Source organism: Aerococcus sp. 150760013-2 (assembly GCF_053627715.1).
Window position 1 is genome coordinate 1 of sequence record NZ_JBSEYI010000006.1, and the last position, 57,671, is coordinate 57,671.

Sequence of the window (57,671 nt, forward strand, 5' to 3'; positions counted from 1 at the left end):
AATCAATTAACGGAATACAATGACGGTCGCCCTAGAACTTGATTCATCCATGTAATGAATTACACGGTTTTCTCAAGGGGCGACTTTAAATAAATAAAAATAAAATAAAAACACAGAAAGCAGTTGAACCTCGCCCGGTCAGCCATTTTCTGTGTTTTTTCCTCTGTTTTGTTCTTCCTTATTCACCTGAAAACATCCACGAAATGACGTAAGGGCCTTTAAACACTTATAGTATATAGCGGAATCCAGCCCAAGTCCCCTGATAACCATTTTACACAAGAAAAAAGAGCAATCTTCACTTAAGCTAAGACTCTCTCGATAGAAAGAACCGCAGTAAGCTGGTGATTGCCCTTTTTTAAATATTAATCAAACAAGCCTAATTGTTCACAGGCTTTATAAATGCCGTCATTCCAGACTTCAGAAGTGATAATATCTGCAGTTTTCTTGACGTTATCGGTCCCATTACCCATGGCAACTGAGGTGCCAACCTTGGCCAACATTTCAAGATCGTTGTCGGCGTCACCGAAGGCATAAGTTTGTGAAATATCCATATTCAATATCTCAAGAACCCTGTCAATCCCGTTGGCTTTAGACACGTCGAATGGATAGATATCCAAATGAGTCGGCCCCGTTTGAACGACTTTCAATTCAGTTAACCAGTCGCTCACAGTCCGGATATTTTCAGTGGTTACGAGCATTTGAAGGACGTGTTCAGGATATTCACTATCATCCACAATCTTAAATGGTTCACCGTAATCCCTGGCATGAAAGACATTTGGTAGTAAATGGAGGCCTTTCTTGGTATCAAAAAAGCCTGGCACATCGCGGAAACGCATCTCGTCAACCGTTCGTTCAACTAGTGCTTGGTCAATATAGTTTTGATAAACAAGGTCATTTTCGATGTGAACTGCCTGACCATTTGAAGTGATAAATGAATCAATCTTCAATAAGTCACCCAAGTCCTGAGCTCGGTTCTTCCAGCGACCTGTCGCAATAATTGGCAGCACGCCATTGGCTTTTAACTTTTCAATGGCAAGGTAGGTTGACTCAGGAACCTTTTGTTCAATGGGTAAATGGTACTTGCTTGAGTCAAATAAGGTACCGTCAATATCAAAAAATGCCACTCGTTCAATCTTCATAGAAGAGCCTCCTGTAATTTTCTTACTTTCATTATAGCAGTTTACGCTTTCATTTGATCTGAGTGATTGCATTTACTAAAATATTTCTGCTTTCAATTGATCAATAATGGCTGCGAATTTCTTAGTATCCGCCATTGGCATCCGGTTGCTTTCTAATCTACCTGCTTTTAGATTGGCATGGACATGGGTAATTTCACCGTAAAAATCATCGACAATATTTAAAATTTCATTATTTGTGACCTTATCGTCTACAATTAAATCAAATTTAGTTGGTCGGTGGAAGTCATAAAGCACAATTTCCCCTTTACTTCCTGAAATCACTGCTTTTGCGTCTGTTAATCGGTCAAAACCTGATTCTAACACTGCTTCCTTACCGTTCACGTCAAATACAGCATTCACGTAAACTTCTACTTGACCATCATGTAACTTGTAATCCAAGTTTTTCAAGACAAATTCACCTGGCAAGAAGTCTTCTAGCAGGGCAATGTTATAGACCCCCATATCCAGTAAACAGCCACCTTGACCTTTTTCAAAATGGTAAGAGGCATTGGATTCATCGAATTTTCGGCATAAAGAAGTGGTTACCGCGTGGACTTCCCCAATTTCACCTTGTGCGACCAGCTCTTTCACCGCTTGATAAGCAGGTGTAAAGCGACTCTTCATGGCTTCCATAAAGAAAACGGGTTTAGCATTTAAAGCTGCTTCAATTTTTGAAACTTCAGCTTGGTTTATCGTCGCTGGTTTTTCACACAGAATGGCTTTGCCTGCTTGGATGGCTTTCAAGACCCATTCCAAATGGAATTTATGCGGTAAGGCAATGTAGACCGCGTCCACTTGGTTGTCGTCCAATAATTCTTGGTAAGACCCATAAGCCTTTTCACATGGATGGTTAGCTTTGAAAGTTTCAGCCTTTTCAAACGTCCGGTTGGCAACCGCGTATAATTCACCGTCAGTTACCTCCTCTAGACTATTCGCAAAACGGTTGGCAATATTTCCTGCACCGATAATTCCCCACTTAATCATCTAAAGCTCCTCTCTGGATTCGCGTAAACTTCTTGGCAATTTGTTCGTTATTTTTCTTGTAATTGGTCATAAAAATCATGGCAAATAAAACATTAAAAATATATTCAATGGCAATTTGCGAAGAGAAAGTCCCTATTTTCAAGGAGTCTGACCGCTCCAAATCAACAGTTGTCAGCCAATGGTCAGTCATCCCCGCTAAAACTTTAGCGTCTAGGGACGAAATCAAAATAGTTGGCACACTTTCAGCTTTCAAAATCTCAATAAATTGCTGGTACTTGACTGAATCCGCCCGGTAAGAGGTAAAAATGGCACAGTCAGTCTTTAAAATATTGGATGCTACCCAGGCCTCATCCGCGTATTCTTCAGCAATCACAATGAAAATCCCTAATTTAGCGAGCTTATTCTGAAAAGACCGGGCTGAAATTTGCGTGTCGCCTTTGGCAAAAATAAATATCCGTTTGGCATCTAGCATAGTTTTCACACAGGCTTCAAAAGTCTGTTCATCCAAATTGACTTGCATAGCTTCAATCGTCTGCTTGGTCAAACTAGCCATTTTGTTGGCAATGTCACTAGTCGAATCTTCCGGTACGAAGGGAAAATTGGCATCCACTGCCCCTTCTTTGAACCGGTCCTGCTGGGCATAGGCAATTAAAGCCACCCGGAAATCCCTGAAACCTTCATAACCTAGCTTTTGGGTAAAACGGACAATCGCTGAATGTGAGGTATAAGTTTTAGTCGCCAAGTCTCTTAAATTAAACTGGCTGGTCGCTAAGGGATTGCTCAAGATATAAGCCGCAATTCGCTTTTCATTGGGCGTAAATTTTTGGTCATTTTTAAGTGCTTGCACTAAATTCATTTTCTCACCTTCTCCTGAAAGGGTTTTCTACTCATAACATTGTACGCTATCTGCCTGAAAATTGGTATGGAGGATATCTTTTTGGTCAAAATGTTCAAAAACCCCCTTTCATTCGACACCTTCCTGGCAGTTACTACCAGAATAACCAAATCGCTATCATTTTCCCATCAATACCGCTATATTTAAGACAAATACATTTATGGAGGTTATATTCATGTTAAATATTGCTTATATCGGAAACGGTAAATCCACCAACCGCTACCACCTACCCTTCTCTAGTCGCCTACCGGAAATTGTCAACGTGCAAACGATTTACTCACGGTCTGGGAAAAGTGCTTGGCCAAGTCTTGACGGTGTTCATTACACGAGTAACCTAGATGATATCTACAAGGATGAAGCCATCAACCTAGTTGTCATTACAACACCTAACCCTACCCACCATGATTTAGCCAAACAAACTCTTGAAGCCGGTAAAAATGTATTGGTTGAAAAACCATTTGCGGAAACTCGTGACCAAGCCAAAGAGTTATTCGACTTAGCCAAAGAAAAAGGCCTATTCATCCAATGCTATCAAAATCGTCGCTACGATTCGGACTTCCTAACTACGCAAAAAGTCATCGAATCTGGCGTCCTTGGTGATTTGATCGAGGTTGAAATCCACTACGACCGCTATAATCCTGAATTTTCAGAAAATTCAACTTATAGTTTAATCGATTCCTATACATACGGCCTGGGTTCTCATTCCCTTGACCAAGCCATTTCTTACTTCGGCATGCCTGACGATGTCCACTTCGATACCCGTCAAATTCTTGGTTCCGGCAAATTAAACGACTACTTCGACTTTGATTTAAACTACGGCAATTTAAAAGTGGCAGTAGCCGGGTCATTAATGCGGTTTGAAGCCAGACCATCTTTTGCCATTTACGGAAAAAAAGGTGTCTTCATCAAGCAAACAAAAGACCGTCAAGAAGACCACTTGAAACTAAACTATACCCCTGACCAACCTGGTTTTGGCCAAGACTTGCCTGAACACTACGGCACTTTAACCTATCTCGATGACAATGGTGTCTACCACAAAGAAGCGGTTGTTACTGAAGTTGGCGACTACCGTCAAGTTTACCGCGATATTTATGAAACCATTATTAACGGCAAAGAGAAAGTCGTGAAAGACGAAGAAACCCTGTTAGTCATGCAAATTATGGAAGACGGTCAAGTCGGCTTACATTAATTTAGACCCTACTAAAGAAAGGAAATATATATGAAATTAGGAATATTGGGTGCTGGTAAGATTGTCGTAGATTTCCTATCAATGGTCCACGATATCCCAGCTATAGAATTGGTTGCCCTTTTGTCATCTGAAAGATCTTTGGCTAAAAACCAAGCGATGGCGGACGACCACGGAATCAACCAAGTTTTCACGGACCTAGACGCCTTATTAGCTAGCGATATCGATACCATCTATGTGGCCTTGCCCAACCATCTGCATTATGAATTTGCAAAAAAGGCACTATTGGCCAATAAAAACGTGATTTGTGAGAAGCCATTCACCTTAAACTTGGCAGAGCTAGAAGAACTGGAAGGAATCGCTCTGGAAAAAGATTTGGTATTAGTAGAGGCGATTACCAACCAACACTTCCAAAACTTCAAAGCACTAAAAGCAGATTTGGCTAAACTAGGAACTATTAAAATTGTTGAAGCCAACTACTCACAATATTCAAGCCGGTATGATGCTTTTATGGATGGTGAGATTTTACCAGCCTTTGATCCCAAAAAAGCTGGTGGTGCCTTAATGGACATCAATATTTACAACGTCCATTTACTGGTCGGCTTATTTGGCGCACCAAAATCAGCTACCTATTATGCCAATGTAGACCGGGGAATCGATACTTCGGGCATGTTGATTATGGATTTTGAAGATTTTAAAGCGGTCTGCATCGGGTCAAAAGATACCGACGCCCCAATTAGATCAACTATTCAAGGACGAAACGGTGCCTTAATTATCGATGGCCCAACCAATTCATTGGCTTCTTATGATTTGGCCTTGCGCGGAGAGACTTCACAAACAACCGACAAACGAATTCACAACCACCGCATGTATGAAGAATTTGTTGAATTTGAAGATATCATCCGTACTCACGATATGGACCGGGTCAAAGCAAACTTAGCCCACTCTAAAGCGGTTATGGCAGTCATTGACCAAGCCCTTACTTCAGCAGATTTACAATTAGGATAAGCACCACTAAAGTATACGACAAAAGCCTATGGCATCCACAATTGGAACCATAGGCTTTTCCTTTGTAAATTATTTTAATGCATTCAATGTTTCTAGTCCTAAGGCCACATCATCGGTAATGATATTGGTTACTTTAGCAGTAATTAGTTTTTCCATATCTTCAGCTCGGTTTACAGTATAGGTGTTAATCCAGATATTGTTGGCTGCAAGATTGTCAAAATCTTTTGACTCTAAAGTCATGAAGAATGGATGGTAAAATTCATGCCCGTGACTAGCGGTATAATCACCTGGGTTCAAAATGCCACTCATCGTTAAAAGACCCGTTTTTAAGGCCGGATTTACCTTTTTGGCATCATTCATGGTGTGGTGTTGGAAAGAAGATAGGACTACTCGATCAATTAAGTCATATTGTTGAATCAAGTCATTCACCTTTTCAACCAGACCATCATAACGGAAAATATTGGTTTTTAATTCAATATTGACCATGATGTCTAAGGGCTGGAACCACTTGAAAAATTCTTCAAGTGTTGGTATTTGAATGTCTTCATTTTCTTCAACTCGACCTTGGTATTTGCCGTAGAAATAGAAGGTTTTTAATTCCGCTAAGGTCATGTCCTTGATAAAACCCGTGCCATTTGACGTCCGGTCAATGGTTTCATCGTGACAAATCACGACCTGTTCATCACTCGTTAATTGTACATCAAGCTCAATACCCGTGATATCAAACTTAGCTGCTTCTTTAAAACCCAGCATGGTATTTTCAGGGAATAACTTTGAAAAGCCTCGGTGGGCAATAATGCCAGTCATAGGTTCACTCCTTATTCTTCGTGGTAACGACGGTTTAAGATTGAATTACCTGTTGTTTTATCAAATAAATATGCTTTATTTATATCAATTTGTAAATACACATCAGAATGTGTTGGCACTCTTCTCGCTGGACTTAAGCGCGCTGTCATTTCACATTCTGAAGAATGGAAATCAAAGTAAACGAAGGTATCTGCACCTACTTGTTCAACATTTTTAGTTTGAACTAAAATAGTCTGGTTATCAAAACGGTCATTCTTATATTCAAAGTGCTCTGGGCGTAAACCGATTTGAATTTCTTGACCAGTTGCTTCTACTAAAATGTTATCCTGCATCTCTTGAGCTAATGGGAAGATTTCCGCGCTTGATTCAATTGCCGTACCATTTTCAGTTTTCACTAAACGACCGTTGATTAAGTTCATTTGTGGACTGCCAATGAATTCCGCAACAAAACGGTTCACTGGATTATTGTATAAGTTTTCTGGTGTATCAAATTGTTCAACACGACCAGCATTTAAGACTGCAATACGCGTCCCCATTGTCATCGCTTCGGTTTGGTCATGTGTGACATAAATGAAGGTAGTTTGTAATTGACGGTGCAATTCAACGATTTCAGAACGCATCGATACACGTAATTTCGCATCCAAGTTTGATAATGGTTCATCTAACAAGAATACTTTTGGATTACGTACCATCGCACGACCTAAAGCCACACGTTGACGTTGTCCACCAGATAAGGCACCTGGCTTCTTGTCTAAGTATTCTGTTAGTTGTAGTGGTTTCGCTACTTCCTCAACTTTTGCATAACGTTCTTTTTTAGAAATACCTTCCATTTTCATTGCGAAGGCAATATTATCACGAACATTCATATGTGGGTATAAGGCGTATGATTGGAAAACCATTGCGATGTCACGGTCTTTTGCAGGTACGTTGTTGACAACATCATCACCAATACGTAATTCCCCTTCAGAAATAGTTTCTAATCCTGCGATCATTCGTAGAGTAGTCGATTTGCCGCAACCAGATGGTCCCACAAATACGATAAATTCTTTATCTTCGATGTCTAAATCGATATTATGGATTGCTTTAAATCCATCTTCATAAATTTTACCGACTTTATTTAATTGAACTTTTGCCATTCTATCCTCCTATTAACCTTTCACTGCCCCTGCAGTTAAACCTTTAACCATGTTCTTAGATCCGATAACAAAGATGGCTAGACTAGGTATCATTGAAATAATAACACCCGCTACCATTAAAACTAATGATTGTGAATCTACACTATTCAACATTGAAATCCCGATTTGAACAGTTCGCGCATTATCGTTATTCGTTACTAGTAACGGCCACATGTACATGTTCCAACCTGCAAGGAATGACTGAACGGCCATTGAACCAAGCGTTGGTCTCAGTAATGGAAACATAATTTCAAATACAAATCGTAAATCTTTACACCCATCCATTTTAGCTGCTTCATAAATTTCATAAGGGAAGTTTTGTAGCGCTTGTGTACATAAAAAGATGTTAAATGCTGAAGCCATAAATGGCAGGATCAATACAATAATTGAATCATTTAAGCCCCAGCCAGATACCATCAAGAATTGAGAGATAATTACCGCTTCACCTGGTACCATCATGGTAGAAAGGATTAAGGCATACACTAATTTACTGCCCTTAAAGTTTACAAATCTGAAAGCAAAACCGGCTAATAAAGATGTCAGAATCTGCAATAAGGTAACAGATGTTGCTACGATAATTGAGTTGACGATATAACGACCTAAAGGGGCGATATCAAAAACTTGAACGAAGTTTGTTAACGTTGGGTTTTGCGGGAATAGAATTGAACTTGGATCATATAATTCAGCTGATGGTTTCAAGGCCATTAATACGGCATAAATTAAAGGAAACATCATAAAAAGCCACATGATAACGTTAAGGGCAATTACGCCTATTTGTTGAACTCTTTGCTGCATCAAATATTTTTGATCTTGTTTATTACGGTTAGTAACTGCTGTTGAATTTGCTTGCGTGCTGGCCATTATTTATTACTCCTTCCTCGAATGATGAACATGATAATTGTTAAAATCATAATGATGACGAATAAAACAACTGATTCTGCTGAGGCAAATCCATACCGGTAATTCATAAAGGCATTCTTGTAAATATCGTAAACAATTACGTTCGTTGCTTCACCTGGACCTCCTTTAGTCAAGATATTGATTTGACCGAAACCTTGGAAGGCGTTAATCACATTGGTTACAATAACAAAGAAGAAAGTTGGCCCTAATGAAGGAATGGTAATATTGATAAATTTTTGAAAACCGTTGGCCCCATCAATTGAGGCACTTTCATATAAAGAATCATCAATACTCGCTAATCCAGAAGAGAAATATAAAAAGTTCATCCCTGAATTTAACCAGCCAGTTAAAATCCCTACAACTACAAGAGACCATGTTGGATGAGTTAAAAGGTTCTGATTGGTACCGATTAACTTGTTTATAATTCCTACTGTTGGGTTTAACATGACTTGGAAAATCATTGCCATACCTGCGGATGCAATAGCCATTGGCATCGCATAAGAGGTAGAGAAAAATCTAATCCCAGGAAATGACCGTTGACATAGCATAGCCGCTATTAGTCCAACTGTCACACCAAAAACTACAACAATCAAAACAAACTGGAATGATACCATCATAGAGTTCCAGAATGATTTACTGGCAAATAATTCAACATAGTTTCTCAATCCAAGAAACTGAGACATTTGACCGAAAGAATCTGTTAGATATAGCGAACGGAAAATCGTTTGGATAAAAGGCCAAAACATAAATATTGTTAAAACTAACAAAGCTGGTAACAAGTACATATAAGGTTGGATTCGTTCACCCAAGGTCTTCTTCGCTTTAATGATTACAATTTCATCTGTACGTTCCAAAATTGTGCTCCTTTCAAAATATAAAACAGCCGGAAAAAGCTTCCGGCTGTACAAAGTCTAAATCTTATTGATTCGTCGCATTGTAGTTTTCAAGCGCTGCATTTGTTTGTTCAGCCATATTTTGAACTGCCTCTTCTGCAGTGATTTCATCATTTAATAGACGCTCTAATTCTGCTTCGAAGTACATACGTGCTTCTTGGTTTACACCAGATAAAGCACCTTGATCTTCAGGTGTTGCATCATGTAATTGGTCAATCGCTGTTTGGAATTGAGGGAATTCTGCTAAGTTATCTTTGAATACTTGTTCGTCATGAGCATTTTTGTTTACAGGGAAGTAACCTGTATCTGCATTCCATTGCGCTTGAACTTCAGGCGTTACTAGGTATTGCATGAAGTCCCAAGTAGCATCTTTCTTAGCTTCGTCTTCAGATTCGATCATCCATAGAGACGCACCACCGATTGAAACGCCACCTTCATCTTCCGCAGATAATGCTGGGAAGTAAGCAGTACCTACTTCGAATCGGCCGTCAACTTCTGTTAAGATTTGACGTAATGTTGCTGTTGAAGCTAAAGTGATTGCTGATTGACCTGAAACGAACTCAGCTTGTCCACCTGTACGTCCTACGTTAGGTGCAACACCTTCATTTTGTGCTTTTTTCCAAGTTTCTAAGGCACGTAACATGCTACCGTTTTGGTCGAATACAACTTCTGTTGGTGCAGCTTCACGGCCGTTACCATTGTTGTACATGTCTTCTTCAGTTTTGTTGATAAATTGCTCAACGTACCAACCATAGATAGTTAATGACATTGGCATTTCAACGCCTGCTTCAGTTAATTGTGGTGAAATTTCAATAATTTCTTCAAATGTAGTTGGTACTTCTTCGATACCAGCTTGCTCAAATAGGTCCGCATTGTAGTACATTAGCGGTGTAGATGAGTTGAATGGCATAGAGTATAAAGTATCATCTTTCGTATAGTAAGCTAATAAGTTTTCTTCTAAGTCACCTAATTCAAATCCAGATTCGTCAACGTAATCTTGAACAGGTACTGTTAAACCTGAATCGATCATGAAAGTCATCCCTTGTTCAAATACTTGAACTAAGTCGGCCCCAACATCAGAACCAGATGCAGATGAACGTAATTTTGTTAATGTTTCATCATAAGTTCCTTGATATTGGGCATTTACGAAAACTTCATCTTGCGACTCGTTGTATTGGTCAACGATTTTTTGTAGTGCTTCACCAGTAGATCCACCCATACCGTGCCAGAATACTAATTCAGTTTCGCCTTCTGCAGCACCAGTAGATGCGTTAGATGACACAGAATCTGCACTACCATTTCCACATGCAGCTAATAATGCAGTTGATAGTAACCCCACACCAAAGCGCATAACATTCTTGTTAAATTTCATTGTCCTTATTTCCTCCCGAAAAATTGATCTCAAATTTTTAACTCCGCTATTTATCTTAAACTACCAATATTAACTTCCAATCAAGTTTCAGTATTAGTTTTGAAAATAATCAGTAAAGTCTTTAATTCGAATTTTTTACACTTAAATGATTTTATATACCATAAAAAAACGATTGAAACCCTTTAACAATGCCAGAACAAGTGCATTTATATATTGCGCAATTTTAAAACTAGATAAAATTCTTGTAAATATTCAGTGAATTCTTTACAAATACGAGCTTGTATCGAAAATCTCACTAATTTTAGTCGCTAATACTAACAAATAATTTTGCACGTCAAATCACTAGATGCATTTTCCCAATTCCTTCCCCCTTTTGATTTAATTTTTTTGGCTTCTAGGTTATGATATAGGGAATTCATTTTGCAAGGAGGATGGTCATTTATGACACAATTACATCAATGTAGTATGGCCGATGTGGATGAGCTAAGAGCTGTCTCTATCGAAACCTATACGGATACTTTTGGAGAATTTAATTCAGACGAAAATATGCGGGTTTACTTGGAGGATGCCTACAACCGCGATAAGTTGCTAGCTGAATTAGCAGAACCTAACAGCCAATTCTTCTTTTTGAAGGAGAATAATGAAACAGTTGGCTACTTGAAACTCAATCTTGGGGATGCCCAGACTGAATACATAGGTGACAACTTACTTGAGGTTGAAAGGATTTATGTGCGGACAGCCTTTCTACGTAATGGTTACGGAACCAAACTAATTCAAACGGCTGAAGAAACCGCACGTGAACTTGGTGTAAACGGTATGTGGCTTGGCGTTTGGGAACATAACCAACGTGCCCTAAATTTCTATAGCAAAATGGGCTTCCGTCACATAAGCCAACATTCTTTCTTCATGGCTGACGATGAACAAATTGATTTAATATACTATAAAGACCTATAGGAAAAATGATTTAATTATATAGAAAATCCCTGAACATGGTGTAAAGCCCCCCAAAAGTTAGATTTTTGGTCTAACTTTAGGGAGGCTCTACAATTATCCTTCCAAAATATTCTTTGTAATGAATCTTTATAAGCAATTTTAGTTTAAAAATACACTTTAACAGCAAATTGATCAACTTGAAGGTCATGTAGTACAAAAGCACCCTTACGCTTAACGGATAAGAGGTGCTTCTTTTCATCTACTTAATGTGATTAATATGAAATTTATCATACTTATGGAAAATGCTTGTATCAAGACTCAGAGGTTGAGAATAATATAAGCCCCCGTCCCAACGATTCCAGCTATAAGAATACCCGCAAATGTCTGAATACAAGCTTCTAGAATTTTTTTAGCACAATAATTAGCAAACGTATCTTTAGCATAATATTTAGCAATGGCGATACTAGCTGATAGCATCACTATAAGTAAGACCCAAAGAAATAAAAATGTTAAAAATGCTACATTCCATATAACATTATCCCCATTTTCTGTTAGATCTACGCACACTTTTATTACAAACAGCGATAAGAAGAATAGAACAATACCAACAACAAAAATACGTATAAACGTCAATGCTAGATTCGTCTGTTCTACTGCTTTCTCTCGAATTTTTGTTTTTTCTTTTAAAGGATTATTCTCATTTTTCATTCTAAATTTCCCTTTCTTCAAACATTAACAATTTTTTGTTTCTAAGATTTTGAAATCTTTCTTTAATGATACGCTTAATTTACCACCCTAAACTAAATTTTTCATATATAACAATTTCACCACTATTTATCTACTATATGAAATCAGTCTATTTTAAGTAATCCAAATCGTATCTTTCTTAATACAGTATATAATTGAAAAACTGAAGTATCTGACCTACTAAACAATTTAAGCCCAAAATAAGCCCATAGCTCAAAAATAAGACCCTACAAAACCTATAATAATAAGGTTTGTAAGGTCATTTGTTTTTATTCCCACTCGATTGTTGCAGGTGGCTTGCTAGTAATGTCTAAGACTACGCGGTTGATGTGTGCACATTCGTTTACGATACGTTTAGAAATGGTGTCTAATGCGTCGTAAGGGATGCGAGCCCATTCAGATGTCATACCGTCGATTGAGGTTACGGCACGTATACCAATTGTGTATTCGTAAGTACGCTCGTCACCCATTACCCCTACTGATTTGAAACCAGGTAGGACTGTAAAGTATTGCCAGATGTCGCCTTCTAGACCTTGTTTTCTAATTTCATCACGTAAGATGAAGTCAGATTCACGAACGACTTCTAGTTTTTCAGGTGTTACTTCACCGATAATACGGATAGCTAAACCTGGCCCTGGGAACGGTTGACGCCAAACGATTTTATCTGGCATACCTAGTTCTGTCCCTACTGCACGTACTTCATCTTTAAATAAGGTATTTAAAGGTTCGATCAATGAGAAAGTCATGTCTTCTGGTAAGCCACCAACGTTATGGTGAGACTTGATGGTTTGCGCTGTATCTGTACCTGACTCAATAACGTCTGTGTATAAAGTACCTTGCGCTAAATAATCAACGTCTTTAATTTTTTGGGCTTCGTCGTCAAATACGTAAACAAATTCGTTACCGATAATTTTACGTTTACGTTCTGGGTCAGATACGCCAGCTAATTTGCTTAGGAAGCGGTCTTCAGCATCTACTTTGATGATGTTTAAACCAAATTTACCACCTAGTGTTTCCATTACTTCTTCTGCTTCGTTTTTACGTAATAAACCGTGGTCTACGAAGATACAAGTTAATTGGTCACCAATGGCTTTTTGTAATAATACACCAACAACAGATGAGTCTACCCCACCAGAAAGGCCAAGTAATACTTTACCTTCGCCGACTAATTCGCGGATTTCTTGGATTTTAATATCGATGAATTTTTCCATCGTCCATGATCCTTGTGCGCCACAAATGTCGAAGACGAAGTTACGTAACATATCGTTACCGTGAACTGATGCTCGTACTTCTGGATGGAATTGGAAACCATAGAATTGTTTTTCAGTATTTTCAAAGGCTGCTACTGGACTATGTTCACCGCGTGCAGTAACTTCAAATCCTGCTGGAATTTCTTCAATACGGTCAGAATGGCTCATTAACACTAATTCTTCTGCTTCTAACCCCTTAAAAATGGCTGAATCTGCTTTATCAATAAATAACGATTGTTGACCATATTCACGTTTATCGGAGCGAGCGACTACCCCACCATTTTTAAATGTCATTAATTGCATACCATAGCAAATCCCTAAAACTGGAATTCCTAAATCAAATACTGCTTCATCAATTGAAAAAGCACCATCTGCATACACTGACATTGGACCACCCGATAGGATAATTCCTTTAACATTACCTTTCGCCATAATTTCGTCAGCTGTTAGTTTATGTGATAATAGTTCTGAATAAACGCCAAACTCACGAATACGACGTGTAATCAATTGGTTATATTGACTACCGTAATCAAGTACAATGATTTTTTCAATATCTTGCATTGATTGTTGGACACTCATGTTTTCACTTCCTTTTTCGAATTTCATATTTATTCTAGCATTTAACATTTGTGATTACTAGGATTTTATCGATGTTAATTAAAATATTGTTCGGATTCTAATCTGGGAACCTTTAATAATTTGATAAATTTATACTTAATTCGTTTTCAAAGGTGTTGGCACCTGTAAATATTGTATATAATAGAAAAGAATAGGAGTGAAAGTATGAAAAAAGCGACTGGTAAAGCCAACGGGAAAATCATTATTATGGGTGAACATGCCGTGGTTCATGGGTATCCATCTGTAGCCCTACCCTTTCATGCGGTAGAAATGACAGTCACCATTGAACAGATTCAAACCAATGCTTATTTGGTGAGTGACTTATATGAAGGACCACTCCACCAAGCACCATCTGATTTACAGAACTTGCTAGCTGTTTATGACCAATTACGGGCGAATTTAATGACCCAAAACCAGAGTCACTGGCTGATCAATATCCACTCATCTATACCCGCTGAGCGTGGTATGGGTTCTTCAGCAGCTATGGCAACGGCTTTGGTCCGCGCTTTCTACAATTACTATGAACTCCCGCTTACAGAAGACCAACTATTAAAATACGTAGACTTATCTGAAAAAATTAGTCACGGCAATCCTTCTGGTTTGGATGCACGCGTAGCCGGTCTTGGTGTGCCTTTGATTTATCAAAAAAATCAACCAATGACGATTGTTCATTTCGACACCCCTTATTGGTTGGTGGTTGCGGATACTGGTATTCACGGTAACACTAAAAATGCAGTATCTGACGTGGCAGCTGGCTTGAATTCAGCCTTTATTACCCGCCGACAAGCTGTTGAACATAACTTGCGTCAGCTTGGTGAAGCCGCTACGCGCTTTATTGATTTAGTTGAATTAGATTCTGCTAAAATGGCCAATGACCAGTGGTTTACGGCTATTTGTCGCACGTTTAAGGATGCCCACCAGCACTTGCGGGCTTTACAGGTATCCAGTCCTGAACTTGAAGCGGGCGTCACTTTTGCGGAAGCGAATGGAGCCGGCGCAGCCAAGCTAACTGGTGGTGGACGTGGGGGTTGCTATTTCGCCTTGTGTGACAGCAAGGACAAGGCTGCCCTTTTGGCTAAAGCTTTAAAAGAGGAGAATATGGCGGTGGCGAGCTGGGTGGTGCCTTTTAAATCTTCACCTATAGATGATAATGCCGGCGAATAGTGGGCGTAATCTGTAAAAATCGGTTATAATAAGGGAAAGAAAATTTTTTGAGGGAGAATCGAGATGTCAGTTTTTCAAGGCGCTTACCGGGCGCACACCAATATTGCATTAATTAAATATTGGGGTAAGGCGAATAAGGACCTATTTATCCCCACTACATCTAGTTTGTCGCTCACTTTAGACGCCTTGTATACAGACACGCGCGTGACTTTTTCGAGTGGTTTGGACGCAGATGTTTTCTATTTAAACAATCAATTAGGCAATGAAGCGGATACGGCAAAAATCAGCAAGTTTTTAGACATGTTTAGAGCAGAAGCTGGCCTAGACTTGCGCGCTAAGGTAGAAAGTGTCAATCATGTGCCCACTGCGGCTGGATTGGCTTCTTCTTCATCGGCATTTTCGGCCCTAGCGGCGGCTACTAGACAGGCTTTGAATTTAGAAGATCAGATTTCTGACCAGGCCCTATCGACATTTGCGCGGCGAGGTTCTGGTTCAGCAACCCGGTCCATTTTTGGTGGCTTTGTTGAATGGCAAAAAGGGACCAGCAATGAAAACTCTATGGCAGTTGAAATTGACGACGCCTCTTGGGATGTTGGTATGGTCATTATGGCCATTAACACCGCTGAGAAACGCGTGTCTTCTCGTGAAGGGATGGCCCATACCTTGCGGACGTCGCCTTTCTACCAGGAGTGGGTACGTCAAAATATGATTGATTTAGAACGGATTAAAGCGGCAATTGCCGAGCAAGATTTCCTATTGATGGGTGAAATTGCTGAAGCCAACGCCATGCGGATGCATGCAACAACTATGGCTTCTGATCCGTCATTCACTTATTTCGAACCAGATACTATTAAAGCCATTCAAGCAGTCCAAGATTTACGGAAAACTGGCGTATTGGCTTACTATACAATTGACGCTGGACCGAACGTGAAAGTTTTATGTAAAGCGAGCCAGATGGACGAGGTGGAAGCCTTTTTTGCAGAACGGTTTAAGGATATGAACTTTATCCAAACGACTGCTGGACCTGGGATTAAACCCTTAGATAGATGGGAGTATGACGATGGCGCAATCTTATAATGATAGCACGATAATCCATACGAATAACGATAAAGATGCCATCAAGGTGGCCGTACCGGGGAAATTATTCCTTGCGGGCGAATATGCAGTGGTGAGTTCTGGCCAAGCTGCCTTGTTAACGACTATTGACGCCTTCTTACACCTTACTTTAGAGGCAAATTCCGGGCAAAATGGCTATTTAATCACCAACCAAGCTGACCATCCACTTGCTTGGACCTACGACGTCAATGGACAAGTCGTTTCTAACGACCCAGAAGCTGGCGAATTCCCATTAATCTGGCAAGCTATACAAACTGTGATGGCATATGCTGAAGCGGTAGGTATGAAATCGGCAGCGATGCCTGATTACTTTGATTTGAAGATTCAGTCCGATTTGGATGCTGCTGACGGAACCAAATATGGTTTAGGTTCATCTGGTGCCATCTCTGTAGCTGTCGTTTCGGCCCTGTTAAAATTTTATAAGTTAGACCAAGATATTACGGAATCGCAGTGGGTCTACCGGGTCTTTAAACTGGTCGCAATTACTCAGGCGCAATTGGGCATGGTAGGATCACTTGGAGATGTTGCAGCCAGCACACAAACGGGGGTCATCTACTACCAAAACTTTGACCGGGAATGGTTTGACCAACAAGCCAAGTCAACTGGGCAAGAAATCCATGCCTTAATCGAAGAATTTTGGCCCGAGTTGATGATTGAACAATTGCCGATTGACCCAGACTGGACTTTATCCCTAGTTTGGTCTAAAGAAAAGGCATCGACTGAAGACTTATTAAAAATGGTAGCCCACCATATTTCTGAACGGGAACTGGAAGAAATCATGGCCAGTTTTAAACAATTGGCCAAACGGCAAGTTTTAATGGCTAAGGCAGCTATCCAAATGAATGAATGGTCTTTATTCAAATCAGCCATCAAAGATAATTTCGACAACATTCTAACGTATACCCAAACACTGAATAAGCCTTATTTGACCAAGTCCTTTAAGAAAGCATTGAAGTTAGTCACATCAGAAAAAACCGTCGCCAAAATTTCTGGGGCGGGGGCTGGAGACTGTGCCTACGCGATTTCTAGTCAAGCTGACGAGGCCAAAGCCATCCAAGGCTTATGGCGAGAAAACGACCTAGTCGTTCTCCCCTTCGCTTTCTGGCAAAGAAATGAACAGGAGAGATAGTATGAACCGTAAAGATGCCCACGTGCACAATGCTGAAATGCAATATCAAACAGCACCAACCGATTTTGATTCTGTCCGCTTTGTCCACCCATCCTTGTCCCACCAAGAATTCAATAATATCGACTTGTCGACCACTTTATTTAAACAACAATTTGACCGCCCTTTCTATATTAATGCCATGACTGGTGGGTCTGAATGGACCAAGAAAATTAATGGTATGTTCGCTGAAGTGGCTCGTGAATGTCATTTACCAATGGCTTCAGGATCTGTTTCTGCAGCCTTAAAAGACCCTTCGGTAGCGGATTCTTTTACCATTATTCGTGACGTGAATCCCAATGGTTTCTTGATGGCCAATGTCGGCGCTGATAAAACCTTAGAGGATGCAAAAAGAGCAGTCGATTTATTGGACGCAGATGCCCTACAAATTCACTTGAATACAGCTCAAGAAATTGTCATGCCTGAAGGCGATCGTGATTTCAGAAAATTAGAAGACAATATTGTGGCTATCGTCGAAAACGTAGATCGGCCAGTAATGGTTAAGGAAGTTGGCTTTGGTATGTCTTACCAAACCATGCACCATCTGCAAAGTTTAGGCGTTAATACCATCGATGTTTCGGGTACAGGTGGAACGAATTTCGCCAAAATCGAAAACGCTCGCCGTGAACAACAAGAGTTCGCCTACATGGCTGACTGGGGTCAATCAACCGTTATTTCATTATTAGAAGCACAGCCTTTGATGAGCCAGACGGCCATCGTTGCTTCTGGTGGGATTAAAGACCCAATGCAAATGATGAAGGCACTTGCCCTAGGCGCATCTGCCGTTGGTATGTCAGGTCAATTCCTACATTCGGTCCTTGGTGAAGGCGTAGACGCTACGATTGAAATGGTCAAGTCTTACGACGAACAATTACGCTTGTTGATGATGGTATTAGACTGCCAAGACCTGAGCGAACTGCGTAACACAGACTTAATGATCACCGGAAAACCAGCTGAATGGTCAAGATTACGTCGAATTAACATCGAGTATTTCGCATCAAGAAGCCAGAATTAAGAGGAAGGTGCGACACAAACCGTTCAGAAATGAACGTTGGAAGATTAGCGCAGTAGATGATGCAGTCAGCTATAATCTAATCTGAAACGCAGTCATTTCTGGTTTGTGGAGCCCGATTATCAGGATGTGAAAAATGTCGTTTAGACTCGTAACAGTGGAAGAAATAAGTGTAGTGATTGTACATCACACAACTTATTTCTGAAGTGGCACGAGTCTGACATTTCGAACTCGACTACAAGGTGCGACACAAACCGTTCAGAAATGAACGTTGAAAGATTAGAGCAGTAGATGATGCAATCAGCTATAATCTAATCTGAAACGCAGTCATTTCTGGTTTGTGGAGCCCAATTATCAAGGTGCAACACAAACCGTTCAGAAATGAACGTTGGAAGATTAGCGCAATAGATGATGCAATCAGCTATAAGCTAATCTGAAACGCAGTCATTTCTGGTTTGTGGAGCCCGATTATCAAGTTGCGACACAAATATCTCTTTAATTTAAATAATCACCAAAAAGTGCCCAATCAACATGAAGAAGGCACTTTTTTTGCATGCATCTTTTTATTAGGCTGCCCATATTTATATCAGCCGAGCCGAAACAAAAGAGCTACTTTCAAACCCTACAATTTTAGACAAAGGATTATTGGTTTTAGCCAAATGACGACAGTAAAAAAGACCATGACCCTCGAGTCACGGTCTGGGAGCTAGCTTGGAATAGCTATGCCCTTTTTCAAAAAATTATAAGATAATGTATAAAATGGCGATGGTGCCGACGCCTGCGATGATGGTTTTGATGATGTCTTTAAACCGGTAGGCGACGAACAAGGACACGAGTGCTGGTATCAGTTTGATGTTCTCCAGTAGGTTGAGGTTGAAGTGGCTTTCCCAGAAAAATATATCGGTAAAAATCATTGCTGTAAAAATGATAACGGGTAGGAAAGCCATTGTTTTGTATACCATTGGAGAAATTTTGCTGTTACGCATAACGAGTGCTGGTACGACGCGCATGGCGGTGCACAGTAAGCCGAGTGTTACTACGAATGATGTCATGATACCCCTCCTATGTTACACGGTTATTTTCTTGATGTTTTAAGAAATAGAATATGACCGATAAGGCGATGGCTGTGGCCATAATAATCACGTAGGATGATTGGTAAATAGTCATCAAGATGACGGCAATCACACCGGTGAATAGCATGGTGTTGAGCATCATGCGGTTGTTTATGTTCGGGACAAGAATGCCGATAAACATAGCGACCATGACAAAGTTTGAAATGACATCAGGAATTTGAATGAAGGTACCAAACAAGGCACCCGATGCAGTAAATAGGATCCAGGAAATCCATGTTGCAGTAGCGACGAATAAGGCGTCGTTAATGGCCCATGGTTTCTGTGGACTATTATCTTGCAGTTTTAAGACATTGATGGCGTAAGATTCGTCTGCTGTCATGTAGCCTAACCAAGCGACCTTAAAATTAGGCGCTTGGTTTAAGTATGGGCCAAAAGACACACTATACAAGGCTTGGCGGGAACTTAATAATAGTACTGAGATAAATACTTCCATTACTCCAGCATTTTGTGCAATCAGGGCTGCTGCCACAAATTGCGCGGAGCCCCCAAACACTAGACTGGACATCAGCACAACCTGCCACCAGGTTAAGCCGGCATCAGCGAGTAGTAACCCACAAGCTAAACCAACTGGTAAATAGCCTACAATAACGGGGATTGATAACTTGAAACGTTCGGACTTGGCGTCCACAATTTCTGCCATTAAACACCCTCCCTTATGTTTATTATTTTATTTCGTAGTCCGCTAGAACCTGACTAGCGATTTAGCTAACTAACGATTCACTTCTCTATGGTAATCCATGAATTTCTTGATGAAATTGTAAGGATCAATTAAGCCGATTTGACGGGCAAAGATATATAAATTTGATTCTCGTAAGAAAGCTCTTTGGATTAAGCGATAATCCGTGGCGATTCTAATAGGCTGGGTATCCGCGATTAATTCGCCCTCGGATAATACCCAAGCATGGCGAGTAAATTCTAATACTAGATCCGTGTTATGGGTATTGATGATAATTGCAATCTCTTGTTCCTGGTTGATTTGATAAAGGTACTGCATGAATTCATTGTAATGATGGTAGTCTTGGCCTTCAGAGGGCTCGTCAATAATTAAGAGTGACGGCTGGTTAATTAAGGCAGACGACAGCATAATCCGTTTTTGTTGGCCAAATGATAATTGGCCAATTTGTAGTTCAGCAGCATAAATCAGACCCGTTCGTTTTAAAGAATCCCGGATGACTTCTTCTGCTTCTTCCGCGGAGTAATTACAATTAGCGGCAATCCCATTCAAATAGTCTTTCACAGTGATATGCAAGATGGATTGGTCGATATTTTGTTGGATATAGACTGTTTCCTGCTTCATTTGACATAGGTTATCGTCAGTGACTTCTTCACCTAACCAAGTCATCGTGCCCGAATCTGGGCGGATGTTTCCGTCCATCATTTGACCTAGTGTGGACTTGCCCGACCCATTTTTCCCGACAATGGCAATCATGTCACCCTTGAAAACTTGGGTCGAAATATTGCGCAAGGTGGCCCGGTCCCGCCATGGATAAGTGTAGGATACATTATCAAGGGTCAAAACGGGTTGGTCACTACGTTTTTGGACGAAATTTGGCACGGTCATCAGCCAGGATTCGATGGTTCGTTTTAGGTTAGGACCGTGTAAATAATTGACGTTTGATATGTTACGGACCTTGTCTAAAGGATAGCCAGTATAGCGAATAGCCGATACATAGGATGGCTCGCCAATGCCTAAACTGTTTAGAATATTCCGCTTTAATAATTTCTCTGAATCCCCGTCAAAAATAACCCGACCTTCGGAAAGGACGATGACACGGTCAACTGGACGGTATAAGACTTCTTCAATCCGGTAATCAACCATGACAATCGTAGCGTCAGTATTATGATGAATATCATCCACTAAATCGATGAAAATTTGCCCAGCGCGAGGGGCTAAATTGGCTAAGGGCTCATCAAAAATAAAGACGGATTGCTCATAGTTGACGTTGTTGACGAAATTCTGAATGTCTCTTTGCCCTTCTGAAAGGCGCTCTAAACTAGTATCCGCTTCGGTTGGGTATTCAAGGATACGGTGCTTTAATTCTTCCGTAAAATTAGGGATATAATCACTTGACCGCTTACGCTTGCCGTTTTCTTTTAGGGTTTCCTCCAAGTGATGGTCAACCGCGTCAGCCATAGCTGTTGCGTCCATAGTTTCCATTTCTAGGTCGAAATTGATAATCTCCCCTTCAATAGTCCCTTGAAATTCGTCGCTGGCTAATTTTCCGCGTAAGGCGCGTACTAGGGTGGATTTACCCGAGGCATTAGCCCCGATGATCAACACTTTTTCACCGCGATAGAATGTTAGATTGATATTTTTCAATGCCCGTCTACCGGCACCCTCATAGGTAAACGACATATTTTTAAATTGTATCCAAGGATTGGACATAAATCCATGCCCCTTTCAATAATATTTACGTGCGAATGGTTATATAAATCCTATCTAATAGCTGGTGAATCCCTAATTGCCGAAAGCAGCATCTACTGTATCGTATTTAGACCGTTTACCTAAAATACGCACTTCTGGTTCAAGGACTACCTTATTCAGGTCCCAAATCACTTCTTGAATATGGTGGATCATGTTAATATAGTCAGTTGCCGTAGCACCACCCACGTTGATAATGAAACCAGCATGTTTTTTCGAAATTTGTGCACCACCAATAGTGTAGCCTTGTAATTCAGCTTCTTGGATCAGTTTCCCTGTAAAATGGCCTTCTGGTCGTTTAAAAACAGATCCGCATGATGGATACTCTAACGGTTGCTTCGATTCACGAAGGTAAGTTAACTCATCCATTTTAGCTAAGATTGACTGTAGGTCGCCCTTTTTCAATTTAAAACGGGCTTCAACCACAATGTCGCCAGTTTCTTGTAGGTCAGAATGGCGGTAAGAGAGATTTAGGTCTTCGTTCTTCAGCGTATACATACGGCCAGCTTTTGTGACCACGTCCACTTCAACAAGGACTTCAGAAATTTCGCCGCCATATGCACCTGCGTTCATGTAAACCGCGCCCCCAGTGGATCCTGGGATACCACAAGCGAATTCAAAACCAGTCAAGCCTTCAGCTCCTGCCGAACGACTCACATCGATGATTTTAGAGCCAGCGCCAGCTTTAATGTGTGTACCGTCAATTTGGATATAATCCATTTCAGTCAGCATCAAGACAACGCCTGACACACCTTCATCTGAAATGATTACGTTTGAAGAATTACCAAGAACTAAAATTGGTTCGTGGGCTTTATTGGCAAAACGAACAAGTGCTTGGATTTCTTCTGGTGTCTCTGGGAAAATTAAAACATCCGCTGGTCCACCCGTTTTTGTATAAGTATAGTTATTTAATGGTTCGTGGAATTTAATCGTTGATTGGGGAAATGCTTTACGCAGATCATTTAAAAACATAGTAAATTACCCTTCCTGGTAATATATTTAGCAATAATAAAAAACAGCAAAAATTGCTGATAAAATGCTAGTTGTATCTAATTCATAATAACACATTTTAACGCATTTTTACATTGTGTTAAAGGGTTTGTGTGGCAGATTCGTTAACATTTTCTTAAAAACATGTTATAGTATTATTCTAATTAGTGACAAATTGTCACAACTTGTGATACGAAAGGACTTCTCCATGAATAAAATCAGACAAAATGCCTTAATGATGCTCGCTTTAACCTTTATCTACACAGGTTTGCAAGTTGCCCGGCCTGCAGCGGATCTAGCTTGGACAAACATCTCACTATCAATCATTATTCCAATTATTGCCATGATTTTCGCCTTTAATGAGAAAGACAATAAATGGCGTTGGTCCCTTGTAACAATTGAAGTCATTCTATTAATTGTAATGATCGCTATGGCCATTCTAAAGTAGTATACGGATTTTAAAAAGGTCGAGACTGAAATGGTCTCGACCTTTTTGTATTTGCAATATTCTTATGCTTGGTCTTGGTTTTCGACTGCTAAGCCCATCATGACTAAATCATGGAAGGCGTCGTCATGATACATCCCTTTAGGGGTTACACCAATTTCTTCAAAACCAAATTTTTCATATAAGCTAATGGCCCGCATATTATCTTTAGATACTTCTAAACGTAAATAACGTAAGATATCATTTTCTGTTGCCCAGTCAATCATATCTTCCATCATGACACGGGATAAACCCAGTCCCCAGAATCGACGTAGAATGGAAATGCCTAGTTCACCCATATGCGCCACTTTAGCATGTTGTTCTGCCCCAATGCTTGCAACTCCAATAATATCATCCCCTAATCGTGCAATTAATACACGATTATTCAACGCTTCTTGTAAAGATTTCAAATAACGGGTTTCTTGTTCTTGGTTAATCCCTAAACCTTCTTCACCAAATGAAAGGAAGTCTGTTTCGCTACCCACTTCTTTGTAGAAGTCTAATAAGGCTTTCGCATCTTTAGGCATAGCGTCCGCTAGGGTAATTTCTAATTGTTCTTTTTTCATATTGTCTCAATCCTTCTATGTGACTATTCGTAAAATTGGCTGTTAGCTTAAGTGAGGTCAGCCACTACCCCATCATACAAAGCTTGTCCGCGCGGGCCTTCATAGGTTAAGGTTACTTCACGACTGGTTTCAGAAGATGCAGTTAAGCTTAGCCAAAGATAATCTTTAGGTAAATCCTGAACAACAAATTGAGGCCATTCGATAATGGTTACCCCATCGCCGTTAAGATAGTCTTCTAAACCGACACTGTCTGAGCCTGTTTCTTCTAATCGATACGCATCCATGTGGTATAAAGGGATGTCGTTGTCTTCATATTCGCGAATAATCGTGTAAGTTGGGCTTTTAATGGCTTGATCAATACCTAAAGCCTTGGCAAAATACTTGGTGAAAGTTGTTTTCCCCGCACCTAAATTTCCTTCCAAGCAAATAATGTCCCCTGCTTGCACTTGGGTCGCTAATTTTTGGGCAAAAGCATCTGTATCAGCCTCACTCGCCCATTCAATTCTATAAGTCATATGACACCTTCTCTCCCTTATAATATCTCTATTTACTTTACTAAAAAATCGAAAAGACTACAAGATTCAAGCATTCTTTCTTCATTAGTATGAAGCGAATAATAATAAACGCACTGCCAGTTTAAATTTTCTTTTCGAATGATTTAACTCTGTGTAATCAATGTATTCTTCATTTTGTAACCTGCCCACGACGATATTACTAGACACTTTAATGCGATTTGAAAAACGTATAATCGCTCCTTCAGAAAAGTTCTATACTTTTAAAAAGGATTCGTATTCACCTAAAGTGAATGCTCTTAAAGTATCTAGATGGCTATCCAATTTAGCTAGCCATCTCATCACCCATCACCATGCACGGAGGTTGCCCTAGAAAATCGAAATATTTTAACCTATTAGGTAAAAAACATTTTCATCTTCTCATATAAAAAGAGAAACAGCAAAATTGCCATTCCCCTTTCAATAATCATTTATTTATTTGCTTTAGTCTTCTAAGATGGCTTGGTTAGCTGTGATGATAGCTAACTTATAAACATCTTCTTCTACACAACCACGTGAAAGGTCTGAAATAGGTTTCGCCATACCTTGTAAGATTGGACCAATTGCTTCAAAGTTACCGAAACGTTGTGCAATCTTGTAGCCAATGTTACCTGATTGGATTTCTGGGAATACGAATACTGTTGCTTGACCAGCGACGTTTGAATCTGGTGCTTTTTGTTTTGCTACTGCTTCTACAAAAGCCGCATCAAATTGTAATTCACCGTCAATTTCAAATTGTGGTGCTTTTTCTTTTGCAAGACGTGTTGCTTCAGCAACTTTTTCTTGCTCTGGAGATTTTGCTGACCCTTTAGTTGAGAAGCTTAATAAAGCAACTTTTGGATCAATGTCAAACATCGCAGCTGTTTTAGCAGATTCAACTGCAATTTCAGCTAAGCCTTCTGCATCTGGGTTGATGTTGATTGCACAGTCAGAGAATAAGTATTTCTCTTGGTCGCGCCCACGCAACATGATGAAAGCACCTGATGTAGACTTCACACCTGGTTTTGTTTTAATAATTTGTAAGGCTGGACGAACTGTGTCACCAGTTGAATGACGGGCACCTGATACTAAGGCATCACATAGACCTTGGTATACCAGCATCGTACCAAAGTAGTTTTCATCGCGTAGAATTTTACGTGCTTGTTCTTCAGTAGCCTTACCTTTACGGCGTTCAACAAAAGCTTCAACCATTTCGTCGAATGCATCGTAGTTGTTTGGATCAATAACATCAATTTTATTGATATCAAAGCCACGATCATGCGCGATTGATTTTAATTCTTCTGGGTTACCTAATAAAACCGGTTCAAGAATCCCTTCAGCTTTCAAACGCACAACAGCACCTAGAATACGCTCATCGTACCCTTCTGGGAAAACGACACGCACATTTTTATCTTGGATCTTGGCCTTTAAGCTATCAAACATATCCATTTTTAACATTCCTCCTCAGAAATTTAAAACGCTTACTATCCTTATTTTACACAATTCCAAAACATTTGTCATAACAAATACTGCAAAGATGTGCTGACATTACATAGCAGACGCTCAATCAATTATTCGCCCAATTTTGAACGCAAATCTGCCGTTTTTAATACAAAATCGTTTTCGTTATTTGGTCAGCAGAGTCTGCATATTTTTGATACATCAAAAATTTTTCTTTGTATTTGTCAGCCATTTGTCCATCCGGCGCTATAGTGGAAAATGACAAGTCTTGCCATAAGTTAGGCCCTTCTACCAGCACACCGGCCCCAATCAAGCTCGCGTCGTCAGCTGACACATATTGCAAGGTTATACCCATAATATTTGCAATCCATTGGCCAATTTTGGGGTCCGCAAATATTTTTCCGTTTACTTGAATCATTTTTTGGTTTAAATCAGCGGTCTCAAAGACCATATCTACCACTTGGCGAATTTCAAAAAAGACCCCTTCAAAGACAGCTTTAGCCATATCCAACTGGCTCGTGTGCCCTTGAATCCCTTTAAATTCAGCTTGTAAGTAGGCATTCCAATACGGCGCTCTTTCTCCGTTTAAGAATGGCAAGAAATAAGGGCCGCTAGCTGAAAAATCATGCGCTAAAAGTATGGCTAACATATCTGAAAAAGTTTGCCCTTTTGCCATAAAGCCAAATTGTTGATGACACCAGTCTAATGCGTTGCCGGCGTTATTAACTGGCCCACCGACGATATAATGGGGTTGGTCGTCCACGATATAGGTGAAAATCCGGCCACTTTCATGCAAGGACAATTGGTCAGTTAAGGTCCGGACAGCTGCTGAGGTCCCAAAAGATAGGACGAATGGGCTAAGTTCCTGGTCCCCTTGAATGGCGTAGGCTAAATTAGATAGGTTGGCCAAGGCGCCGTCAGTTGATCCTGATAGTATGTGGAAGTTGTCAGCTAACCCTAAGGCCTTGATAAAGTTAGTTTTTACAGGCAATTCTTCGGTTGAATCGACTAATTTCGGCAATTGGTTTTCAGTCAAACCGACCACCTTTAATAGGTCTTTTGACCAAGTATTTGTGGCTATATCCAACAGTCCCATAGAAGATGCCGTTGCCCGGTCAATTACAAACTCTCCCGTTAACTGGCGGATAATATAGGCTTTGATGTCCATAAATACCACGGTTTCATCTGTAAATAATGTAGGACGGGCTTTGTTTAGATAGGCCAATTTCACAAAGGGGTTCATGGCATGGATTGGCGTACCTGATTGGGCGAAAAAGGCGGCCGCTAGACCTGATACCTGCATTTCCTGCGCCACATGCCTTGCCCTCAAGTCTCCCCAAGTCATGGTGTTTTGCACAATGCCACCCGCTTCATTCATTGCAAGTAAAGCATGCATTTGGCTTGAAAATATTAAAGTGTTGACCTCAGGATACTTGGCTTGCATTGCTTGAAGTAAGTTCATGAATTGTTGGAAAACGACTAGCGGATCACTTTCTTGCTTGCCCTCGCTATCATGTTGAAGGTGATTGCGTGCTTCCATAGTGTCCAATACCCGGTATGGGGTTTCCATCAAAGCAAATTTTAAGTTGGTGGTGCCAAGGTCGGCGACGAAATATTGAAAGTATTGCATGATGATTCCTACTTTCTAAATGCATTTATTTTCTCCTGGAAAAACAGCTTCATTATCGATAGCCATTTTTCAAAAGAAATACGTTACCTCCATTTAACCACAAAAACGCAATGAAGCCACGATAAATGTTTACCGGACGCCATTGCGCTTATGCTAGATTATTAAAGTGTTATCAGCTAAATATTAACGGATTTCAGCTGATAATTCGTTTGCTAGTGCTTCAGTGATACGAGCAACGTCATTGGTCACCTCTTCATCAGTCAAAGTGGCTTGTGGGTTCAAGTATTTCAAGCTGTAAGCAAGTGATTTCTTACCGTCTTCAATATTTTCACCTTGATAAACATCAAAGATTTCGATATCGACTAAGATGCCACCTTTAGAAGCTTTTTGAATAGTTTTCACAATATCCGCATTCGATACTTGGTCAGACACAAGGATAGCGATATCCCGGTCAGAACCTGGGAATTTAGGGATTGCTGATTGTTTCACTTCTACTTTTGGTAAGGCATAAATTTCATCTAATGAAATTTCAAATACTAAGGTATCTTTCAAGTCATGTTTGTCAGCAACACTTGGGTGTAATTGCCCGATGTAACCTAATTCAACACGTTCGTCAGATTGACCCACTGCATAAATTTTGGCGGTACGACCTGGATGCATATCTGCTAATTCAGACGTTGCTTCAAATGTTACGGCCACGTCAAGGTTGAATGAAACTAAGATGCTTTCGACAACACCCTTCATGTCGTAGAAATCAACAGCTTTCGCTTGGTGGCTCCACGTTTTCGCTTGCGCGTTACCTGTCCAAACAGCCGCTAAATGTGTTTCATCCACTGGTAGGTCAGCATCGGCCCATTTGAAGACACGGCCTGATTCAAAGATGGCTACATTAGAAGTTTTACGGGCTACATTGTATTGAACAATTTCAAGTAAGGCACTTAAAAGATTTGTCCGCATGAAACGACGGTCATCTGACATTGGGAAGTCAAGAGCAACTGGTTTCGCGTTCGCCATTTCCAATACCGTTTGATTGTCCCCAATTAATGAGTAAGCAATCACTTGGTTAAATCCTTCTGCCAACATTTGGTTATTGGTACGACGTTTGAAAGCTTGCCAGTCTGTTAAACCCATATTTTGTGCATTTACTGAAGGCAAGCGAGAAGGCATTTTATCATAACCATAAATTCGTGCAATTTCTTCAACTAAGTCCGCTTGAATAAGTATATCCCAACGACGCGCAGGTACGGAAACCGTGAACTCATTGGCATCACCAGATACTTCAAACTGTAGCTGATCAAAGATTTGTTGAACTTCTGCGAAAGTTAGGTCCATACCTATACGTTTATTAACATAAGCTAGACTTGATGTTACTAGAATTGGTGTTAAATCAATTGCAGATACACGTTCAGAGCCTTCTACCACTTCACCCTTGGCTAAATCAGCAATCATTTCAGCTGCAAATGCACCTGATTCAGCAACTGTCGCCTTGTTAATACCACGTTCGTTACGCATAGATGATTCAGAATGCAAGCCGTTGCGACGAGCAGTTTTACGAATGTGGATCGGTTCAAAGTTGGCTGCTTCAATCAATACATTTGCTGTATTTTCATCAATTTCAGTATCTAAGCCACCTATAACACCAGCTAGTGCAATTGGTTTTTCACCGTCAGTAATGACGATATCTGAATCTAGTAAGGGACGGTCCACTTCATCAAGCGTGACGATTCGTTCGCCCTCTTTAGCTAGACGCGTCTCGATTACCTTATGGTCTAATTTATCATAGTCAAAGGCATGTAATGGTTGGCCATTTGCTAGTAAAACGTAGTTCGTAATGTCCACTACGTTATTAATTGGACGGATGCCAGCAGCCATTAATCGTAATTGTAGCCATAATGGTGAAGGCTCAACAGTGACATTTTTCACCAAGAAAGCATTGTACTCAGGCACTAATTCAGTGTCTACAACTTTCAAGTCAATCGCACCTGCTAAATCTTTACCGTCATATTTGGTGATATCTGTGTAGTCAAAGTTTGGTTGACGGTTGTATACAGCCGCTAATTCCCAAGCTACACCACGCATAGAGAAGGCATCTGCACGGTTTGGTGTAATATCTAATTCAATGATTGGGTCATCTAATTTTAGGTATTCTACAATGTCCATACCAGCTGGTGCTTCTTCAGGTAAGACCATAATGCCGTCAGCGTATTCTTTGGGAACGACACTGTTTGAGAAACCAATTTCCTCAAGTGAACAAATCATCCCTTGAGAAACAACACCACGCATTTTACCTTTTTTAATTTTCACATTACCAGCAATACGAGAGTTTGGTAAGGCAACGATCACCTTTTGACCTGCAGTCACATTTGGCGCTCCACAGACAATTTGGAAAGGCTCATCTTCGCCGACTTCAACAGTCGTAATTGACAGGTGGTCAGAATCTGGATGTGGTTCGCAAGTTAATACGTGACCCACAACGATTTTCTTCAAGCCAGTACCTAAGGCATTCACGCCATCAACCTCAATACCAGTACGTGACATACGTTCCCCAATATCTTGCGGATTCAAGTCAGCAAGATCGATAAATTCATTTAACCAATTATATGATACTTTCATTAATTGCTACCCCTCTTCCGTAAATTGTTTTAAGAATCGTAAATCATTTTGGTAGAAATGACGAATATCATCAATACCATATTTCAACATGGCTACACGGTCTGGTCCTAAACCAAAAGCAAAACCTGTATATTCGGTAGAGCTAATCCCAGCCATCTCAAGTACTGAAGGATGCACCATACCACCACCTAGGATTTCAATCCAACCAGATTGTTTACAGATGTTACAGCCAGCGCCACCACATTTGAAACAAGTAACATCAATTTCAACAGATGGCTCAGTGAATGGGAAATAAGACGGACGTAAACGTACTTCAGTTTCTTCCCCAAACATATGACGGGCAAATAATTCTAAGGTACCTTTTAAGTCAGCAAGTGACACATTACGGTCAACAACCAAACCTTCAATTTGATGGAATTGGTGTGAATGCGTCGCGTCATCATCATCACGGCGGTAAACTTTACCCGGTGAGATCATTTTTAATGGGCCCGCTTCGAAGTCGTGGGCGTCCATTGCACGCGCTTGTACCGGTGACGTATGGGTACGTAATAAGACCTCATCGTTGATGTAGAAAGTATCTTGCATGTCACGCGCTGGGTGGTCTTTCGGTAAGTTCATGCGTTCGAAGTTGTAGAAGTCAGACTCAATTTCTGGCCCTTCAACGACTTCGTAACCCATAGATACAAATAAATCTTCAATTTCTTCCATTACTTGTGTTAAAACATGTTTTGTTCCTGTTACTGGTTTTTCACCAGGTAGCGTCACATCAATGGCTTCTGCTTGTAATTGTGCTTCAAGCGCTGCTGCAGAAAGTAATGTTTCTTTTTCACTTAACTTGCCGTCAGCTTTTGCCTTCAATTCATTGGCATAAGCACCAACTTGTGGCCGCTCTTCAGCCGATAAATCACGCATACCACGTAAAGCTTCCGTAATTGGACCCTTTTTCCCTAAATATTTCACACGAACAGCTTTAATATCAGCTAGTGATTGTGCTGCATCAATTTCATCCATGATTTGGTTTTCAATGGCTTTTAAATCATCAATAATTTGCATTTTTCCATCTCCTGACTTTTATCCTTACATGAGTGTTCCTAAAAATGAGTAACTAGACCAACAAAAAAAGGTCCTTCACCCCCTATAAAAGGGACGAAAGACCGTGGTACCACCCTGATTCCGATATAGTATTCCTACACCAGCACTCATTGATCGTTTTAACGGGTCGACCGGACCTACTTTCAAATAGCATTCTATTCTCCCGCAAGCCTACTCAAGAAGTGAAAATATTTAACTATGTAGGTAAGATTCCCAGCATCACTTACTCTCTAGACTACATGTCTGTTAAAAATTGTCTTCTGTTAATGTAATTTCTCTTTATATTTTAGCGTTTTCGGCCGTTTTGTCAACCTTATTCGGCTGGCTCAACCCATTCATCTGCCCAACGATGTAAATTGTTGAAGATTTTTTGTAAGTCTTGGCCTTTTTCTGTCAATGTATAAACCGTGATGATATGACCATTCGTTTCTGACTCTTCTTTCTGCACAATACCTTCTTCAGTTAATTCCCGCAATCTTTCAATTAAGACACGGTCGGAAATACCGTTAATTGAATCGCGTAATTGACCAAATCGTAATGGCGTTGCTAACAATACTTCAATAATTAAGCTATTCCACTTTTTACCAATCACTTTGCAAGCATGTTCCATCTTGCTGCACATTACCGGTAAGTCTGGTTGTTTAATGGTAATTTCCATCTTGATCAATCTCCTCTTGTATTTCTACTAATTCTTCTTTTTCTTCTAATGAAACTTCTTGATTGCTAATTCTAGCAAGCGCTGGAATAACTAATTTACCAACGAAATATCTAAATGATTTCATCATTTTCTTTTGGGATAAATTAGCTAAGCTTGGCTTAACAAAGTCTTCGGTTGCAATATATTTATCCACAAATGTCACGACATAAGATTCTTTATAGCGCGGAAAATTCGGGGTGGCAAGCCACATGTGTTTTAGAATAATATCTTCCTCAACTTGTGATAAATCCGCCACCACACGCGCGTTAATCAAAGCAATTTTAGGATGGTTCCTTAAGTGAGATCCTTTAGAAAAAGTAACCTCACCTGGCACATAATAAAATAAATCATGTAGTAAACCGGCACGTGCGCAAGCCTTGAAGTCCCATCCTAATGACCTAGCTACTTTATATGACATATAAGAAACTAGATAGGAGTGGGTTAAGCGATTGCCATGGACATGTTGCTTGAAATAGGCTAAGTCTGTTACAAAGGGATGGTTTTTAATATCCGCAATGATTTGCATATACTCTGAATCGTCTTCCCAAAAATAATGTTCTTGTTCCGTCACGATAATCACCCTTTTTTCCAACGATTCCCAACATCAACTGATTTTGCTATGCTCACGTACCCCTTTTCAAATCTCGTAACAGTTTCATCACAACCTATTTTTAGAAGAAAATAATCTAGTCTTGGATGGGAAATTGATACATGACTATCGCCCCAGCAACTGCAACATTCAAAGATTCTGCAGATCCAGACATGGGGATATATAAAGCCGCATCTGCTAATTGACTAGTTTTTTGACTTACACCGTTACCTTCATTTCCCATAACCAAGGCCCATTTACCTTTCGATTTTAAATCAAAGGCATTACTTGCTTTTGCTTGGTTGTTTAGTTCTGTTGTTGTAATAAAATAGCCAGCCTCTTGTAATTGTGGAATGATTTCTACCAAGTCAACCTCATAAGTATTCACTGCAAAATGACTACCTTGCATAGATCTAAGAACCTTATCATTATATAAGTCAACCGTACCTAATCCTAATAAGACATCTTGGTAACCGAAAGCGTCCGCAGTCCGGATTAAAGTACCTAAGTTCCCCGGATCTTGCACTTGATCTAAAATCAGTAATCCTTTTGACAAGTGGTCAATGTCCAATGACTTAGCTTGCGGTATGTTGGCTACTGCGAAGATATCTTGGTGGTGATCTGTTTGGCTTAGTGCCTTCGCCACCTCAGGCGTTACCTGTGTCAGCGGCAAATCAGCTTTTAAAGCTTGAACTTGCATCACATTTTGATGGCTACTTTCAGGCACATAGTAAATCATTTGAATCTCTGCATCCGCCTTGACGGCCATCTCTACAAGGTGTGGCCCTTCCAGCAAATACTGGCCTGCTTTTTTGCGGCCTTTACGGGTAAAAAGTTTCTTTAATTCTTTAATCTGTTGATTTTGAACAGATGAAATTAAGCGTTCTACCATAGGCTTATGCGTTTTCTGGCTTAATCAATTCGTAAATGGCTTCAGCGTAAATAGCTGCTGATTTCATTAAGTCACGAACCGCAAAGAATTCATTGGCTTGGTGCATAGTGTCTACTGAATCTGGGAATAATGCACCAAAGGCTACACCGCGTTTTAGTAAACGGCCGTAGGTTCCCCCACCGATTGAACGTTCTTGCCCTTTTTCGCCTGTTTGATTTTCATAAACAGCTAGTAAAGTTTGCACCAAAGGATCATCTGCTGGTACGTAATGCGGTACTTTATTAGTTTTCGTACCATCTACAAAGTTGTAGTGGTAAGTTTCTCCGTGCGCCGCAAATGTTGCATCAATTTCACTGTATTCTTTACCCCGTGGTACACGAATATTTAAGACTGTGTATAATTTACCGTCTTCTTCGCCAACCAAACCTGGGTTTACAGTTACTTTACCCATAATTTCATCTTCATGGGCAATACCTAATTTTTCACCATTAAAGTCTAAATGTAATAGGTCACCTAAGAATTTCAATAGGTCATCTTGGGCTAAATCATCGTCTAATTGTAATAATAATTTAGATAAATATGTTGCCGCATTATATCCAACACTTGGATTCATTGCGTGAACGCCTTTACCTTCAACAGTAATTGCCGTTGCATCAGCGTCTGGACTTACAATGATTGTGATTTCTGGATTAGCTGCTTGGAAATCGGCAACGATTTGGTTGACATCAGAGGTCAATCCAGTCACAACTGCATGTGCTTCACCCGGTACCATGTTTTCACGAAGACCACTTTCAAATGAAAGTAATTTTTCAGAACGACGGTCGAATATTAGCTTAGCTGAGTACATCCCTTTTTCCCCATTAATAATTGGGAAGTCCGCGTCTGGAGAGAAACCAAAATCTGGTTCTTCTTCTACTTCGAAGTAACGTGTTACACCTTGCCATTCACTTTCTTCGTCAGTACCAACGATAAAACGAACACGTTTCTCAACTGGTAGGCCTAATTCTTTGATGACTTTCAAGCCGTAGTAGGCAGCCATTAAAGGACCTTTATCGTCTGAAGCACCACGGGCGTAGATGCGGTCGTTGATAATTTCAGGTTTGAATGGATCAGTATCCCATTTATCGTCTACTGGAACAACGTCTACGTGGGCTAAAACGCCAAGCGTTTCATCGCCTGTACCGAATTCAGCATGACCTGCAAGGTTATCAACGTTTTTAGTTGTGAAGCCATCGCGTTCAGCAATCTTCAAGAAAGTTTCTAATGCCTCTTTAGGGCCAGGTCCAACAGGTGCATCTGCACTTGCTTTACTGTCGTCACGCACACTGTTTACGCTTAATAATGTAAATAAGTCATTGATTAAGTCATCTTTACGATTGTTGATTTCTTCTTGCCAATTAATTGTCATTTAGAATCCTCCTAGAAATTTATTCTTGTTTATATTTTAGCACAGATTTGACGATAACTCACATAATACAACTAACAAATTGTAAGGGTTCGAGCTAGATCGCTCAGCTCAACAACACTGGAAGAATAGTTTGTATCACACAAAATGTGATGCAAACTATTTTGAAGTGGACTTGAGCTGATCTAGTGAACCCGACGATAGTACAAAGTTAAAAAGGTATTGAGTTTATAGACTGCTTGTAGTTAGCCTTCTGCTAAAAAATAATTCGGCAACTTTCGATAGTTAAGTCTAGGCACTTTTGAAGTCAGACAACTGCAATCGACAACTTTTCTCCATCAAAAAAGCTAGGTGCGTGACCTAGCTTCATGAATGGTTATTCTGTGATATCTAATGCTTTGCCTTCAAAGATGGCGTCGTATAGGTCTTGATAGTCTACTTGAACGAATTCACCTTCTGCTAAGGCATCCGGCAGTGTCAATTGACCAATACGTTGTCTATGTAGCTGCACGACTTCACAATCAACAGCATGGAACATGCGCTTAACTTGGTGGTACTTACCTTCTGCTATGACCACGCGGGCTAAGGATTGGCCAGCTTCTTCGTCTACTTGGTCGATGAAGAGTTGTGCTGGCTTTGTTTTTTCACCTTGGCCAATGTCCAATCCTTTTTCAAATTGGTCAATATGCTTGTCTGATAATAACCCATCAACAAGAACAGCGTATTCCTTTTCCACGTGTTTCTTAGGGGCCATTAAGGCATGGTTGAATTGGCCATCGTTGGTGATCAGTAGCAGACCTGTTGTGTCTTTATCTAGGCGTCCAACTGGAAATGGTTCGTAGGTTAAGACCAGGTCTTCTGGTAACAGGTCAATCACGGTGTCCCAACGGTTGTCTTCGGTTGCAGATATAACGCCGTCTGGCTTGTGCATCATGAAATAAACATAAGGTTCATAGACGAGTTCTTGACCATCCACTTCCACCTTGTCCTCTGTTACATTGACTGGTAGATTGGGCTTCTTGGCTACAGAACCATTGACATAAATAGCGGATTTTTTGATTAAAGTCTTCACGTCACTTCGGCTATAAGGGGTCATGCTAGAGACAAATTTATCTAAACGTTGAGTGTTTTTCCCTGTTTTTTTATTTGTCATAGCGGCCCATTCCTAATTTCGCACGAAGCATTTTGGCCTTGTCGCCAAGTAGCGTATCTAATAGTTTGAAGCGTAAGCCACCAATGACATAAACTGCTACCCCAACACCAGCTACAATCACGATTTGGGCCACTTGGTGCACAATTGAGATTTCAGGTGATAAGATTGTGCGTCGTAAGAAATGGTTGACTAACCAAGTGGCAATACCCATAGCACCAGATAACAAAGTAATGCCCTTGATTTGGTTTAGGACTTCTACTACCGATAAGTTGATACGGACTCTTAAGCGCCACAAATAAAATATGGCAATTCCGATAAAAGCTGTTCCAGTAGCTAATAAGGCACCTGATGTGCTAAAAATCGCTAGGAAAGGTACTTGTAAGACCAATTTAAGGGTAATCCCAATGACCATCCCCATAATGGCGTCTTTAAAGAAGGACATGGCTTGTAACATAGCAACAAGAACTGAAAACAGCCCCATGGTCACAGCTACTGCCGCTGCTAATTGTAATAGTGAGGTACCTAGTGGATCGTGGGTAAAGATGATCGCGTACAAGGGCTCAGCTAAAACCGCCATCCCGATTGCAGATGGGAACATGACTAGTGAGAATAATTTCAAGTTGTGGCCGATTAACCCTTTTGTTTCTGGAAAATCTTGCGTGGCATGTCGGTCAATACGTCTTGGCAGTGCTTTGTTTGCCAGCTTGGCCTCGATACCCCTTTTCTCCTCTGAATAGGTAGCTGAAATAACAGCGATGGATGTCGAACCGATGGCAACAGCTAGGGAAACGATGATGGTCACGAGTTTATTGGCGTTGGCACCGAAAATGGCGTATTCATTAATTAATTGATCATGTGAAAGATGAGAAACGCGCGCCATTATCGGCATGTAGGTGTTCGTATCGACTAAACGAGATAGTTCGATTGCTGAACCAGAAACGATGAATGGAATAGCAATCATCACGATTTCGAGTAATAGATTTTTGGAAGAGACGTAGGTTTCTTCCTTAACCGCGTACAATTCTTCTTCCTTATTGTAACCTTTGCGGTAGCGCATAAAGAAGAATACCAATGTGGCTAAGGCTGCTAGCGCCCCAAGGAAGGCCGCAAATGTTGAGTGAGTTACAGCTTTGACCATCTCGCCATTATTGATCACCCGGATGATATAAACTGCGCCTAACATGTATAAGACACGTAAAATTTGTTCAGTAATTTGTGAAATCGCAGATGGTTTCATATCTTGGTGACCTTGGAAGTAACCACGGATAACTGAAATTGTTGGTAGAACAACTAAAGCTGGCACCAGAGACCGGATAACCAAGACTACTGAATCGAAATCGCGAGCTGGCGTTGATTGGGCCAAAATAGGTGCGAATGTCCAAAGTAGCACACCCCCAACTAGACCGGTGATGGTCATTAAGGCTAGCCCTGCCTTGAACAAGCGTTTGGCCGTTTTATAGTAGCCGCGTGCGTTATAATAAGCCATTTGCTTGGCGATTGAATCTGGTACCCCAGCGATTGTAATGGACAAGAAAATCGCGTAGTAACTATACCCAATATTGAACAAGGAATTGGCTTCATTGGCGATGTGCGGTTCGCCCATCCAATTGTACCAAGGCATGATGTAAAGGACCCCTAAGATCCGTGACACCATTGAGGCAATGGTCATCCAAGACGCCCCAGCATTCATTTTTTCTTGTGCGCTGGCACTTGGTTTTCTAGGTGGAAGATCTAGTGGATCCACTTCTTCAGGTTGAATCACTTCCTCCACTTCATCAGTCCGATTTAAATTCGGATCGTCTATACCCATATTTATTTAGCTCCTTATACAATAATTTTGATTTATTTCAATATTTCATATTTATTTATCTTTGAAAAACACTTAGCTTTCATTTTATATAATACGCCCCGTCATTTCAATCATCATCAGATTAAAAAGACCTTAAGTTTTAAAGGAAAGACTGTAAAAATTTGGCCTTTAGGCAGGTATATAACAAGCATATTATATCAGAAAATCTGAAGTTGAATTCACCAACTCGTCAACAATAGTGGCATGCGATATTACTAACAGCTTCGACTACCTTCAATTTCCAAGGCAATGATAAGTAAAGCTTTAGTCGCAACAAATTAAACTTCTCAAATAAAAACTGACAGTTATGTAGTCTACATAACTGTCAGTTTATGATTTGTCTGAGTGTTATTGTTGGTTCGCTTTTAGTTTTGATACGAAGTTAGATAAGTCCCCTAAGAATAGTTCAAATTGTAAACCATTCATCATAACATCTGGATCATCTAATGATTTTTCGATAATTTTTGGAATGTAGTCCACCGCTAATTGGCTAGCCACTTTAACAGATGCACCATTTGCTAATGCACCAACAAAGATTGAACCGAAGATATCACCAGTACCGTGGAATTTACCACCGATAAATGGTCCAGTCGCTAAACCTTTTTCACCAGTCTCTACGTCCAAGTAGTAAGCACCAGTTTGGCTTTCACCGTCATATCCTGCACCAGTTAATACAACTGAAGCATTGGTTTGTTTACGAACTAATGTTAAGAATTCGTCAATTTTTTCTTGTGACCAGATACCTTCAGTATACTCCACACCATACAAGAAGCTCGCTTCTGTTTGGTTAGGCATAATCACATCTGCCATCGCGCATAAATTCAACATTTCTTTAGCATATTCTTCGTCAAAACCGTAGTAGAAACTACCATTGTCAGCCATAACAGGATCAAGATAGAATTTTGCATCATCTTTTAATAATTTTGGCAATTCTTTCTCTAAAAACTTGATTTGTCGAACGCTACCTAAGTAACCTACATATGCTGCATCAAATTTTAAGCCAAATGAGTGCCAATGATCCACGATTTTTTCCATTTCATCAGTTAAATCTAGAAATGTGAATCCTTCAAATCCAGGCCCTGTATGTGTTGATAACAAGGCTGTTGGTAAAATAGTTCCTTGTAGGTGCATACTTGATAGAATTGGTAATGCCACTGTTGTAGAACATTTACCGAAGCTAGAAGCATCGTGAATAATTAAAATATTTTTCATGTAAAATTCATCTCCCCTTAATTAAAACTAACCATATTATACACAAGACAGATATGATGTCTACTAATTTGCCACAATATTGACTAGTTTGTTTGGTACAACGATTTCTTTGCGAATTGTTTTACCAGCAATTGCTTCTTGCACTTTCTCGTTTGCATGGGCAATTTCTAACAATGCTTCTTTGGCACTATCATTAGGCACTTGTAACTTCGCTTTGATTTTACCATTCACTTGAACAACGATTTCGATTTCATCGTCAACGATCATCGCTGGATCATATGTTGGCCAGTCTACGTATGAAATACCAGGTTCGTTTCCAACAATTACCCACATTTCTTCTGCTAAATGCGGAGCGATTGGGGCAATCAATTGAATAAAGCCTTTCACGTATTCATAGTATAGGCTTTCAGCTTTATTAGCTTCATTTACAAATACCATCATTTGAGAAATGGCTGTATTAAAGTGTAGGTTGTCAAAGTCTTCCGTTACTTTTTGAACTGTTTGGTGGTAAACTTTGTCTAATTCACCTGTGTTCATTGTCGTAATACGGTCACGCATTTTGCCATTTTCATCAACTAGTAAACGCCATACACGTTCTAAGAAACGACGAGAACCTTCAAGGCCATTCTCAGACCAAGCGATTGACGCATCTAGAGGGCCCATGAACATTTCATATAGACGCAAGGTATCTGCCCCGTATTGGTTGACTACATCATCAGGGTTTACAACGTTCCCTTTAGATTTAGACATTTTCTCATTACCTTCACCAAGAATCATCCCTTGGTTATATAGTTTTTGGAATGGTTCTTCATTTGGTACAACGCCTAAATCATATAGGAACATATTCCAGAAACGTGCATATAGTAAATGCAATACCGCATGCTCTGCCCCACCTATATACAAGTCCACATTGTACCAGTAGTCTAAAGCTTCTTGAGAAGCAAATTCATTTGAATTTTTAGGGTCGATATAACGTAGGAAGTACCATGATGAACCTGCCCATTGTGGCATTGTGTTTGTTTCACGGCGGCCTTTCATGCCTGTTTCAGGATCAGTGACATATAACCACTCTTCAATATTGGCTAATGGAGATTCACCTGTACCAGATGGTTTAATGTTGTCAGTTTTTGGTAAACGAACTGGTAGCTCATCTTCTGGAACTGCAGTTGTTGTGCCATCTTCCCAATGGATAATTGGAATTGGTTCACCCCAGTAACGTTGACGAGAGAAGACCCAGTCACGTAAACGGTATGTTGTTTGACGTTCACCGCGACCTGAAGCTGTTAACATTTCAATCGCTTTTTCAGTAGCTTCTGCAGTTTCTAAACCGTTTAATTCACCTGAATTAATGTGAGGACCGTCTCCGGTGTATGCTTCAACAGCAACATCGCCACCTTCAATTACCGGTTGAATTGGTAGGTTGAATTGTTTAGCGAATTCGTAGTCACGACTATCATGGGCAGGAACCGCCATAACAGCACCCGTACCATATGAAGCTAAAACATAGTCTGCAACCCAGATTTCAAATGGTTCACCAGTTAATGGGTGGATACCGTAAGCACCGGTGAATACCCCAGTTTTTTCTTTGGCTAAATCTGTCCGGTCTAAGTCAGATTTCATTGAAGCTGCAAGTAAATAAGCTTCCACTTCTTCACGTTGCTTTTCAGTCACGATTTGACGCACCAAGTCATGTTCAGGTGCTAAAACAGCGAAAGTTAAGCCGTAAATAGTGTCTGGACGCGTCGTAAAGGCATCAAAAGTTAAGTCGTGATCTTTAATATCGAAAGTTAATTGCGCACCTTCTGATTTACCAATCCAGTGACGTTGCATTTCAACAACTGAATTTGGCCAGTCAACATTTTCCAATCCATCTAATAAACGGTCAGCGTAAGCAGTAATCCGTAATACCCATTGTTTCATTGGTTTACGAACGACAGGGTGGCCACCACGTTCAGACTTACCGTCGATGACTTCTTCATTGGCTAAGACTGTTCCTAGGGCTTCACACCAGTTAACCAAGATTTCGTCTTCATAGGCTAAACCTTTTTCATATAATTTAGTGAAAATCCATTGTGTCCATTTGTAGAATTTTGGATCTGTTGTATTGATTTCACGGTCCCAATCATAAGAAAAACCTAGTGATTTGATTTGACGTTTGAATGTGGCGATATTTTTCGCAGTGAAATCAACTGGGTCATTCCCTGTGTCTAATGCATATTGCTCAGCTGGTAACCCAAACGCATCCCAGCCCATTGGGTGCAAGACGTTATAACCTTGTGCACGTTTATAACGAGACATAATATCCGTTGCAGTATACCCTTCTGGATGCCCTACGTGTAGTCCAGCCCCTGATGGGTAAGGGAACATGTCTAGTGCGTAATATTTAGGTTTTGAATAATCCTCTAAAGTTTTAAACTCTTTATTCTCGTCCCAATATTTCTGCCATTTCTTCTCAATTACTTTATGATTAAAAGCCATTATTTTCTGTCTCTCCTTTAATTGTGAAAATAAAAAAGGCCCTATATACGTCAAAAAAACGTATATAGGACGAAATAATTTCGTGGTACCACCTATGATTTGTACTCTTCATACCGATAACGTTGGCGTGACGTGGTAACGGATCTTACTGTCGTCACCAACTTATAATCCAGCCTAATTCACACGGGGTTCAAATATACTCACACCAACCGTATACTCGCTTTATTGAACACACCTTGTTACTACCTCTGAAAAAGTTCAAATATTGCCTTTATTCTAGCACTTTCACCCAGTAAAAGCAAACCCACTCAATCCAGATTTTCCGGGCTTATTTGGCTTTTCTAGCAGCTAACTGACCCTTAATGGTATCAAAGACTACTTGCACTGGCATTTCTTTGTGGGCAAATAATTGGTAGTTTAATTTAGCTTGGTAAACTAACATATCTAAACCACCAATGACCACACAATTTCTTGCTTTTGCTTGTTGCATAAACCGGGTTTCCATAGGTTCGTAAATCACGTCCATGACCACTGTCCCCTCTTGTAACCAGTTTTCGTCCGCCAAAATGGATTGGCCCTGGCTTGATCCCATCCCTAGGCTCGTTGATTGAATCACGATTTCAGCATGCTTGACTGCTTGACCTACATGATCTTGGTCTGAGAGGTCAATCAGTTTTAAATTGATTTGTGGGTAATCCGCTCTTAAAGCATCGCACAACTTAATCAATAGGTCTTTTTCTTGGATATTTCGTGCCACCACAGAAATATCTGTCATGCCCTCAATGATGGCCTGGACAATAATGACCCTAGTCGTTGCGCCAGATCCGTAAACGACTAACCGCTTGCCGACAAGGTCCACGCCCCTATTTTTCACGGCAAGCCATAAGCCGGCACCATCAGTATTGTAGCCTATCCATTGCCCATTGTCGTCTCGGGTAATCATGTTGATAGCGTTGACATATTGACTAGCAGCATCTAAGCGGTCTACCGTCTGCATGGCATTGAATTTCCCTGGCATGGTAATGTTAATCCCTTGAACGTCTAGGGCTTTCAAATGCTCGATTCGGTCAATTGTGTCATCTTCGCCCGTTTCAAAAGCGATGTAGACCATATTCAGGTCTTGGGCTTTAAAAGATGTATTGTAAATAATTGGTGAAAGTGAGTGGCTCAAGGGTTGGCCAATCACTGCTGCAAACTTCGTTGTCCCGTTAATATCTGTAATTGAGTCCACGCTTTAAGCCCCCGCTTCTACGATTGTGATAGGTAATTTATCGGTTTTTAGGTCAGTGAAAATGGTCTCTAACCAGCCGGCATATTGGTCAAAAGTAATGGTTTTAAGTTCACATTTACCGAATGATTCAGGGAAGATTTCTGTAATTTCCCCACCCCGACGCTTCTTGTCGTTGGTCATGGCAGCAAGAATATCCTCAAAGGTATGCTCTTTTGACACATGCACTTGGTCTAATAGATGGTATTGGTTGAGTAAATTGTTAAAACGATCAGCCAAACTTAATGCTGTCAGCCCTTCTTTTTCAGCCATTAATTGGGTCAAAATCATCCCCGTTGCAACGCCTCGACCGTGGGAAACTTTGTAATGTGATACTTGTTCAATCGCGTGTCCAATAGTATGACCAAAGTTCAATAATTGACGCAAGCCTAAATCTAGTTCGTCTTCTAAAACAACGCTTCGTTTAATCTCAACACAACGTTTAACAACAGCTGCCAAGTCTTCGCTCAAGGCATTTAAAGGTTGGTCGCGGGTCATTAAGTTGTTCAGTAAATCACTGTCTAAAATCATGCCGTATTTAATTAATTCGGCACACCCATCTTCGAAAATACTTTGCGATAAAGTATGGAAGGTAGTTAAGTCACAAAGGACGCGTGCTGGCTGATAAAAGGCGCCAACTAGGTTTTTACCCTGGGGTAAGTCGATGGCCGTTTTGCCGCCTACTGAAGAATCAATAGCTGAAAGTAAGGTCGTCGGAATTTGAATGTAAGGAATGCCACGCAAGTAAGTCGCTGCTGTAAATCCAACTAGATCACCAATTACCCCACCTCCCAAGGCAATCAGGACGTCTGAACGTGAATAATTCAAAGTTGCCAACTCTTCTTGCAGGCGGATGTAGTTTGCAGATGATTTCTGGGCTTCTCCGGCCGGTAAGGTTATGGTGTTGACATCAGTCGTAATTGGGCTAATCGCCTCTTGTAAGGTCCCTAGGTAACCATATGAAGCGACGTTTTCGTCAGTAACGATCATCACCTTACGTTGCTGAACTAAATCTTCCAGATGGTGTCCGGCATTTTTAATCAAATCGTTGTCAATGATCACATCGTAGGGATTGGCAACTGCTACATTTACATTTTCCAATTTCATTCCTCAATTCTTTAAAATACGTTTGTCGATAAGTTGTTTAACCGGTGTTTGTAGATTAATTTAAATCCGCTAAGAATGTGTGTAATGCTTGCACTTTCTCAGTTAACGCCTTGTACTCATCTAAGTATAACGATTGTCGGCCGTCTGACCAAGCCTCATCTGGATTTTGATGAATTTCAATGATCAAGCCGTCAGCGCCAGCAGCCACCGCAGCCATAGCCATTGATTCAACCCACTCACGTTTCCCTACAGCATGACTCGGGTCAACCACAATTGGTAAGTGCGTTTTTGAACGTAAAACAGGAATAGCTGATAAATCTAAAGTGTTTCGCGTACTTGTTTCGTAAGTACGAATACCACGTTCACATAAGATCACATTCGGATTACCTTGGGCTAATATGTATTCAGCCGCCATTAATAAGTCTTCGATTGAAGCAGCCATACCGCGTTTTAACAAGACTGGTTTTGTCGTTTGACCAATTGCTTTTAATAAGTCGAAGTTCTGCATGTTTCGTGCACCCACTTGGTACATATCGATCCCATCGAATAAATGCACTTGTTCAACAGCCATCACTTCTGTCACCACTGGTAAGTCGTATTTCTTACCAACAGCCTCTAACATGTCTAAACCTTCTTGCCCTAACCCTTGGAATGCGTATGGAGATGTACGTGGTTTGAACGCCCCACCGCGTAACATATTGGCACCTGAATCTTTCACCGCTGCAGCCACTTCGTCTAATTTATCCAAGCCCTCGATTGAACATGGGCCACCGATCATGGCAAAATGACCGTCACCAATTTGGATATTGCCTACTTGTACAACTGATGGCGCCGACTTGTATGATAAGCTCGCTCGTTTGTATGGCTCTTTAATATTAGCTAAAATCGTTTCTTCCGTTTCTGCAGTCATTACTTGTGTATTCATTTTATTTTCTCCTTTTTTTAAAACGCAGTATCATCATTCATTTTCCAAGGTTGGTATTTAAGCAAGAAAAAAAGCCCTTTACAACAAAACCACCCTTGAGTGATTTTTGTTGTAAAGGACTTTCTTGTGAAACTAGCGTCTATGCTAGTTGCTTAAGAACTAAAGCCATATCCTTTTTTAAGTACAACAAAATCACCTTTACCAAAACCGTAAAAGTAAAAGTAAAAGTTGAAAAAGTTATAGAATGTTGTACTTAGTAATGATTTCATGGCTGTAGTCCTCCTCTCGCTATTTGATAATGCAACTTTAGCAGTCTTTTTTAACCTTGTCAACAAATTTCTAATTCAATTCTAATTTTATCTAAAAAAAAACACCTCAGCTTGTAAAGGGGGAGCTAAACAAGCTGAGGTGTCATAATTTGATCAAATTAGTTTAGTTTTAAGACTTGGCCAATGTACAAGTTGTAGTTTGATAAGCCGTTCAATGTCATTAACTCATCTAAGCTTAGACCGTTGTTTTTAGCGATACGGTATAAAGTTTCACCAGATTTAACTGTATGTGTCTTCGCGCTTGAAGTAGCTGAAGAAGATGCAGTTGATGTAGATGAACTTGTGCTAGCTTGACTAGATGAACTTGTTGACGCACTTGAAGACGCTTGACTAGATGAAGCTTGGCTAGATCCACCAGTTGTAAATACTTTACCTGGGTGAATTAAGTCAGAACCACCATTTAAGGCCCGGGCTTCCGCTAACGAAATACCTAAGGCACGTGCTACAGTGTAAATACCGTCACCAGATTTAACAGTGTAAGAGTTACCTGACGTTGACGCAGATGATTGGCTAGTTGAAGCACTTGAAGTTGACGTAGCTGAACTTGAAGTCGCTTGACTAGATGAAGCTTGGCTAGATCCACCAGTTGTAAATACTTTACCTGGGTGAATTAAGTCAGAACCGCCGTTTAAGGCACGGGCTTCCGCTAATGAAATACCTAAGGCACGCGCTACAGAGTAAATACCGTCACCAGATTTAACTGTGTAAGAGTTACCTGATGTTGATGCTGAAGATGAACCAGTGTTACCACTTGAGCTTGATGAAGAAGACGAACTTGATGTAGAAGTTGTCGACTGACCAGCTTTAAATACTTTACCTGGATGGATCAAGTCAGAACCGCCATTTAATGAGCGTGCTTCTGATACTGAAATACCTAAGGCTTTCGCTACACTGTATAAGCCATCACCAGATTTAACTGTGTATGATTTACCTGATGTTGATGCTGAAGATGAACCAGTGTTAGCACTTGCGCTTGATGAAGAAGACGAACTTGATGTAGAAGTTGTCGACTGACCAGCTTTAAATACTTTACCTGGATGGATCAAGTCAGAACCACCATTTAATGAGCGTGCTTCTGATACAGAAATACCTAAGGCTTTCGCTACACTGTATAAGCCATCACCAGATTTAACTGTGTATGATTTACCTGATGTTGAAGCAGATGAACTAGTTGAAGCACTCGAAGTTGATGAAGATGCACTAGAAGTCGCTTGACTAGATGAACCTGCAGTAAATACTTTACCTGGGTGGATTAAGTCAGAACCGCCGTTTAATGAGCGTGCTTCTGATACTGAGATACCTAAGGCTTTTGCTACACTGTATAAGCCATCACCAGATTTAACTGTGTATGATTTACCTGATGTTGATGCTGAAGATGAACCAGTGTTAGCACTTGAGCTTGATGAAGAAGACGAACTTGATGTAGAAGTTGTCGACTGACCAGCTTTAAATACTTGGCCTGGGTGGATCAAGTCAGAACTGCCATTTAATGAACGTGCTTCTGATACAGAAATACCTAAGGCTTTCGCTACACTGTATAAGCCATCGCCAGATTTAACTGTGTATGATTTACCTGATGTTGAAGCAGATGAACCAGTGTTAGTAGCTGTTTCTGTGCTTGCTGAACTAGACGATGAAGATGCGCTAGATGAAGCTACAGATAAGACTTGGCCTGGGTGAATTAAGTTAGAAGTCAAGCCATTTTGCGCCTTAACCTCTGCAACAGTTACACCTAAAGCGCGTGCCACAGTGTATAAACCATCACCAGCTTTAACTGTATAAGACTTCCCACCATTAGTAGATGATGTTTTTCCTTGTGCAGATAAGTTTGTAGTTGCACCTGAAACTGATGCAGATGTACTTGAGGTTGAACCAGCAGGTGTATCATATTGTGTTAAACCATGTGTCGTAATTAAGTTGTTTAATTTACCACCATAGCGGGTATCAGTTGCGTAAGTACCAGTTAAGGCAGCAGTCGCATCTGTGTATGAACTTGTATTTGATTTCCAAGTACCTGAATAAAATTCAGAATCCCAAGAAACACCATTAACCATTTTATTCGCGTAGTCATTTAATGACTCTTTGTATGATGGGTAATCACGGAATGAATCTCTGATTTGGTAGTAGTTACCAGAACCATCATCTTCAAGTGTGTAGAAAGTTACACCCTCGCCGTTATAAGTCCCTTTAATCCCGAATAAGTTGTAGTATGGTGCTGCTGATAGACCTGATACACCCCAGTTAGACTCTAAAATCGCTTGAGCAATCATTACTGAAGCATACAAGTCGTTATCATTTGCTAGCTTATAAGCATCCGGAATGATGCTATCTAAGAAAGCATTATTGGTTGATGCAAAAGTAACCGTCTTCCCTTCGCTCGCTTCTACTGTTGGAATATCGATATTTGCACTTAAACTTGATACAGCAAAAGCAGAACCTAAAACGATAGCCCCTAAAGTTGCTGATTTTTTGGAAATTGACGCAATTGATTTGCGCGACACTGCTTTATTTTCCTCAATAACCAATTATACTCCCCCTTGTAATTTTTTAATTGTCAAAAAAACTAAACTTTCACAACCTAAATTCTATCTAAAATAATTTTATTAAGAAAGACTTAATTTGTGTTGATGTTATTATTTAATATTTGTAATATTAGTGTAATATTGTTTACCGAAAACCTACGGTAGATTAAGCTATTAATGTAGAAAGAAGGAATGGTATGTTTCAAAATATTGTCACCGTGACGCATCAAATAATGAAAGAAAAAATTCACAATGGTGACCATGTATTAGACGCGACGGTAGGTAAAGGTAATGATACCCTGCTGCTTTCACAACTAGTTGGCCCTGAAGGTATCGTCTACGGCTTAGACATACAAGCACAGGCGATTGCATTCGCTGAAAAACGCCTTTTTAAAGAGGCAAAATTTAAAAATACAAAATTGTTTGTAAAAGACCATAGCGAATTAGACCAAGTCATTCCGGCCGATGAGAAATTGCAATTAGCCATCTTCAACCTCGGTTATTTGCCTAGTGGAGATAAGGAAATCATCACCCAATCAGAGACCACTATCAAAGCCATTCAAACGGTCCTTGAACGCTTAGATAAGATGGGGGTGTTACTGATTGCTTCATACGTTGGTCATCCGGGTGGTATGGAAGAATTTGAAGCGGTTCAATCTTATCTCGAAAAATGCGACCAAAAAAGTTATAATGTAGCTATGTTCAATTTTTTGAACCAAAAAAACCTACCTCCACGATTATTTATCGTTGAAAGGAGACAATAAATGGCAGCAATCAAATCCATGGCCGGTAGCAAAAACCGCCAAATTCTTGTCCCAGCAATTTTCCATGTCCTACTCGTATGTCTCATGGCAGTCCCCGCCTTCATGACATTACAAGCAGTCAACACGTTTAACTGGGCAAATTTTCTACTATTAATATTCTGGCAATTTTTACTTACACAGGTCTACTTATTATTTTCTAAGCAAAAAGGACTCACACTCATTAAGAATATGATCATCTTAGGTGTGGTCGAAGTTGCCCTAATCGCCATTTTAATTTTTAGTCCCGTAACTATTTTGGCAAAAGGATTACTCTTCCTACAATGGTTATTGATTCATTTAGTGATTGGTACGCATAACTTACTGCCAGTATTGCCCCCATTATTTATCGCAATGGAAATGGTCATCATGCAAAACATCGTAGAAATGGCCAACGCGCAAGTCTTATTAACCGGTTTAGGCCTTATCAAATTCCTATTCTACCTAGCAGTATTCTCCTGGTTATCTAGCTTATTCATGGATTACCGTTCTGAAGGCGTAGAAATCGCTGGTAAAAAATCTAACTCAGCAAGAATGATGAAATTACTGGCTAGCTTTGCGGTTGTCGTCTTGATCGTCGCTATCGCTGCAAGCTTCATTATTCCAGAATCATTAAATGGTCAAACAATCGCTTTATTCATCATTTCATTAGTGATTATGGTTTACAGCCTATTCCTTAAAAAGAGACAATAAATTAAAAGAACCCGCTTTGAATGGTTGCTAGGACCAAATCAAAGCGGGTTTTGTTATTTTGTTAGCATATTTGAAATGAAGGATAAGAAAAAGGATATTATCGAGACAGCCTTTAAAATCATCTCAATAATATCCACAATATATAGTCCCAAAAAATTAACTTTTCATTTTAAATGAACAATGTTTAGAATCAATTTTCGATAATAAATTCCCTGCATAAGAAGCCCATATAGCTACGAATAGGTCGAATAAAAGAGAGCCTATTTTTGAAACATCGAATGATACTTGAATACAAATGCGAACTTTTTGCTGCTTCTAGGTCGCTAGAGATCTCCGATATTTCAATATCTTTCAAATTTAAAGCAAAAAAAAAAGACTAGCTAAACAGATGTTTAACTAGTCTTGTGGGCTGTTGCCCTAATTGTTAAAATTTAAATTAGATTTACGCTTTAACAACGTTAGCTGCTTGTGGTCCACGGTTTCCATCTTCGATTTCGAAAGAAACTTCTTGACCTTCTTCTAAAGATTTGAACCCGTCACCTTGAATAGCTGTGAAGTGAACGAATACGTCGTCAGCGCCGTCGCGTTCGATAAATCCAAAACCTTTTTCTGCGTTAAACCATTTAACTTTACCTTGTTCCATAATAATAGAATCCTCCTCGTGCTCATGCACATATTTCTTTAGTAATTCTTGCACGGCTCGAGTAAAACTTTTAAGTGCCTAGCACTTTTAAAAATGTATAACTTTTTACCTATCCAAAAATTCTTACTTTAGTATAACATGGATCAATACATTTAGCAATGATAAATTATAAGTAAAGTTATTTTTATCATTCAAAAACACCATATTCCTGTAAACTTAAGAAAGCATCGCCACCTACAATGATGTGATCCAATATTTCTATGCCAATCAACTCCCCCACTTCAGCCAACCGTCTGGTGAAGTCGATATCCGCCTGAGAAGGCGACGGATTACCTGACGGATGATTATGGGCGACAATAATTCGCGCAGCAGACGCCCGAACCCCTTCTTTAAAGATTTCCCTTGGATGTGCAACTGAAGCATTTAAACTTCCAACGAATATGGTCTTCTCTTTAACGATTTGGTTTTTTGTATTTAGATATAAGGCCATCACATTTTCCTGCTGCAGGTCTTTCAACTTCTCAATACAATAATTCCCCGCATCTTTCGTTGACATAATAACGCCCAATTTTTCCTGGTTAGATTGGTATAAGCGCCGGCCAAACTCTATAGCAGCCTGTATTTCAACCGCCTTAGCTGGTCCAACACCTGGCAACTGGATCAAATCATGGTAAGATGCCGTACGCAAATCATACCTCGTCCCGAAATGCTGGATAATTTTCATAGCCAATTGAATGGCGTTCAAACTCCGGTTCCCCGTCCGTAATACAATAGCCAATAACTCATACATAGTCAACGATTCTGCCCCGTGGGTCATCAACCGTTCCCTCGGCCTAATTTCCTCTGGCAGCTCATGTATCGTTGTCTTTAATAACACTTGATTTTCAGTCATCCTTTCACACCCCTCTACCATATTTATACGTGGTAAAAGTGCTAACTTGACCAATCTAATTATGAATAGAAATCAGGTTTCGCTTTATTTTTTTGGCAAAAAGAAAAACGTGCAACTTTCGCTACACGCTCTCTCATAAATCCACTTATATTTTTAGCTGATGCCACAGGAAACCCTAGAACAAACCAGTGATTTCTCCATCTTTTTTAATATCCATATCCAAGGCTGCTGGATGTTTTGGCAAGCCTGGCATCGTTAACACATCACCCGTCAAGGCTACAATAAAGCCAGCCCCGATTTTTGGTACCAATTCACGTACTGTCACATCAAAGTCTTTTGGTCGACCTAGGGATTTTGGATCATCAGATAGTGAATATTGGGTTTTCGCCATACAGATTGGTAAACTACCCCAGCCATTTTTCTCGAAACGATGCATTTGATTTTGAGCTTTCTTAGAAAAGACAACATCGCGTCCGCCATAAACTTTCTGCACAATGGCACGGGCTTTCTCTTCTAAATTCGTTGCTTCATAAGCATAAGTCGCTTTAAATTCCTGGTCATTACCATCAATTGCCGCTACGACAGCGTCCGCCAAGTCCAAACCACCCTGGCCACCATCAGCCCATACAGATGATTTCACACACACCACCCCAAGCTCAGCACATTTGTCTAAGACAACCTGTTCTTCAGCTTCCGTATCCGTTACGAATTCATTCACACAAACAACCACTGGCACTTGGAAATTTTGCATGGTTTCAATATGTTTTTGCAGATTGGCAAAACCAGCCGCCACCGCTTCAACATTTTCGCCTTCATTCAAGTCTTTCACTAAAACACCACCGTGCATTTTCAATGAACGAATAGTCGCTACAACAACGACTGCATCAGGCGCTTTTCCAAGGACGGGCACTTTAATGTCCATGAATTTCTCGGCCCCTAAATCAGCCCCAAACCCAGCTTCAGTCACCACATAATCCGCCAACTTCAAGGCTGCATGTGTTGCCACAACTGAGTTACAACCATGGGCAATATTAGCAAAAGGCCCACCATGCACAAATGCTGGCGTATGCTCCAAAGTTTGCACTAAATTCGGCGCAATTGCGTCCTTCATGACCAAGGTTAAAGCACCTTCAGCCCCCAAATCAGCTACAGTAATTGGCTGACGGTCGCGGTTTTCCCCAATGACAATCCGGGCAAAACGTGCACGCATGTCTTCTAGGTCTGTCGCTAAACATAGAATCGCCATAATTTCTGACGCCACAGTAATGTCAAATCCATCTTGACGCGGGAAGCCGTTCCCAACACCACCTAAAGCCACTGTAACCTCACGTAAGGCCCGGTCATTCAAGTCAACTGCCCGCTTCCAAGTCACTCGGCGAACATCAATATTCAATTCATTCCCTTGGTGGATGTGGTTATCGATTAAGGCAGATAAGGTATTATTGGCCGTTGTAATGGCATGCATATCGCCTGTGAAATGCAGGTTAATATCTTCCATCGGTTGAATTTGTGCGTAACCACCACCGGCAGCACCACCCTTAACGCCCATAGTTGGCCCTAAAGACGGTTCACGCAAGGCAATCATGGTTGACTTACCGCGCTGACTCAATGCGTCCCCTAAACCAACAGTTGTTGTCGATTTCCCTTCACCTGCAGGCGTCGGGTTTATGGCTGTTACCAAAATCAATTTGCCGTTCTCATTCGATTCAATTTTTCCCAAGGTTTTTGCTGGTACCTTGGCCTTATATTTTCCATATAAATCGATATCGTCCACATTAAAACCAATTTTTTCAGCAATTTCACTTATCGGCGCCAACTCATTTTGTTGGGCAATTTGAATATCTGTTAACATGACAAAACCTCTTTCTATGACATCATTTTCTCATTATATTCTAGCATACTTCACAGCAAATCTAATACTTTCTTGAAAAAGGACGATTTCTCTCTTTGCTAGCCAAATTGCCATAGATAGGGGTCCTAGCAAGCTGACATCTGCCCCTTTTGCTAAAAAGCACTTTCGTATTAAAAAAGACTGGCCCACGAGGGTACCAGTCAAATTTGCTTAATCGATAAATGGCAAGGCGTCACCAAGACGGCCAACGACTGCTAAAACGCGGTCGTAGGTTTCATCATCCGGGGCTACCAAATCAGGGACCATGATCACGTCTAAACCTGCTTGATAAGCAGCATTAACGCCATGAATAGAGTCCTCTAATACGATTGTTTTCTCTTTGTCTAAGTTGAAATCAGCCACAACTTTTAGATAGATTTCTGGGTCTGGCTTAGCGTTTTCAACTTGGTCACCACCAAGCACACCTTTGAAGTATTTGCGGATACCTGTTGCCTCTAATAAATACTCCACTGTTTCGATATTTGATGATGATGCTACATAGCAATCAATATTTTTAGCTGCTAACGTATCCAACACTTTGATTAAGTCGTCTTTTAAATCAGGGGCTTTATCTTTGATGATTTCTAAGTAACGTTTATCTTCGCGGGCTAATAAGGCTTCTGCTGCTTCTCTGTCACCAATGGCTTCCTCATACATTTGTAGGGTCTCTTTCTCGCCAACCCCAACATATTTTAGGTAGTCATCCATGGTGAATTCGATTCCTATCGATTCGAATCCTTCTTGGTTTACTTGGGCGTAGATCTTCTCAGTGTCTAGCATTAACCCGTCCATATCAAAAATTACTGATGTTTTCATAGATATCCTCACTTTGTAGTTTTTCTCGCACTTCAGATATAAAGTAGAAAGAGCCACAGAACACTACTACGGCATCTACATTTTCTGATGCGGATTGCTTATAATCATCATACCAATTATTCACAAATTTCGCATCTGTAGTGACTAAATAATCGTCTTCTTTTCTCGCTTCTTCATAATCAAAAGTGGTGACATATAGTTCGATGTCTGAATGTGCTTGGATATAGTCTAGTGAGTCGTTAATTTCCTTACGGTCTAAACTTGAAAAATACATGATAATTCTCTTATCCGCAAAAGTCGCCTTTAATTCTTTCAGCAACACTTTAATGGCTGAAATATTGTGGGCGCCATCAATAAAAGTGGCTGGCTTGTTAGCAATCAATTCCATACGACCTGGTAAAGATGTCGCTTGAATGGCTGCAATGGCTGTTTGTTGGTTAAAATACAAGCCATTTCCCTTTGTAAAAGCGACAAAAGCAGCGTAAGCTGTCCGAGCATTCCATACTTGGTAAAAACCAAGTTGCGGAATATCCATCTGCGGTTGCAATTTATAAGAAATCAATTGACCTTCTTCTTGAGTCACTTTGTCTTGGATAATAGCCAAGTATTCTGGGGCAATTTCCCCAACAACCAGGGTATCCCCATGGTGCATTATGCCGGCTTTTTGCTTGGTAATGGCAAATTCATCTTCACCTAAACTAGGAATGTGGTCTTTACCAATAGAGGTGATGACCCGGACGGCATGTGGGAGAATATTGGTGTAGTCCTTTTCGCCACCTATCCCTACTTCAATGATCAGTAAATCGACGTCCGCCTGGCCAGCATAGATAAAGAAGGCTACAGTGAGGACCTCGAAATAGGACATGGATTCTATTTTTAGGGCTTCGATATGGTGACGGACTTCGTTCATGAGTTGAATAAAGGCTTGGTCGTCGATATTTTCTTTATTGTGACGAATACGTTCTGTTATGGACGCCAAATGTGGTGACGTGAATAGGAGGGTCGAGTAACCGTGATCTGTCGCCATTTGCTCGATAAAACGACAGGTTGACCCCTTGCCGTTGGTACCAGTCACGTGGATTGCGGGTGTTTTTAACTCTGGGTGGTCGTAGCGGTCAAGCACACTTGCCATCCGTGAAAAATCTTTTGGCGTCGACTTAGTGTACACGCCCAACCATTGTTCGATTTGCGCCATATTATGCATTAAAATACCCAATTTCATGCCCCCATTTTTCATTATCATATTTCAGACATCATTCTAGCACGGAAAGTCTTTTAAAAGTATTTTATTTGTGTAAATCACTGGGTATATTTTTGCTGCATGGCCTAAGTGATTCAATCCGAAAAAAGAAGCCGACTATTTAAGTTAAGTCAGCTTCTCAAATGGTTATTTTGGGTCAAATTAGCCTTGTAATTCAGCGATTCTTTCTTTAGTAGAAACTAATTTATCCCGGTAATCTTGACCTTTTTGGCGTTCTTCTTCAACGACAGCTTCAGGGGCATTGGCCACAAAGCGTTCGTTAGACAATTTCTTCTCAACCCGGTCTACTTCAGATTGCCATTTGGCTAATTCTTTCTCCAAACGGGCAATTTCTTCTTCGATGTTAATAAAACCAGCTAATGGTAAGTAAATGTCTCCACCGTCAAAGAATAAGGTTACCGCTTGATCTGGCGCTGTAGCACTTGTATCAATCGTAAAGCTTTCTGGGTTGGTGAAGCGGTTAATGAAGGCAATGTTGTCTTCAAGGGCTTGACCTATTTCAGCGTTCCGTGGCTTCACAATGATTTCGATTGGTTTAGATAAGGCCACGTTTTGTTTGTTACGAGCATTACGGATTGCTTTAACCAGTGAAATCACGTAGTTCATATCAGAAGCAGCTTTTGGATTAGATAAGTTTTCATCTGCCGTTGGGTACGCAGCTGTAACGATTGATGCCTCTTTATGTGGAATATGCGCCCAGATTTCTTCTGTTACAAATGGCATGATTGGGTGCATTAAACGTAGAATGTTGTTTAATGTATAGGCCAATACTGAACGGGTTGTCGCTTTCGCAGCTTCGTCCTCACCTTGTAAAGTTTCTTTAGCCATTTCGATATACCAGTTACAGAATTCATCCCAGATGAAGTGGTACAATGAACGACCTGCTTCACCAAACTCAAACTTATCAAAGTTTGCAGTAACTGAAGCGATGGTTTCATTTAGACGTGTTAAAATCCATTGATCTTTGATTTCAGTCACGTTTGATAAATCTATTTCATCATAAGTTAAGTCATCAAGATTCATGATGGCATAACGAGAAGCATTCCAGATCTTGTTAATAAAGTTCCAAGCAGCTTCCAGTTTCTCTTCGTTGAAACGGATATCTTGACCAGGTGTTGAACCAGTTGCTAGGAACCAACGTAAAGCGTCAGCACCATACTCGTTAACAACATCCATTGGGTCAACCCCGTTACCTAGAGATTTGGACATCTTACGCCCTTGGCTATCACGGATTAAACCGTGGATTAAAACATTCTTGAATGGACGACGACCAGTGAATTCCAACCCTTGGAAAATCATACGGGCAACCCAGAAGAAAATAATGTCATACCCTGTTACCAATGTTGAAGTTGGGTAGTAGCGTTTAAAGTCTTCTGCATCAGTATCTGGCCACCCCATAGTTGAAAACGGCCATAAGGCAGATGAAAACCAAGTATCTAAAACATCTGGATCTTGTTCCCAGTTTTCGCTGTCAGCAGGTGCTTCCATACCGACATACATTTCACCAGTTTCTTTGTGGTACCAAGCTGGAATTTGGTGACCCCACCATAATTGACGTGAGATAACCCAGTCGTGGGCATTTTCCATCCAGGTCTTAAAGGTATTTTCAAAACGAGGTGGATAAAAATCAACACGGTCTTCAGTGTCTTGGTTTTCTAATGAATCGTCCGCTAATGGACGCATTTTAACAAACCACTGTGTTGAAAGACGTGGTTCAACAACGACACCTGTACGTTCAGAGTGACCAACTGAATGGACCATTTCTTCAACACGGATTAAGAAACCTTGTTCGTCTAAGGCAGCAACGACTGCTTTACGGGCTTCTTCACGAGACATGCCTGCAAATTCGCCTGCATTTTCGTTCATAGTTGCGTCAGCGTTCATCACGTTTATACGTGGTAAATCATGACGGTTCCCTACAGCAAAGTCGTTAGGGTCATGGGCAGGGGTAATTTTTACAATACCAGTCCCAAATTCACGCTCAACATACTCGTCCGCAACGATTGGAATTTCACGGCCAACAAGCGGTAAAGTAATGGTTTTACCAACTAAGTGGGTGTAACGGTCGTCATCTGGGTGAACTGCAACTGCCGTATCCCCTAACAAGGTTTCTGGACGTGTTGTAGCGATTTCTAACGAACCTGATCCATCTGTTAATGGATATGAAATATGGTAGAAAGCACCATTATCATCAGAGTAAATAACTTCCATATCAGATAAGGCAGTTTGGGCTTTTGGATCCCAGTTAATAATATATTCACCACGGTAAATTAAGTCTTTATTGTATAAGTCAACGAAGACTTTACGCACAGCTTCACTTAAACCGTCGTCTAAGGTAAAACGTTCGCGTGAATAATCAACAGAGATACCCATCTTACCCCATTGTTGACGGATTGTTTCAGCATATTCTTCTTTCCAATCCCACACTTGGTCAATGAATTTTTCACGGCCTAAGTCATAACGAGAAATGCCTTCTTCAGCTAATTTTGCTTCAACCTTAGCTTGCGTTGCGATACCCGCATGGTCCATACCTGGTAACCATAAAGTATCGTAACCTTGCATCCGTTTTTGACGGATAGACATATCTTGTAAAGTCACATCCCAAGCATGACCTAGATGTAATTTACCAGTTACATTGGGAGGTGGAATAACGATTGAATATGGTTCAGCAGTTTTATCTTCATTAGGGGCGAATACACCTGACGCTACCCATTGATCATAGCGACCTTCTTCAACCGCATTCGGTTGGTATTTAGTAGACATATTAGTCTCTTTCATGAAAGCTTCCCTCTTTCTTTGATTCATATTTTTGGCAAAATAAAAGCCCTATACTATAACAATCTATGTTTAGACAATTATAGTATAGGGCGCAAATTTCATTGCTCGGTACCACCTACATTTTTACTTCATTGTAAGGACATGATAA

Annotated in this window: 48 protein-coding genes; 10 read left to right on the plus strand and 38 right to left on the minus strand. The window is 40.4% G+C overall.

The features are described from left to right. Positions 1–362: 362 nt before the first annotated feature. The 3 genes from ACUW85_RS04050 to ACUW85_RS04060 form a co-directional block, all read right to left on the minus strand. Positions 363–1,139: a Cof-type HAD-IIB family hydrolase gene (locus ACUW85_RS04050; protein WP_259345378.1), complete on the minus strand. Its 777-nt coding sequence runs from the start codon at positions 1,137–1,139 to the stop codon at positions 363–365. Positions 1,140–1,214: 75 nt separating this feature from the next. Beyond that, the gene (locus ACUW85_RS04055; protein WP_182023366.1) at positions 1,215–2,162 is read right to left on the minus strand and encodes a Gfo/Idh/MocA family protein; all 948 of its coding nucleotides are present in this window, start codon (positions 2,160–2,162) and stop codon (positions 1,215–1,217) included. Beyond that, on the minus strand, positions 2,155–3,018 hold the full coding sequence (locus ACUW85_RS04060) for a MurR/RpiR family transcriptional regulator (RefSeq protein WP_182023365.1): 864 nt from the start codon (positions 3,016–3,018) through the stop codon (positions 2,155–2,157). Before ACUW85_RS04060 ends, ACUW85_RS04055 begins: the two co-directional genes overlap by 8 nt. Positions 3,019–3,232: 214 nt before the next feature. On the opposite strand from ACUW85_RS04060, the gene ACUW85_RS04065 reads away from it, so the two are divergent. Continuing rightward, positions 3,233–4,246 (plus strand): Gfo/Idh/MocA family oxidoreductase, encoded by a 1,014-nt coding sequence (locus ACUW85_RS04065; protein ID WP_149358026.1) that lies wholly within the window; start codon positions 3,233–3,235, stop codon positions 4,244–4,246. A 30-nt stretch (positions 4,247–4,276) separates the two neighbouring features. Next, positions 4,277–5,251 carry a Gfo/Idh/MocA family protein gene (locus tag ACUW85_RS04070; RefSeq protein WP_182023364.1) on the plus strand — a complete coding sequence of 325 codons (975 nt, stop codon included), beginning with the start codon at positions 4,277–4,279 and terminating at the stop codon, positions 5,249–5,251. 69 nt (positions 5,252–5,320) lie between these two features. On the opposite strand, the gene ACUW85_RS04075 is transcribed toward ACUW85_RS04070, so the two are convergent. The 5 genes from ACUW85_RS04075 to ACUW85_RS04095 form a co-directional block, all read right to left on the minus strand. After that, entirely contained in the window at positions 5,321–6,058 is a 738-nt protein-coding gene (locus tag ACUW85_RS04075) for a glycerophosphodiester phosphodiesterase (RefSeq protein WP_182023363.1), read from the minus strand. An 11-nt stretch (positions 6,059–6,069) separates the two neighbouring features. Beyond that, positions 6,070–7,194, minus strand: coding sequence for an ABC transporter ATP-binding protein (locus ACUW85_RS04080; protein WP_182023362.1), 1,125 nt, complete (start codon positions 7,192–7,194; stop codon positions 6,070–6,072). 12 nt (positions 7,195–7,206) lie between these two features. Next, the gene (locus ACUW85_RS04085; RefSeq protein WP_182023361.1) at positions 7,207–8,094 is read right to left on the minus strand and encodes a carbohydrate ABC transporter permease; all 888 of its coding nucleotides are present in this window, start codon (positions 8,092–8,094) and stop codon (positions 7,207–7,209) included. Then, the gene (locus ACUW85_RS04090) at positions 8,094–8,987 is read right to left on the minus strand and encodes a carbohydrate ABC transporter permease (RefSeq protein WP_182023360.1); all 894 of its coding nucleotides are present in this window, start codon (positions 8,985–8,987) and stop codon (positions 8,094–8,096) included. The genes ACUW85_RS04085 and ACUW85_RS04090 overlap by 1 nt, the downstream gene beginning before the upstream one ends. A gap of 64 nt (positions 8,988–9,051) precedes the next feature. Next, entirely contained in the window at positions 9,052–10,398 is a 1,347-nt protein-coding gene (locus ACUW85_RS04095; protein ID WP_182023359.1) for an ABC transporter substrate-binding protein, read from the minus strand. 441 nt (positions 10,399–10,839) lie between these two features. Between ACUW85_RS04095 and ACUW85_RS04100 the strand changes: the two genes are divergently transcribed. Beyond that, a complete protein-coding gene (locus ACUW85_RS04100) occupies positions 10,840–11,352 on the plus strand; it encodes a GNAT family N-acetyltransferase (protein WP_182023358.1) in 513 nt (170 codons plus the stop codon). Positions 11,353–11,649: 297 nt separating this feature from the next. Here the strand turns inward: ACUW85_RS04100 and ACUW85_RS04105 are convergent, their stop codons facing one another. Both ACUW85_RS04105 and guaA read right to left on the minus strand, forming a co-directional pair. Next, positions 11,650–12,039, minus strand: coding sequence for a hypothetical protein (locus ACUW85_RS04105; protein ID WP_182023357.1), 390 nt, complete (start codon positions 12,037–12,039; stop codon positions 11,650–11,652). Between the two features lie 308 nt (positions 12,040–12,347). Beyond that, a complete protein-coding gene (gene guaA, locus ACUW85_RS04110; protein ID WP_259345377.1) occupies positions 12,348–13,907 on the minus strand; it encodes a glutamine-hydrolyzing GMP synthase in 1,560 nt (519 codons plus the stop codon). A 204-nt stretch (positions 13,908–14,111) separates the two neighbouring features. Between guaA and mvk the strand changes: the two genes are divergently transcribed. The 4 genes from mvk (at position 14,112) to fni (ending at position 18,406) form a co-directional block, all read left to right on the plus strand. Continuing rightward, a complete protein-coding gene (gene mvk, locus ACUW85_RS04115; protein WP_154837656.1) occupies positions 14,112–15,110 on the plus strand; it encodes a mevalonate kinase in 999 nt (332 codons plus the stop codon). Between the two features lie 63 nt (positions 15,111–15,173). Next, positions 15,174–16,187: a diphosphomevalonate decarboxylase gene (mvaD, locus tag ACUW85_RS04120; protein ID WP_182023356.1), complete on the plus strand. Its 1,014-nt coding sequence runs from the start codon at positions 15,174–15,176 to the stop codon at positions 16,185–16,187. Continuing rightward, the gene (locus tag ACUW85_RS04125; protein ID WP_182023355.1) at positions 16,171–17,355 is read left to right on the plus strand and encodes a phosphomevalonate kinase; all 1,185 of its coding nucleotides are present in this window, start codon (positions 16,171–16,173) and stop codon (positions 17,353–17,355) included. Before mvaD ends, ACUW85_RS04125 begins: the two co-directional genes overlap by 17 nt. A gap of 1 nt (position 17,356) precedes the next feature. Further along, positions 17,357–18,406 (plus strand): type 2 isopentenyl-diphosphate Delta-isomerase, encoded by a 1,050-nt coding sequence (gene fni, locus ACUW85_RS04130; RefSeq protein ID WP_182023354.1) that lies wholly within the window; start codon positions 17,357–17,359, stop codon positions 18,404–18,406. A gap of 737 nt (positions 18,407–19,143) precedes the next feature. Here the strand turns inward: fni and ACUW85_RS04135 are convergent. The 4 genes from ACUW85_RS04135 to murB form a co-directional block, all read right to left on the minus strand. After that, positions 19,144–19,455: an AzlD domain-containing protein gene (locus ACUW85_RS04135; RefSeq protein WP_182023353.1), complete on the minus strand. Its 312-nt coding sequence runs from the start codon at positions 19,453–19,455 to the stop codon at positions 19,144–19,146. Between the two features lie 10 nt (positions 19,456–19,465). Further along, complete coding sequence (locus ACUW85_RS04140; protein ID WP_182023352.1) at positions 19,466–20,176, minus strand: AzlC family ABC transporter permease; 711 nt, start codon at positions 20,174–20,176, stop codon at positions 19,466–19,468. Between the two features lie 69 nt (positions 20,177–20,245). Continuing rightward, the gene (locus tag ACUW85_RS04145) at positions 20,246–21,922 is read right to left on the minus strand and encodes a DUF3744 domain-containing protein (RefSeq protein WP_182023351.1); all 1,677 of its coding nucleotides are present in this window, start codon (positions 21,920–21,922) and stop codon (positions 20,246–20,248) included. Positions 21,923–21,994: 72 nt separating this feature from the next. Further along, positions 21,995–22,930 carry a UDP-N-acetylmuramate dehydrogenase gene (gene murB, locus ACUW85_RS04150; protein WP_149315376.1) on the minus strand — a complete coding sequence of 312 codons (936 nt, stop codon included), beginning with the start codon at positions 22,928–22,930 and terminating at the stop codon, positions 21,995–21,997. A 226-nt stretch (positions 22,931–23,156) separates the two neighbouring features. Here murB and ACUW85_RS04155 point away from each other — a divergent pair, with 226 nt between their 5' ends. Then, positions 23,157–23,396 carry a hypothetical protein gene (locus ACUW85_RS04155; protein ID WP_048727918.1) on the plus strand — a complete coding sequence of 80 codons (240 nt, stop codon included), beginning with the start codon at positions 23,157–23,159 and terminating at the stop codon, positions 23,394–23,396. A gap of 62 nt (positions 23,397–23,458) precedes the next feature. On the opposite strand, the gene ACUW85_RS04160 is transcribed toward ACUW85_RS04155, so the two are convergent. The 18 genes from ACUW85_RS04160 to ACUW85_RS04245 form a co-directional block, all read right to left on the minus strand. Continuing rightward, a complete protein-coding gene (locus tag ACUW85_RS04160; RefSeq protein ID WP_048727914.1) occupies positions 23,459–23,998 on the minus strand; it encodes a GNAT family N-acetyltransferase in 540 nt (179 codons plus the stop codon). A gap of 47 nt (positions 23,999–24,045) precedes the next feature. Beyond that, positions 24,046–24,513 (minus strand): tRNA (adenosine(37)-N6)-threonylcarbamoyltransferase complex ATPase subunit type 1 TsaE, encoded by a 468-nt coding sequence (tsaE, locus tag ACUW85_RS04165; protein WP_016896918.1) that lies wholly within the window; start codon positions 24,511–24,513, stop codon positions 24,046–24,048. A 480-nt stretch (positions 24,514–24,993) separates the two neighbouring features. After that, positions 24,994–25,977, minus strand: coding sequence for a phosphate acetyltransferase (pta, locus tag ACUW85_RS04170; protein ID WP_149315394.1), 984 nt, complete (start codon positions 25,975–25,977; stop codon positions 24,994–24,996). A 157-nt stretch (positions 25,978–26,134) separates the two neighbouring features. After that, positions 26,135–27,619, minus strand: coding sequence for a gluconokinase (locus tag ACUW85_RS04175; protein WP_149255786.1), 1,485 nt, complete (start codon positions 27,617–27,619; stop codon positions 26,135–26,137). 183 nt (positions 27,620–27,802) lie between these two features. Beyond that, positions 27,803–30,232 (minus strand): phenylalanine--tRNA ligase subunit beta, encoded by a 2,430-nt coding sequence (gene pheT / locus ACUW85_RS04180; protein ID WP_182023350.1) that lies wholly within the window; start codon positions 30,230–30,232, stop codon positions 27,803–27,805. A 6-nt stretch (positions 30,233–30,238) separates the two neighbouring features. After that, the gene (gene pheS, locus ACUW85_RS04185) at positions 30,239–31,285 is read right to left on the minus strand and encodes a phenylalanine--tRNA ligase subunit alpha (RefSeq protein WP_016896913.1); all 1,047 of its coding nucleotides are present in this window, start codon (positions 31,283–31,285) and stop codon (positions 30,239–30,241) included. Positions 31,286–31,637: 352 nt separating this feature from the next. Then, positions 31,638–31,982 carry a winged helix-turn-helix transcriptional regulator gene (locus ACUW85_RS04190; RefSeq protein ID WP_016896912.1) on the minus strand — a complete coding sequence of 115 codons (345 nt, stop codon included), beginning with the start codon at positions 31,980–31,982 and terminating at the stop codon, positions 31,638–31,640. After that, positions 31,966–32,592, minus strand: coding sequence for an HD domain-containing protein (locus ACUW85_RS04195; protein ID WP_048727901.1), 627 nt, complete (start codon positions 32,590–32,592; stop codon positions 31,966–31,968). The genes ACUW85_RS04190 and ACUW85_RS04195 overlap by 17 nt, the downstream gene beginning before the upstream one ends. 115 nt (positions 32,593–32,707) lie before the next feature. Next, positions 32,708–33,502 carry a TrmH family RNA methyltransferase gene (locus tag ACUW85_RS04200; RefSeq protein WP_048727898.1) on the minus strand — a complete coding sequence of 265 codons (795 nt, stop codon included), beginning with the start codon at positions 33,500–33,502 and terminating at the stop codon, positions 32,708–32,710. A 4-nt stretch (positions 33,503–33,506) separates the two neighbouring features. Further along, positions 33,507–34,910: a dipeptidase PepV gene (pepV, locus tag ACUW85_RS04205; protein WP_048727895.1), complete on the minus strand. Its 1,404-nt coding sequence runs from the start codon at positions 34,908–34,910 to the stop codon at positions 33,507–33,509. Between the two features lie 373 nt (positions 34,911–35,283). Beyond that, entirely contained in the window at positions 35,284–36,060 is a 777-nt protein-coding gene (locus ACUW85_RS04210) for a pseudouridine synthase (protein ID WP_149255788.1), read from the minus strand. Continuing rightward, the gene (locus ACUW85_RS04215; RefSeq protein ID WP_182023349.1) at positions 36,050–37,870 is read right to left on the minus strand and encodes a putative polysaccharide biosynthesis protein; all 1,821 of its coding nucleotides are present in this window, start codon (positions 37,868–37,870) and stop codon (positions 36,050–36,052) included. Before ACUW85_RS04215 ends, ACUW85_RS04210 begins: the two co-directional genes overlap by 11 nt. A 387-nt stretch (positions 37,871–38,257) precedes the next feature. Beyond that, complete coding sequence (locus ACUW85_RS04220) at positions 38,258–39,121, minus strand: pyridoxamine kinase (RefSeq protein WP_149358050.1); 864 nt, start codon at positions 39,119–39,121, stop codon at positions 38,258–38,260. Between the two features lie 63 nt (positions 39,122–39,184). Beyond that, positions 39,185–41,599: a leucine--tRNA ligase gene (gene leuS, locus ACUW85_RS04225; RefSeq protein WP_149255790.1), complete on the minus strand. Its 2,415-nt coding sequence runs from the start codon at positions 41,597–41,599 to the stop codon at positions 39,185–39,187. 328 nt (positions 41,600–41,927) lie between these two features. Next, entirely contained in the window at positions 41,928–42,830 is a 903-nt protein-coding gene (locus tag ACUW85_RS04230; RefSeq protein WP_182023348.1) for a shikimate dehydrogenase family protein, read from the minus strand. A gap of 3 nt (positions 42,831–42,833) precedes the next feature. Continuing rightward, the gene (gene aroB, locus ACUW85_RS04235; protein WP_182023347.1) at positions 42,834–43,973 is read right to left on the minus strand and encodes a 3-dehydroquinate synthase; all 1,140 of its coding nucleotides are present in this window, start codon (positions 43,971–43,973) and stop codon (positions 42,834–42,836) included. 55 nt (positions 43,974–44,028) lie between these two features. After that, on the minus strand, positions 44,029–44,898 hold the full coding sequence (gene aroF / locus ACUW85_RS04240) for a 3-deoxy-7-phosphoheptulonate synthase (RefSeq protein WP_149255792.1): 870 nt from the start codon (positions 44,896–44,898) through the stop codon (positions 44,029–44,031). Positions 44,899–45,325: 427 nt separating this feature from the next. Continuing rightward, complete coding sequence (locus ACUW85_RS04245; protein ID WP_182023346.1) at positions 45,326–47,752, minus strand: muramidase family protein; 2,427 nt, start codon at positions 47,750–47,752, stop codon at positions 45,326–45,328. A gap of 194 nt (positions 47,753–47,946) precedes the next feature. Between ACUW85_RS04245 and ACUW85_RS04250 the strand changes: the two genes are divergently transcribed. Beyond that, a complete protein-coding gene (locus tag ACUW85_RS04250; RefSeq protein WP_149315403.1) occupies positions 47,947–48,513 on the plus strand; it encodes a tRNA (mnm(5)s(2)U34)-methyltransferase in 567 nt (188 codons plus the stop codon). Further along, entirely contained in the window at positions 48,514–49,242 is a 729-nt protein-coding gene (locus tag ACUW85_RS04255; RefSeq protein WP_182023345.1) for a hypothetical protein, read from the plus strand. A 442-nt stretch (positions 49,243–49,684) separates the two neighbouring features. On the opposite strand, the gene cspD is transcribed toward ACUW85_RS04255, so the two are convergent. From cspD to ACUW85_RS04285, 6 genes are all read right to left on the minus strand, one after another. Beyond that, positions 49,685–49,885 carry a cold-shock protein CspD gene (gene cspD, locus ACUW85_RS04260; protein ID WP_016896897.1) on the minus strand — a complete coding sequence of 67 codons (201 nt, stop codon included), beginning with the start codon at positions 49,883–49,885 and terminating at the stop codon, positions 49,685–49,687. Positions 49,886–50,072: 187 nt separating this feature from the next. After that, positions 50,073–50,777, minus strand: a complete 705-nt coding sequence (radC, locus tag ACUW85_RS04265; protein ID WP_048729512.1) for a RadC family protein — start codon at positions 50,775–50,777, stop codon at positions 50,073–50,075. A gap of 175 nt (positions 50,778–50,952) precedes the next feature. Continuing rightward, a complete protein-coding gene (locus ACUW85_RS04270) occupies positions 50,953–52,629 on the minus strand; it encodes a formate--tetrahydrofolate ligase (protein WP_149255794.1) in 1,677 nt (558 codons plus the stop codon). Between the two features lie 210 nt (positions 52,630–52,839). Further along, positions 52,840–53,484, minus strand: a complete 645-nt coding sequence (locus tag ACUW85_RS04275) for an HAD family hydrolase (protein WP_149255795.1) — start codon at positions 53,482–53,484, stop codon at positions 52,840–52,842. After that, positions 53,462–54,706, minus strand: a complete 1,245-nt coding sequence (locus ACUW85_RS04280; RefSeq protein ID WP_149256679.1) for a bifunctional folylpolyglutamate synthase/dihydrofolate synthase — start codon at positions 54,704–54,706, stop codon at positions 53,462–53,464. The genes ACUW85_RS04275 and ACUW85_RS04280 overlap by 23 nt, the downstream gene beginning before the upstream one ends. A 180-nt stretch (positions 54,707–54,886) precedes the next feature. Further along, positions 54,887–57,523, minus strand: coding sequence for a valine--tRNA ligase (locus ACUW85_RS04285; RefSeq protein WP_149255796.1), 2,637 nt, complete (start codon positions 57,521–57,523; stop codon positions 54,887–54,889). Between the last annotated feature and the right edge of the window lie 148 nt (positions 57,524–57,671).

Bases quoted from the DNA above. Each gene is read 5' to 3' on its own strand.
- ACUW85_RS04050 (WP_259345378.1), bottom strand. From the start codon at position 1,139: ATGAAGATTGAACGAGTGGCATTTTTTGATATTGACGGTACCTTATTT.
- ACUW85_RS04055 (WP_182023366.1), bottom strand. From the start codon at position 2,162: ATGATTAAGTGGGGAATTATCGGTGCAGGAAATATTGCCAACCGTTTT.
- ACUW85_RS04060 (WP_182023365.1), bottom strand. From the start codon at position 3,018: ATGAATTTAGTGCAAGCACTTAAAAATGACCAAAAATTTACGCCCAAT.
- ACUW85_RS04065 (WP_149358026.1), top strand. From the start codon at position 3,233: ATGTTAAATATTGCTTATATCGGAAACGGTAAATCCACCAACCGCTAC.
- ACUW85_RS04070 (WP_182023364.1), top strand. From the start codon at position 4,277: ATGAAATTAGGAATATTGGGTGCTGGTAAGATTGTCGTAGATTTCCTA.
- ACUW85_RS04075 (WP_182023363.1), bottom strand. From the start codon at position 6,058: ATGACTGGCATTATTGCCCACCGAGGCTTTTCAAAGTTATTCCCTGAA.
- ACUW85_RS04080 (WP_182023362.1), bottom strand. From the start codon at position 7,194: ATGGCAAAAGTTCAATTAAATAAAGTCGGTAAAATTTATGAAGATGGA.
- ACUW85_RS04085 (WP_182023361.1), bottom strand. From the start codon at position 8,094: ATGGCCAGCACGCAAGCAAATTCAACAGCAGTTACTAACCGTAATAAA.
- ACUW85_RS04095 (WP_182023359.1), bottom strand. From the start codon at position 10,398: ATGAAATTTAACAAGAATGTTATGCGCTTTGGTGTGGGGTTACTATCA.
- ACUW85_RS04100 (WP_182023358.1), top strand. From the start codon at position 10,840: ATGACACAATTACATCAATGTAGTATGGCCGATGTGGATGAGCTAAGA.
- ACUW85_RS04105 (WP_182023357.1), bottom strand. From the start codon at position 12,039: ATGAAAAATGAGAATAATCCTTTAAAAGAAAAAACAAAAATTCGAGAG.
- guaA (WP_259345377.1), bottom strand. From the start codon at position 13,907: ATGAGTGTCCAACAATCAATGCAAGATATTGAAAAAATCATTGTACTT.
- mvk (WP_154837656.1), top strand. From the start codon at position 14,112: ATGAAAAAAGCGACTGGTAAAGCCAACGGGAAAATCATTATTATGGGT.
- mvaD (WP_182023356.1), top strand. From the start codon at position 15,174: ATGTCAGTTTTTCAAGGCGCTTACCGGGCGCACACCAATATTGCATTA.
- ACUW85_RS04125 (WP_182023355.1), top strand. From the start codon at position 16,171: ATGGCGCAATCTTATAATGATAGCACGATAATCCATACGAATAACGAT.
- fni (WP_182023354.1), top strand. From the start codon at position 17,357: ATGAACCGTAAAGATGCCCACGTGCACAATGCTGAAATGCAATATCAA.
- ACUW85_RS04135 (WP_182023353.1), bottom strand. From the start codon at position 19,455: ATGACATCATTCGTAGTAACACTCGGCTTACTGTGCACCGCCATGCGC.
- ACUW85_RS04140 (WP_182023352.1), bottom strand. From the start codon at position 20,176: ATGGCAGAAATTGTGGACGCCAAGTCCGAACGTTTCAAGTTATCAATC.
- ACUW85_RS04145 (WP_182023351.1), bottom strand. From the start codon at position 21,922: ATGTCCAATCCTTGGATACAATTTAAAAATATGTCGTTTACCTATGAG.
- murB (WP_149315376.1), bottom strand. From the start codon at position 22,930: ATGTTTTTAAATGATCTGCGTAAAGCATTTCCCCAATCAACGATTAAA.
- ACUW85_RS04155 (WP_048727918.1), top strand. From the start codon at position 23,157: ATGAATAAAATCAGACAAAATGCCTTAATGATGCTCGCTTTAACCTTT.
- ACUW85_RS04160 (WP_048727914.1), bottom strand. From the start codon at position 23,998: ATGAAAAAAGAACAATTAGAAATTACCCTAGCGGACGCTATGCCTAAA.
- tsaE (WP_016896918.1), bottom strand. From the start codon at position 24,513: ATGACTTATAGAATTGAATGGGCGAGTGAGGCTGATACAGATGCTTTT.
- pta (WP_149315394.1), bottom strand. From the start codon at position 25,977: ATGGATATGTTTGATAGCTTAAAGGCCAAGATCCAAGATAAAAATGTG.
- ACUW85_RS04175 (WP_149255786.1), bottom strand. From the start codon at position 27,619: ATGCAATACTTTCAATATTTCGTCGCCGACCTTGGCACCACCAACTTA.
- pheT (WP_182023350.1), bottom strand. From the start codon at position 30,232: ATGAAAGTATCATATAATTGGTTAAATGAATTTATCGATCTTGCTGAC.
- pheS (WP_016896913.1), bottom strand. From the start codon at position 31,285: ATGCAAATTATTGATGATTTAAAAGCCATTGAAAACCAAATCATGGAT.
- ACUW85_RS04190 (WP_016896912.1), bottom strand. From the start codon at position 31,982: ATGGAAATTACCATTAAACAACCAGACTTACCGGTAATGTGCAGCAAG.
- ACUW85_RS04200 (WP_048727898.1), bottom strand. From the start codon at position 33,502: ATGGTAGAACGCTTAATTTCATCTGTTCAAAATCAACAGATTAAAGAA.
- pepV (WP_048727895.1), bottom strand. From the start codon at position 34,910: ATGACAATTAATTGGCAAGAAGAAATCAACAATCGTAAAGATGACTTA.
- ACUW85_RS04210 (WP_149255788.1), bottom strand. From the start codon at position 36,060: ATGACAAATAAAAAAACAGGGAAAAACACTCAACGTTTAGATAAATTT.
- ACUW85_RS04215 (WP_182023349.1), bottom strand. From the start codon at position 37,870: ATGGGTATAGACGATCCGAATTTAAATCGGACTGATGAAGTGGAGGAA.
- ACUW85_RS04220 (WP_149358050.1), bottom strand. From the start codon at position 39,121: ATGAAAAATATTTTAATTATTCACGATGCTTCTAGCTTCGGTAAATGT.
- leuS (WP_149255790.1), bottom strand. From the start codon at position 41,599: ATGGCTTTTAATCATAAAGTAATTGAGAAGAAATGGCAGAAATATTGG.
- aroB (WP_182023347.1), bottom strand. From the start codon at position 43,973: ATGAAATTGGAAAATGTAAATGTAGCAGTTGCCAATCCCTACGATGTG.
- aroF (WP_149255792.1), bottom strand. From the start codon at position 44,898: ATGAATACACAAGTAATGACTGCAGAAACGGAAGAAACGATTTTAGCT.
- ACUW85_RS04250 (WP_149315403.1), top strand. From the start codon at position 47,947: ATGTTTCAAAATATTGTCACCGTGACGCATCAAATAATGAAAGAAAAA.
- ACUW85_RS04255 (WP_182023345.1), top strand. From the start codon at position 48,514: ATGGCAGCAATCAAATCCATGGCCGGTAGCAAAAACCGCCAAATTCTT.
- cspD (WP_016896897.1), bottom strand. From the start codon at position 49,885: ATGGAACAAGGTAAAGTTAAATGGTTTAACGCAGAAAAAGGTTTTGGA.
- radC (WP_048729512.1), bottom strand. From the start codon at position 50,777: ATGACTGAAAATCAAGTGTTATTAAAGACAACGATACATGAGCTGCCA.
- ACUW85_RS04270 (WP_149255794.1), bottom strand. From the start codon at position 52,629: ATGTTAACAGATATTCAAATTGCCCAACAAAATGAGTTGGCGCCGATA.
- ACUW85_RS04275 (WP_149255795.1), bottom strand. From the start codon at position 53,484: ATGAAAACATCAGTAATTTTTGATATGGACGGGTTAATGCTAGACACT.
- ACUW85_RS04280 (WP_149256679.1), bottom strand. From the start codon at position 54,706: ATGAAATTGGGTATTTTAATGCATAATATGGCGCAAATCGAACAATGG.
- ACUW85_RS04285 (WP_149255796.1), bottom strand. From the start codon at position 57,523: ATGAAAGAGACTAATATGTCTACTAAATACCAACCGAATGCGGTTGAA.